Source organism: Paenibacillus sp. GSMTC-2017 (genome assembly GCF_016019935.1).
In the GTDB taxonomy this organism is placed as follows: domain Bacteria; phylum Bacillota; class Bacilli; order Paenibacillales; family Paenibacillaceae; genus Pristimantibacillus.
The window spans coordinates 749,480-807,150 of sequence record NZ_JAECMT010000002.1; the positions used below are offsets into that span (position 1 = coordinate 749,480).

Below are 57,671 nucleotides of genomic sequence, written 5' to 3' on the forward strand. Positions count from 1 at the left end.
CTTTCCTCCTGTGAAGATTATTGATGCTGATTCATTTCCATCTGTCTTATATGAACTTTCAGTTCCATTAACTACCTTTATAATACCTTGATCACTTGTACTAATTTTTACATAGGGGCTTCCTCCATGTCTCCCACCTCCAGGTGATACTTGAACTTGAGTAATATTCCTATCTCCGCCAGTATTATTTATCTTGATAATCATCGCTCCAGACCTTGATTTATCGGAGCTTTGTACAGTAACGTCGTATCCTTCATTTCTTAGCATTTGGGCGATTTCGTCTGCCGATTTGCGATTAAATGCAGTAGGATTTGATTTAATACCATCAACAGTGGCTCTACCATTGTTGAAAACACCATTACCCGTCCCCTTAGCATTATTCTGCTTCACCGCAAGATTTTCTTGGTTCAAAGCCCCACCGTCGTTATGGGCCTTCGCATTGGCTTCTGCTTGTTTCTGAGCTTGGGTTTTTGGTGGTTTCGCTGGTGCCTGAGCTGGTTTCTGTTGGGCTGGTTTACCCGAAATTGTCGGTGGGATACCACCAGGAGGCATAACAGGAGGCATTCCAGGTTGTCCGGGTCCACCTACACCAGGTTTTCCATATGTGTTCCCAGAAGGATCTACATATAGTAACGGATTGTTTGCAACATACGTATATAAGTTTAGTGTAAGTGAATCATTCAACTTACCTCATACGTATCCTCAGTAATAAACCGCCCAATACTTGGATCATAAAGTCAGATTCATCATCATAAATCTCACTAGAGTTCTTGAAAGAATTAGACATCGTTTCTGTTTTGGAAATGAGTTTACTCTAGATATCATAGCCATCGGAGTTTATTTATTGGAATGAGACATGAGAAGTTGTTTTTTTCAATAACTAGATTTCCATAGTTCAGTTTTTAATGGAATCATAAAAAAAGACCTTAATGATATTATTCCATCAAGGTCTTAAAATACTACTCTACTTCTAATAATTCATTTAATTGTCCCTTAATCTCATTTACAAATTCACTTAGAGATTCAGTTCTTATTACAAACCTAAACCCTTTATCATAACCGTAAATCTCGCCATCTGAAATAGCCCCCATATTAATCCATATATCTGTATAAACTTCTTGCTCTTCAAATGTATCATACAGAGAAACTCCAAAGAAACCTTCACAAGAATTAAAATCTACTCTCTCAAATGAAGCGGTCGACGTAGCACCTAATTTCACACTAATTATATTTTCAACTGCTGATATTAATTTGTTTATTTCAAATAAACTAAACGTTGCGCCTCTGGAATTTAAGTACTCATACTTCTCTAATCCGACTTTTAAAACCATTTCAAAAGGTATCCAGTTTTCGAAATCTTCTCTTTCATCAACAATATCTAAAAATTCATTTCTTAAAAGATTAATTTTAAAAGTAATGTTATTTTCCAGATTGACCAGCTGAGCCAATTAATTCACCTCAATCCTGCGGAAGAGAATAATATCCGCCATTATTATTAAGCATTTTTGTTACATCTGACCACGTTTTTAATGATTTTGTATTTCCAGCAATAGTAGTAACAACCTCACCGGTACTATTAGTAATCGCTACATCGTAATAATTGGCATTTTTCTTAGCATACACTGTCCTACCACCAGGTTGATAGACTTTTTGAGAATAGGTATCTTTTAATTGGTTTATTTGCTCGTCACTAAATCCTCTTTGTTGAGCTCGTTGTTCACCATGTAGATTTTTACTATCATTCGCCTTATTTTGCTAGAGGGATACCACCATCAGCCATACCTTTATTTTCTTATTTAAGCTAATGTTAAAAAAGACCTTGATGGATTTATTAACCCTTCAAGGTCCTCAAGCTTACTGAAATGTTATTTGAAACAAAAAAGCTTGTCTATCCTTTGTTGCTGACACAAAGGAATACTTTGTAGTTCTCTCGGAATCCTCCTTTATGTAAAATGTTGAGTCATATTCAATAAATCTTACAAAAGAATAAAAAATATCCTTTACATTTTTCAAACTATACTCTGAAAGCATAATTGAAACAATATAGATTTCCTCGTCCTTGTTAAATTCAAGTGTAAATTCACTAATAATTTCTTGTCTTTGTAAGAAATTATTTGCTTCCGACCAGATACCGACTTCATACTTACAATCAAGCAAGTCAGAGATTTTAAACAACGTTTCTAACTCCAATTTAGCAACCTCCATTACCTTTTTGGTTTTGGTATATAAGTACCGTCAGATTCTGGTGAAAATACTGTAACAATAGTATCACCATTTTCATTAGTTACGACTGCATTTCCTCGAGAGTCAGTATACTCCCACGTCTTTTTACCTTCAGCATCTACCTTTGATACTCTATTTTTTTATTGTTGGCAATAATATTGTCTAGGTTGTCCACCGTAAATCCCCTGTAATTCATCCTCGTACTCCAATATTTTTTGCGACCAAGTTCTTTCATCAAATATATCGTTATGTTATTGTACATTGTTACGATTCATTTTGAAAATACTCAAGACAACGGAGATAACAAAAAACAGGTCAATCATGGCAGCATCTGACCATATCGACCTGTTCAGTGTTATTGGTATAGCGTTATTTAGTAGGAAAATAAGGCCGTTTACTCCTAACATCAAACCACTCTTCAATATGTTTGCACAATAAGGGATTGTCTTCTATAGCTTGTTCACAGACTGTAACGTAACTACACCCCAAAATACTTTCCAAATTATAGCTCATGGAATACTCATCACTTAATTTCGCTTCATAAACTATCATTGGTTCAACTATATAATTTTTATGACGTGTGTTATTACTAGCATTAATACACCACTGAAGTTTGCCGAGAAAAGAATTAATACAAGTCTCTAATTGTGAGTATACTTCGTTCTTATCATGGAATCTAAAATAAAAGCCCGCCGGACGATCATAAATATTATTCGGGTTATACATAGTTGTTCTATTCCATTCAAATGAACCTAATTTTGAAATTGTATATGCCATTAGTTCAGGATTTTCTACCTCTCCATTTTCCATCAAATAAGTACTTTTTATTTTCATTCTACCTCACCTACCTCAAAATTTCTGTACTTACAGACACGTTTCCATCATTCTGCTTATTAATGGTCAACATATACTCAATGACAGGAATTGGTTGGTTGCTAAAACAAGGTCGTAAACATATGTACCATCTGAGTAAACAGTATGGTAGTCAAAAATTTCAGTTTTTCCGTACTCAGTAACTTTTATTGTCCCATACTTTTCAGATGATCTAATTGTAATAATCTTCCCCTTACCCCCTGCCGCTTGTGCTAAATCTTCTGCTATTTCAGAACAATCATAAGCTAAATTTGACTTATATTTATTGGCATTAGATGACATTGTCTCGATAACAGACTTATTGCCAATAACTTCACCCTTCCCTTTAGCATTACTCTGCTTCGCAGCAAGGTTTCTTGGTTTAGAGCCCCACTGTTGTTATGGGCGTTTGCATTGGCTTCTGCTTGTTTCTGGGCTGGGGTTTTTGGTGGTTTCGGTGGTGTTGGAGCTTTCGGTGGTGCCTGAGCTGGTTTACCAGAAATTGCTGGAGGGATACCACCAGCAGGCATAACAGGAGACATTCCAGGTTGTCCAGTTCCACCCACACCAGGTTTCCCATATGTGTTCCCAGAAGGATCTACATATAGTAGCGGATTGTTTGCAACATACGTATATAAGTTTAGCGTAAGTGGATCATTCAACTTACCCTCATACGTATCTTCTGTAATAAACCGCCCGATACTCGGATCATAGAATCTTGCCCTCAAATAAATCAAGTCAGATTCATCATCATAGATTTCACCTGAATATTTGAAAGGATTGGACATCGTTTCTGTTTTGGAAATGACATTACCCCAAATGTCATAATCATAGGAGTTAAGAGTATTGCCAGCGGCGTCGGTTATCTTGATAACATCGCCATGTCCATTATATGAATAATAGCCTCCTTTATTCGTAGCTATATCTTTCCGATACAGCAACTCATTCCCTCTATTTCGAGCTTTTGAGTTTCCATTGGCATCTAGTTCATCGATTACTTGACCATTTACATATACGTATCTAGTTATGTCGTTATTAACTTTTTTCGTTGCTCGTAGACCATCACCATAATACGTATAACTTGCATTTGTCCCCGACTTAGAAAGTGTTTTAAGTTGATTAAATCCATTATAACCATAATTCACATTGCCTGTTGAACTACTTTTCGTCAGGCGATTACCGCGTTTGTCATAGGTGAAGTTAAACGTTCCTGTTGGTAGGACTGCCTGTTGCAAGTGGTTAGTTACATTATAGTGATAGGAATAAGTAGTACCACCTTGTGTAAAAGAGTTAATATTCCCCAAATCATCATAGGTATAACTCTTTGGCGAACTGGTTTGTTTGATCTGTTCAATAGTCGTAAGATTAAAGTATTTACATCCAATTAGAAACATTTGAGACGAAGTTACTTACTAATTATTCAATGTATGATGAGGTTATTTGTTACTTAATAGTGTTATTTGTTACTTAATAGCCGAACTAAAAAGAACCCTAGAGAACGACTCTCTAGGGTAACAATTTATTCTACTTTTAATTTACTGTTCGATGACAGTTCGATAAACTTTTCATACCAATCTAGCCGTTGTACTTTAATCAGTGAGAGTACTTCATTTAAAGTGATACCTTCAAGATATGATAGCTTTTCAAAATTGATTTCCTTTTTTCTTAACCAAATGTGTCCAAGTGATTCTCCACAGCTTGCGGCAATCATATCATTGAACTTCATACTATTTGACAATTCGATTAAAATATCAATTATTTCTTCATCCTCGAAATTGTTTCCTAACGCAATCACAGCATCGTCTTTTTCTGCATCACTTGAAATAGGGTCTAGCAATATTTCGATTAACAAGGTTCTCTTCATAGTTTCACTTCCCTAATGGAATATGAGTACCAACATCACGTCCACCCTTCTGACCAGTAAAGGGGTTTATATATGTTCCTTTATCGTCAATTCTAGCATCAAAACGGGGTTGATTACTTCCTACACCTAATCCATCCCGTGTACTTACCTCCGGCTTTAATTTCAATCTCCAATTAAATGTGCCATCGGCATTTTTTACTCCCCACATTTCAACCCCACCATCAGTATATTTTTGCTCCCAACCATTATTTTTTGCCCATGTCCTTAAGTTACTAGTATTCTCAGCTAAATATCCAGTATCTTTGACTAAAGTATTACTCTTACTTTTAGCATTACTCTGCTTTTGACTCAAATTCTCTTTACTCAATGAATCAGAATTGTTATGAGCGGTTTTATGTGGATCAACTTTCACTTTAACAGGCTTCTTTGCAGGTGAGCCTTCTTTTCGTTTACCAAAAAGAGACCAGCCACTGTTACCACCAGAACTGGAAGAACCTTTTATAATCGATCCTCCACCTGCGGCATCTGAAGAAGGAAGTAAGCCTGGACGTACAGCTCTCTTATGCCCCGTCGGATCTTCATAGCCAAGTGGATTATTTCCTACATACGTATACAAATTCAAACTGAGAGGTTCGTTTAACTCACCCTCATACGTATCCTCCGTAATAAACCGCCCTATACTCGGATCATAATATCTTGCTCTCAAATATATCAAGTCAGATTCATCATCATAAATCTCACCAGAGTACTTGAAAGGATTGGACATCGTTTCTGTTTTGGCAATTACGTTACCCCAGATGTCATAGTCATAGCTATTTAGTGTATCTCCATAAACGTCTGTTATCTTTATGACATCGCCATGTCCATTATATGAATAATATCCTCTATCATAATTAGTCATATCTTGGCGAAATAATAACTCGTTTCCTATAATATTTCGAGCTTTTAGATTAAAGCCTTCATCAAATTCATCGATTACTCGACCATTAAAGTATACATATCTAGTGAAATCAGTATTAACTTTCTTCGTTGCTCGTAGACCATCACCATAATACGTATAACTTGCATTTGTCCCCGACTTAGAAAGTGTTTTAAGTTGATTAAATCCATTATAACCATAATTCACATTGCCTGTTGAACTACTTTTCGTCAGGCGATTACCGCGTTTATCATAGGTGAAGTTAAACGTTCCTGTTGGTAGAATTGCCTGTTGCAAGTGGTTGGTTACATTATAATGATAGGAATAAGTAGTACCACCTTGTGTAAAAGAGTTAATATTCCCCAAATCATCATAAGTGTAACTCTTTGGCGAATTGGTTTGTCTATCGTCTTGAATACGGTTTAGTTTATCGTACGTAAAGGTTTGCTGAGTGCCGTTGGTATGGGTAACACTATTCAGTTCATAGAACGCGTCCGTAATCTACTCTTGCTTTTCCCCTTTCGGGTGAGTAATCGTATACTTGTTCTGATTGGCTCCGACCATATAGGAATAGTTAACTGTTCCCATGTAAATCTTTGACTCTATTTATTTTCTCCAAAAGAAACCTTGAAAAGAAAATAGAGCTGTTGACAAATGGTGGAGAGATAAATTAATCCCCTATCCAATTTATCAAAAGCCCCATAGTTCCAATCAAAGTTAAATGTGCTTATTCTTCACATACTTGAATAATATCTTTAGGTACTGATTCAAATATTAATACTTCTGGCTTTTGGTATGGTTTTGTTAAGAGATATGCCTCTAAAGTTGTCATACTTCTCCAATAATGCAAAATCCAATGTTCAATGCTTTGTCCAGTATCAAAATCTAATGCTTCCTCAAATGTATATTTATTGTCCTCATAAAAAACTTGATCAAATATTTGTTCAGAATACTCTTTATTAAAGATAAGTATTTTATCAGTAAATAACGGAAATTTAAAATAACTTGAATCTTGCTGGACCAATTCAACCCCAATTGCTTTTTTGAAATCCAACCAACTAGGTGTATTGCTTGGTTTCAATTTCTCCGTAATCTTTGGCTTAAGTTTTCCTCCCTTTCCATACCAATAATTAGATTCCGTAGAGTAACTAATACCTTCATTAAGAATTTTTTCAATAGATACGTAATGCTTATGATTACTCGGTAATATCACATGATATAGGTATTGCAATTTCTCACCGACTTTCTTTTTATTATCTTGGAACGTACGGGAAATGAGAACTACTCTCTGCGTTATCTAAGTTTTCAAAAACTCTATGTTTTCCTGTTGGTGTAGCAGGAGTACTTATATTCCCACCATACTCCTTCTCATACTTAGATATTCTTGAAGGATTAGGGTTATTAGGATTAGGGAAATTGGAATACGCATTATCAGGATTATTCATAGTATCACGCCTTAGACTACCTACATCAACATTTTCCCCATACTGCGATTTATGCTTGGTAGATGGTTTATTAGGGTCGTACATATGTTTTTTAGCATGGTCATTTACGAAGTCCTTAGAATTACTACCGCCACCTGGTTTAGTTGGTACAGGTGTACCCTTAGCATTACTCTGCTTTTGACCCAAATTTTCTTTACTTAATGATTCAGCATTATTGTGAGCATTTTTTTGTGATTCAACTTTTACTTTCACAGGCGCTTTTGAAGGTGAGCCTTCTTTTCTCTTACTAAATAGAGACCATCCAGTACTACCTCCAGAACTGGAATTACCTTTTATAATCGATCCTCCACCTGCAGCGTCTGAAGAAGGAAGTAAGCCTGGACGTACAGCTCTCTTATGCCCCGTCGGATCTTCATAGCCAAGTGGGTTATTTCCTACATACGTATACAAATTCAAACTGAGTGGATCATTCAACTTACCTTCATACGTATCCTCCGTAATAAACCGTCCTATACTCGGATCATAATACCTTGCCCTCAAATAAATCAAGTCAGATTCATCTTCATAGATTTCAATGGTTTCAGATTTGAAAATCACACTGCCCTAAATGTCATAGACATAGATATTTAACGTTTTACAAAACATGCCATTAGAGACATTGTCTATTTACTTTATTGTGATTGTATCAATGAAACACAACAAAGTAAGATTACAAAAAACAGATTAATCATGGTAACATCTGACCACGATCAACCTGTTCAAAGTAACGACAAGGAGTCATTTAGGTAATAGTTCGTACAAATAAAATCAAGAAATTATTACAACTAAATTACATAAGCTTAGCATGTTAATGAATTTATACTAATTACAACCGGTATTAGGTAGCCCACAAAAAATACATCTTTAATAATACAAAACTACGTAGCATTTATTAAAATTATTATTCCTCCAAAGTTACTTCACAACACACAACCGATAGCCATGGATTTAGATAGTCAGTAGTAAAGATCTCTAAGTACTTTTTTTTGTCAAAGTTATACTGGTACTCTGTGTTCTCTTTGAACAAGATAATCGTAAAAAGACTCTCCTTATTTGTCTCGTCAATAGCTATTGGGAGTTCTTTGCTAATTTGAAAATCAACTTTCATACAATTTTTGAATACAAGTTTCAATAATCTTGTATCCTCTCTACCATCTTGAATATCCCAATAATAATCGACAATCACAACTAAGTCTAAGAGATTTTCTGCCCATTTGACTTCTGTGACAATACTATCTGTAAAATCAAATTTCTCAAGAATCTCTATTAAATTATTAGCCAACATCATTAATCACCTACTATTCAAAATAGAAATGAGTCGTGTCTCTTAATTCTTGTTTCGAAGCATTACTAGGGAATACACCTTCATCATTGAGGTAACCCCCACCTTTATTTTGAACCCTGAAATATGGAGTCCCTGCGCCTGGCTCTGCATGTATCCTCACTTTAGTCCCAGTTTTTGGATCAGTCATGATTGTAGCAGGCCCACTTATTTTCCCTCCTTGCTCAACAGTTTTTGTCCATCCAGAATTTTCGAGATTTTTCACAAATTCATTAGCAGTCGTACTTCTCCCTGTCTGAATTACATTCTTACCTATCAATTGTAAAGAATTATCCTTGCCTTTAGCATTACTCTGCTTCGCAGCAAGGTTCTCCTGATTCAAAGCCCCACTATTGTTATGGGCGTTTGCATTGGCTTCTGCTTGTTTCTGGGCTGGGGTTTTTGGTGGTTTCGCTGGTTTTGCTGGTGCCTGAGCTGGTTTCTGAGGGGCTGGTTTACCAGAAATTGCTGGAGGGATACCACCAGCAGGCATAACAGGAGACATTCCAGGTTGTCCGGTTCCACCCACACCAGGTTTCCCATATGTGTTCCCAGAAGGATCTATATAGAGTAATGGATTATTGGCAACATACGAATACAAGTTTAGCGTTAGTGGTTCAGCTAGATTACCCTCATACGTATCCTCTGTAATAAACCGTCCTATACTTGGATCATAATGCCTTGCTCTCAAATATATCAAGTCAGATTCATCATCATAGATTTCACCTGAATATTTGAAAGGATTGGACATCGTTTCTGTTTTGGAAATAACATTACCCCAAATGTCATAGTCATAGGTATTTAGTGTATTCCCAGCGGCATCGGTTATCTTTATGACATCGCCATGTCCATTGTAAGAATAATAACCTCCTTTATTCGTAGCTACATCTTTGCGATACAGCAACTCATTGCCTCTAATATTTCGAGCTTTTGAGTTTCCGTTGGCATCTAATTCATCAATTACTTGACCGTTCACATATACGTATCTGGTTACGTCGTTATTAACTTTCTTCGTCGCACGAAGACCATCCCCATAGTAGGTATAGCTAGCATTTGTCCCCGGCTTAGAAAATGTTTTCAGTTGATTAAATCCATTATAACCATAATTCACAGCACCTGCTGTACTACTTTTCGTCAGTCGATTACCACGTTTATCATAGGTGAAATTAAACGTTCCTGTCGGCAGGATTGCCTGTTGCAAGTGATTGGTTACATTGTATTGATAGGAATACGTACTGCCACCTTGTGTAAAAGAGTTGATGTTCCCCAAATCATCATAGGTGTAACTCTTTGGAGAACTTGTTTGTCTATCATCTTGTATACGGTTTAGCTTATCGTACGTAAAGGTTTGCTGACTGCCATTCCGATTGATGGCTGTAATATTACCAAACCCATCATACCCAAATTGTTCTGACCAAATAGTTTGATTACTACCGTTGGTATGGATAACGCTATTCAGCTCATTGAATGCGTCGGTAATCTGCTCTTGCTTTACCCCATTGGGGTGAGTAATCGTATACTTGTTCTGATTTGAACCTACCAAATAGGAATAGTTGACTGTACCCATATCTGGGTAACTTACAGATGAGATACGACTGAGTTGATCATAACCATACGTAACTGATTTGTTATCGGTTGGATAGGTTATTTTACTTAGTCGGTTAAATACATCATAGCCAAATGTATACGTCTTACCCTCAATAGTCTGTTGATTCAGCCTATTCCACATATCATAGTTGTAGGTTATTGTTTCAGTTACTTGACCCAGTGAATTAGATATATTTAAATTGCTTGCGATTTTTGGTGTTGGTTTTATTGGTCCTGGATAACCAGGAAACGGAAGTCCAGGTCCAGGATAACCTGGGAAACTAGGTAATGGCAAGTTAGGGCAATTACCCAATCTAATTGAGCAACTTGGTGCTGGTGTCGGTGTTGGCGTTGCTGTCACTGTTGACGTCGGTGTTGGCGCTGGCGTCGGTATTGGTGTTGCTGTCACCGTGGGTGTCGGTGTAGATAGTATTGGCTCACTCAAAGAAACACTACTAAGCAACCGTGTATTTGGTTCATAGTTGAATTGCTTCAAATACAGAAATCCCTGTAACGAATCAACTGCTCGTATTTCCTCTTGTTCGTAGTACGGCGTATACTCATACATGTAATATTGTCCTTCTTCATCCGTATACTTTTCTACCAATCCGTTTTTATTGTATTGAAATTTCTCCTGATTACCAGCAGCGTTCGTTTTCAGTAGCGGCCAACCTATTTCATTATAGGTATGTGATTTTTGTAGTTTCCCATTAATGTACAGAGCAACTATTAAGCCAAGACGATTATAAACATACTCATACTCTTGACCTTTATCGTCCTTTACATAGATTAAATTCCCTGTTGAGTCATACCTGAAATTAGTTGTTTGAATATTGCCATTCGCTATAACCTTTTGCTCTGAAATTTGACCAAATGGTGTGTACAAATAAGCTGTCGTACGAGTTTTTGTTGGACTGCTCTCTACAACTTTCGTAACTTGTCCTAGCTTGTCCTTGTACGTCCATATCTCTTTTGAATCTGGTTCTACCACTCGAACCACATCTTGAAGATTGGAGGTTGATCCATCTACACGATAAGCAGCGTTTGAGTAGTATGCGTTAGTTACTTGACCAATTGGATCAGTGCTCGATAGTAAATCACCATTTGCTCCATACACATACGATGTTTTAAAGTCCGGGTTGTTGTAGGGTATCGACGTTTTGAGCAAGGCTCCACTGTTATCTGTTTCATTTTTTTGTAGAACTTGCACCGTTGATCCAACTTGTCGTTTTTCTAATTCAACATCCCCGTATGGTGTGTACTGTGTAATAGCACTCGAACCATCTGGTGAGGTTGTTGTCACCGTTCGGTTAGCATCGTTATAGGCATAACTAATTGTTCGGGATGCGGCTGTCGTTAAAGCCGGATAAAAAGTTTCAGCTATTAGCCTATCTTTGAAATCATACGTATACTGTACTCTACTTCCATCCGTATACGTTTGCCCTGTTAATCGATCTACATTATCGTATTGATATAACGTAACAAGCGGAGTTGGGCTCTGCCCATTTCCAAGCACTACATACGTCGTCTCTTTGGTCACATTAAACAAAGAAGCATCGTACTCGTAATCCGTTTCTGTCACTGTATTTGTAGTAAAACCTGATCCAGATGTACGAATCTTAGTAGGTTGAAATGCGGCGTTATAGGCTAAATATTCGGTCGTGTTCTTTTGACTACGCACGTCTGCATTATTTTTCGGATTTCTGTACGTATCTTTGACTTCTGACTTAGCTAATGTTCCGTTAGCATTGTATGTGAATATTTCTTCAATGAAGGATGATCCATCTTTCGATGACGTTTTTCTATAACTAATGTTACCAAATACACCGTTATAAGCAGACTCCACCTTATTTCCCGAAGCATCTTCTTGGTAGATTACGTTGCTAAACTGATCATACTCCGTTTTTGTTATGATCGCGTGGTTGGCTAAATCGGCTGGAAGATTTCTGTTGTCTCCATACATTAAGAAGTCTTTGATGAACTGTGTCTTGTTATCATCGGTAGAACCGATATCAAACGTTTTGGTTAGATAGGGTTGCTTCCTCTTGTCATCATATTGATACGTGGTCATCTTTCCAGGTGCATAACTATATTTTGTAATGCCATCAGAGACGTTAATGCTATTAGCAATCGTTCCTGATTCTGTTTTCATAGATTTTAAGGCAAAATTTTTGGCAGTCGTATACGCATGTTCATAACTAACCTTTTGAGAATAATCGTCATAATAATAGATGAATTGAGAGTCTACGACGTCACCTGAACGATAAACTCCAGTATGTTTAAGTCGGTGTTCTGGCAAATGACTATTTTGACTACTGCTTTGTTTCGGCCTTAGCCACACTTCATTAGCTTGTGTAGCATTATTGGTTACTCCAACACGCATTGTTTTCTTGATTCCATCCGAATTTTGATAGGAGTAAAATACATTCATTACAGGAAGGTAACCTGCATATTTGTATAATGTCGTATCAGTATATAGGCGCGTGGTCCCTCTAATTCTATCTTGGGTCTTATAGTCATTATAAGTTGGCCACGTTGGGTCGTACGTTTTATACTGTACCGTTGTTGTAAACCCTGTATCGTCCACTACATCTTTTAGTAACATGGAGATAGCTTCGAGGTATATATTCTTGTCTCTATGGTTTACTAAAAGAGATTCAATACCAGTACCATCACTATCCGTTGCATCTAATAGTGGATTCAGGTTCCCATCTACATAATAGCGCCAATCATCTTCAAAATTAAAATCGACCACGGATTGACTTGAATCGTAGTAAGAATAAGTCTTCAGTGTTTTATTTTGTGACACGTCTACAACACTGTCTAATCTCCTATAAGTTACCTCATGATCGACTTTATTGTATCTATTTGGTGTGAATTTATTGATAAAAACGGACGTTTTATATCTTATACTTTTAATGAGCTGATTAGTTTTATTATAGACATCAAATCCAGTGTCATTAATTCTATTCAAAACGATTTTTCTTCCAATGGAATCAATGATCGTAATTGTGTAGTCCTCAATTGTGTATCTAACTTCTTGGCCGAACTCATTTGACTTACTAATTAATCGATAATCATCTTTTTTGTCATAATAATTGATCGGACTTAATGCTCTAAAAATATACTTCATTTTGTTATCCACGGTTAAATCATAATAGGTAGCACCGTTTTCACTACGATATACAACCTTCAAATTTTTATATGGATGACTAATTGGAGTATATGGGTAACCTTTGAGAAAGATATACGTGCTTCCATCTTCCAACGTGAATTGAACAGTATCCTGTCCACCATCTTTTATTCCTGTTTGCATGGTAAACGGGTTGGTGAAATGCCAGAATTTTGGATTTGGATTAGCTACGTGATACGTATTTTGATCAACTAATTGGCTAAATGATAACGTAGGAATATTCCAATTCCAACCTGCTGCAATATGATTGAAGTTGTATCGTGAATTTTCACCCACTACTCGGTTAGCCAACATATCATCTTCTGGCTTACTTCCATTAAACTCTTGACGGTTAATCTCCACACAACCATTCACACCACAACTCAAAGATGGCGCTGCAATGTATGCGGAAGCAGAATTGTAACTTCTAGTAAGAGATATATCCAAACCTTTCCTACCTGCTAAAAATAAATCTTCATCTACTTCTGAGAATGACCGTAAAGTCGGATCAACGTCAGTTCCGATATCCCGTTTGAAATTGTAATCTATGTTTTCTTTGCTATATAGATAAGAAGGAGATTCACTCTGTGCGCTCATCATGTTTTTATTTATTGTGTTTAGCAGCAGACTACTACTAACCTCTTGACTGACACCATTGTTCAATCGTCTTTCATATGTATCTAATACCAAAGGTGTCGTTTCTTTCAGTAACTGCAACTGCCTCTCATCAAACCGTGCAATCAATGCATCAATTTTAGAGATTTCAAGTTGTAGCATCTTCTCTATTTGAGCTTGATTCAATAAATCTACCAATTCCGGGTAGTAGTAAGCAGTTAATACTAACATGTCTTCGGAGTAATTGATTTGTATCTTATTGATTTGCCCTTGTGTGAAAATGCCCAATACATAAGTGCTCTCCGTTACTGAAACTTTATCCTGACCATAAGTACTTTCTGTTACTGTAGTCGTATCTGTGTCATTATTCACTGGGATATTGCTAACTGGGCTGTTTGCGAATAAATACGTGCTATTACTCGTGCCGATAAGACAAATAATAAGTAAAAGGATAATAATCTTCTTCAACTTTTCTCCTCCTAGAGTAAATTACTTACTAACTATCACTCCATGCCAAAACTTATCTTCTCACTCAAATACCCATCCTTTCTATTAATTACCTTTATTAACTCTTTCTGTTTGATTTTAATGCAAAGACACTATTTTTGTCTACAAAATAGTTGCTATAGTCACTATAACGCTATCATCTATAGCCCTTCCGTCTACAATTTAACGATTGGATTGCAGTATTTTCGCATTCAAGCAAAACTAAAAAACCAGCCGCCGATTAATTTTCGACGACTGGTTTTTTAATTTTACAAGGTAACTACCTATTTGCCCTTCACAACAATCGTTTTTTCTACTTGATTCCAAACTGCTTTTGAACCGCTTACTTCTTCAACAAAGGATAGTGGAACAAAGGTCGTTCCGCCTTTTTTAACTGGAGATAGGGCAAGTAATTTCTTCACTCCATTAATAGCAACTTCCTTGCTTCCAATTTGTAACGTTATGGAAGAGCCCTCTTTAGATGCTGTAACCGTACTTGTAGCGTTATTCCACTTAATTTCAAAACCTAATTTTTCAAAGATTGCACGGAATGGTACATGCGTTACGCCCTCTTTGAAGAAAGGTTGAGCATTCGCAGGAAGTTCTTTTTTAGCATCGTTAAGTTCAAGACTTGCGTTCGGCAACGTTCTAATAGGCTCCCCTAATAGTGGAGTCGAAAGTGCGTACATACCGTGACCTGAGAATACCCAGATCAAGTTACGATCCCACTCTACAAATGTGCCATGTACAGGATCGGATTGATCGGACATATACGTTTTGCCATCATCTCCAGTCAATTCACCAGACATTTTCGGAACGAAGTAAGCAGCAATTGTTGGGTTCATTGGATCTTTAAGATCAAACATTTGTACGCCTGCATTGTAGAACGCGTAAGGCATATATTGCTGGCTTGGCTCGCCAGGTTGTACTTCAGCGTACCCTGTACGTTTCGGTCCGAAGCTACCGCGACGTTGACAGAAGTCCGTAAATGGTGCATCTTTAGGTGCTTCTGGACGTGGCATTACCGTTGCCATCTTCGGCTTAAGAGGGTCTCTTACATCGATTGCATAAATTTCTTTGTATGGCTCATGGCAATCTTCACTTAATGGATAACCGCTGTAATAAACCATACCAGTCGTTTCTACTTTACTTACATCGATGTTATCTCCTTCTGTACCAGCAAAGCTCATAGGCATTTCTAAATGTGATACTGTCTTCATATTAGCCGGATCTGTAATATCAACGATGTAGAAGCCTAAGCCACCCATTGCTGCATATCCATATTTCCCGCCTTCTTCAACTGGTTTAGGAATAAACAGCGGCATTCTGGAACCCATCCAACTTGTTTTGTTACCTGCACGTGGATTTTTGTTATACTCAGCTTCTTCGCCAACTTTTTGACCTGGAGCCGACCAAACAGATAGTTTTTTAGGTTTAGTTGGGTCAGACAGATCGTAAGCGATATGTGCGCCTGAATATAGGTATGTTTTGTATTCTGTGTTTGCATAGCTGTCATCTGGTGCACCAGCTACGAATAAGTATTTACCGCCATCGTATACAGGGATGTCTTGGCAGCCTGAACCTTGTTGCTTCTTATCTTTTGAATAAGTGCTGGAGTCTAGAGGTGTTTCAGAAAGCACTTTCCAATCTGTCCAGTTAGGACCGTTTACTTCGTAGACGCGGAAACCGCGCAACATTTGGAAATCACGGATTGCTGTAACTTCATCTGGATTTGTATATTTGTTCGTAATTTTACCGTAGCGCGGAACTTCGTAACATTGAACGGCAATATTTTTGTCTAGCTCAGCGTTGTACTTCACGTTAAATGGACCAAATTGATGTTCGCCAGCTTTTTTGTCGATCCATTTTGTAGAAATATGCTTAACTGCTTTAACATCAGTAATGTCAAACAAGTTGTATTGGTTCGTTTCATAATCGTACAAGTAACGACGGCCATCCAGGTCAAACGACGTTTGCCAGCTATGTCCGTAACCAGCTACGAATGGTAGAAACGCTTCAACTTTCATGTTTTTGCTATACTCATTCAAATCAAGATAAGGCAAGCTTCCATCGAATGGCTGTGGGCCTTCATTTTCTGGCATATAGGCTGGGTGTGTAAAAACGCCAGTTTCCTTATTGTAACCCCAGCTAGATGGATCGGGTTCTGAAGGCTCGCCTGGCAGCCTTTTGTGATCTTCATCAACAGGATAAGGTTCACCAGCAGCAGGAGCGTTAACGTTCAATCCCGTTCGTGGTGCTTCAAAGGCTCCGTTATTCGTTTTGTCTGCGGCAGTAACAGGTAAAACGGGTGTAATGAATGCACCTAATACGACAGCAAAGGCGAGAACACCAGAAACAATGCGTTGTCTAACTGTTTTTTCCATCGATTCATAACCTCCAAGTAGTAAGTATTAAATCAATCTGCAAACGTTTACAAATATCGATTGCCCCGGCATCCTCCTTTGTAGAAAAGGTAATAATCCAGAATCAACCTAACAATATAATTATTATGACATCATGTCAATATATTATTTTTTGTGTAACAATTCCTTCTCTATCCCTTTTATTAGCACTTGAGTGTATAAATCCAACTTCACGGATAGAGATTTATCTCCTTAGTGAGAAGTGCTTTTTCGTTTGGGACTTTGGAGCTTTGTTGGATTTGTTGGATTTGTTGGATTTGTTGGATTTGTGGGCTTTGTGGGCTTTGTGACACGATGTCGAGCGTTACTGCCACATGGCTAACGAATCCAGCATCTCTTATTTGATCAAAAATCGCTAGTTTTATTTTTTAACGAACCTCAGAAACGTTATTTCGCGAAAAAACGGTTGATATCTGTACAAAATGGAGATTTAACGTTGCTGAGGTTCGTTAGCGCACAAAACAAGCAAATTTCGGCACCATAACGGTTTTACAGTTCGTTAGAATAATTTCCATGTCGCCACAGGAACGATTAATGGTGGTGGTAGTACTAGCATTGGTGCTCGTATTGGAACTTACATCGGTACAGCAAAATCCAACAAAATAAACTCTTCCCCCACAGCAAAAAAGACTGCCACTTCATTCTAATGGCAGCCTATCCATACAAAACAGATAACTCAAGAAACTAAACAGCCAAACGTCTTTCCAATCTGCGTGCAAACAACGATAGTGTAAAGTTAACGATAAAATAAAGGAAGGTGACTAGCAATAACATTGGAACGACAAACTTAACATCGTTATTATAAATAACTTGGGCAGCACGCATCATCTCTGGAAGCATAATAACGATTGCTAGTGAGGAACCTTTCATGATGGAAGTAAATTCACTCATAATTGCCGGAATCATACGTTTTAATCCCTGTGGAAGTACGATATGCCACAATGTTTGAACATAGTTTAACCCCGATGCTCTTGCTGCTTCGATCTGCCCTTTATTGATTGAAATGAGTCCACTTCGTACGATTTCACATAACATCGCTGATGCATAAATCGTTAGTCCAGCAACGGAAGAGGCAAATATACTTAACTTAATACCAACTTCTGGTAGGGCAAAGAAAATGAAGAAAAATACGAGTAATAGCGGAATGTTACGAATTAATCCAACGTAAAGGGCAAATATTTTATCGAGCACAGGTACCTTTGCATATCTGGTTACTCCCATAACCGTACCAATTAGGAAAGCAAATAGGATAGAGAGCGCAGATACTTCAATAGTGACAAGAAATCCTTTTAGCAGATAAAGCAGATTATTACTGGAATAAGCACCTATGAAATCCATGACAACTCTCCCTTCTAATTGCTTGCTGAAAATTTGCGCTCTAGATAGCTAATGAAGAAACTGAGTGGTAGCGTAAGAATGAGATAGAACAGAGCTACGAAGATGTAAACATCAAATACAACAGCCGTTTTGGATGAAATAATATCAGCATAATACATTAAATCTTTGCCCGATATTGATCCAAGAATGGCAGAACCCATCACCAGGTTCAAAAACTGACTGCCCAAAGGCGGAATGACCACTTTAATCGCTTGCGGCAAAATGATATACCGCATCGTTTGTATGTACGTTAGACCTGATGCACGTCCTGCTTCTAATTGCCCATGATTAACAGACTGAATACCTGCACGAATCGCCTCTGCAATATACGCACCTGAATAAACTGCTAAACCAAAAACACCGCTAACGAACGCATCTAACTGAATGCCTATCGCACCTAAGCCAAAATAGAAGAAGAAAATTTGAATAATTAATGGTGTGTTTTGAATGATCTCTGTATAGACTGTTGCAATACCTTTAATGATTTTAATTGGAGATATCTTCATTACAGCAACAATAATACCAATGATTATGCTAAGGAGCAGCGCAAGTAGACTGACTTGAACTGTTGTCGTAAGTCCTGCAAAAAATTGTTCTTTATGTTCTATTAATATAGAAAAATCCAACATCAATCTCAGCCCTCTCCACTTCTAGATGCTTAAGGAGAAAGAGGGATGAATGAACGCATTCATCCCTCTACATTCATCATTCAGGTTTTTGCTTCAACCATTTTTCGTAAATCGTTGCATATTCGCCGCTATCTTTAAGTTTCTTAAGTGCAGCGTTTACTGCTTCAAGCATTTCCTTGTCACCTTTTCTTACAGCAATACCCCAAGGCTGATCTTCAATAACGCCACCTACAAGTTTGTAACCAGGGTTCTCAAGTGAAAGCCCCATAAGAATGGCATTATCAGTTGTCAAAACATCGCCTTTGCCCGTGCTAAGCGCAGTGAATGCTTCGCCAAGGTTTTCGTATTCAGAAACTTCTGCTTCAGGAGCTTTTTGTTTAATAATTTCTCCATCTCTAGTTCCTTTAACGGCAATTACCTTTTTACCTTTAAGGTCTGCAATGCCAGTAATGCTAGAGTTTTCTGGTACAAGAAGGGATTGACCAGCACTGAAGTATGGATCTGAGAAATCAACTTCAAGTTTTCTTTCTTCTGTAATCGTCATCGTTCTAACGATAATGTCAATTTCACCGTTTTGCAGCATCGGAATTCTTGTTTTCCCATTTACTTCTTTGTATTCAATTTTGTCGTCAGCACCAGTTATGTCTTTAACGATTGCTGCTGCGATATCTAAGTCAAATCCTTTTGTTTTGCTGTCCGCTGTGTCGACATAACCGAATGGGAATGCATCGGCGCCTACACCTACCACAATTTTTTTCATGTCTTTTGGAGCTGTTACCGAGCCAGATGCAGGTGCGTTGTCCTTACCACAACCAGTTACGCTTAGAGCTAACATTGCTGTAATTACAGTGAATCCCAACTTTTTGTGCCAATTCTTCATACGTAAATCCCCCTTATTAGCATCTATTAATGAACCAGAATTCGACTAAGGAATAGTCTTGCCCTGTCTTCACTCGGATTTGAAAAGAATTGCTCTGGTGTTCCTTCTTCGACGATTTGACCTTGGTCCATAAATATAACGCGATCAGCTACTTCGCGAGCGAATCCCATCTCATGAGTGACGACAACCATAGTCATCCCTTCTTTTGTCAGCGCTTTCATAACGTCCAAAACTTCTCCAACCACTTCGGGGTCTAAAGCAGACGTCGGCTCATCGAACAGCATAACTTTAGGTTTCATCGCAAGTCCGCGTGCAATAGCAACGCGTTGCTGCTGCCCACCAGACAAGTTAGACGGATAAGCATTAGCTTTTTCTGGAATGCCAACTTTTTCAAGATAATAGTTTGCTAGTTTCTCAGCTTCAACTTTCGGCACCTTTCTTACTTTTATCGGTGCAAGCGTAATATTTTCCATAACTGATTTGTGAGGATATAGATTGAAGTGTTGAAATACCATCCCTATCTCTTGGCGCATCCTATTAATATCCGTATTTTTATCCGTCACAGTATGTCCATTAACAATGAGCTCGCCAGAAGTTACATGTTCAAGTTTGTTAATGCAACGCAATAGCGTACTTTTACCAGAACCGGATGGTCCGATAATAACGACAACTTCTCCTGCTTTGATCGTCAGGTCAATATCTTTTAGAACATGATTCGAACCATAATGTTTATTTATTTTTTTGAATTGAATCACGTTTCGTTCCCCCAATACGGAAAAATTTCGCTGCATTCCCGCCAAACAAAGCGGCCTTCTGTTCATTCGTTAAATTGAGCGTCTGATCAATGACATTGCCCGGTGGAACTTCTCTTAGTAGGAAAGGATAATCAGAGCCCATCATAATTTGCTCGTGCCCGAATCGGTCGATCATAAATTGTAAATTAAGTGGATCAAATACTAGGGAGTCGTAATACATTTTTTTGGCGTAGTAGCTCGGTGGATGTGTGGTTAGTCTAAGATGTGGCCAAACTTCCCAACCTTTATCGAGTCTTGGGAGTATGTATGGGAAGGAACCTCCTCCATGTGCGAAACAAACTTTTAAGTTCGGAAATCTTTCCATAAGTCCGCTCCATGCAAAAGTTGCTGCAGCAAGCGCTGTTTCACTCGGCATGCCGACGGTATACATAAAGTTGTGACGAGGTGTTCGGTCTTTCCCGAGCGTCTCCCACGGATGAATGAAAATCGGAACGTTCCACTCTTCTGCCATTTTGAAAAAAGGGATAAAAAAAGGGTCGTCTAAGTTTTTACCATTTATGTTGGAACCGATTTCAATTCCATTTAAACCTAATTCATGCATACAACGATCCATTTCGCGTATAGCTGTTTCACTATCCTGCATCGGAACCGTTCCAATTCCGGTAAACCGCGTAGGATTAGCTGCAACTGTTGCAGCAATAAAATCATTTTGTACATAAGCCATCTCTAACGCTTCTTCTTTAGTAGCCCAATAGGAGAACGTTACTGGAATTGGCGAAAGCACCTGCATATCAACGCCTTCTCGATCCATATCCTCTATTCTTTTCTCTGGACTCCAAACCTGATCAGTAACATCACGGAAAGACTTGCCAGCAACCATAATTGTAGCGCCACATGTACACGTTCTATTAAGTGTCGGCCAACGTTCCCCTCCATATTTTGCAGAGAAATCAGGAAGACCTTCGGGAATAATATGTGTATGTGTATCGATTCTCACAAGATGAACCTCCTTATTAAAGGGATGACTTTCATTATGATAGTGTTGTATTCCGATCCGAAAGGTGACATATTGTCAGATTTCTATAAAAAAAAATTACTGTAAAACTAAAAATAAGGTATAATGACAAATGAATCTGTCGAAATGGTTCGTCATAATTAACTTTATCCTGTATAACTATCATATTATGATGATTGTGACACCATGTCAATAAGAATTGTTTAATAGTGGTGTTGGGAAGGTTGATGTGTAATGGAAACGGAAATTAAGGATATTGATGGTCGACATCTTAGATCGAAACTCACTAGACAAAAACTGCTTAAAGCAGCTAGAACCGTTTTTCTAACTGATGGATTTCAGAATAGTACAATTAGTCAAGTTATCAAATTAGCAAAAACAGGTTATGGGACTGCCTATACCCACTTCACTGGCAAAGATGATCTTCTTATCGTACTGATGGAAGATGTTATGCAGCAGTTTTTCGAAATTGCTAATTACTCCTTCCACCCTACTTCTAAAGAAGAGGCGCGTACTGTAATCAAAAGCCAAGTATTAACCTTCTTCCAGATTGCTGAGTCTGAACGAGATATGATGAAAGTATTTGCTGAAGCAATGGGACTGTCTCAAGCTATTAATTTAAAATGGGAAGAGATACGTCACAAACAAATTCAGAGTATTACAAATGACATCACTTATTCTCAAACAAATGGTTTAGCACGCAAAGATTTGAAGGCTGAGCTTGTTGCATGCCAATGGTTCTACTCTAATGAGATGTTCCAATGGGACATTGTACACAATCGTCATACAAGCTCTCTAGAAGAAATAGCAGAATCTATGACCACGATGTACACAGATGCCTTATATTTATAGGTGCTCCGGGGTTACCCCCGGCTTTCTTTTTGGAATAATATTGACACCTTGTCATATTTATTTTATATTGATGCTGAGTCATTACTATTTAATTTAAATGTCTAAGGGGATGAACTAGCAGATGATTATCGGAGTACCCAAAGAAATTAAAAATAATGAAAATCGGGTTGGAATTGCACCCGCTGGAGTAACAGCTTTTTTGAACAATGGTCATGAGGTTTGGATTGAAGGTAATGCTGGAGCTGGAAGCGGCTTCACAGATTCTGACTACGTAGCTGCTGGAGCTAAGATCGTGTCATCTGCTAGAGAAGCTTGGTCTGCCGATATGGTTATAAAAGTAAAGGAGCCACTTGCTGAAGAGTACGCTTTCTTCCGAGAAGGTTTAATATTGTACACGTATCTTCATCTGGCACCAGAAGCTGCCTTAACTAAAGCATTGGTTGATCACAAAGTCATTGCTATCGCTTACGAGACGATTCAATCAGATAACGGCGCGCTCCCACTCCTTATGCCAATGAGTGAAGTTGCAGGTCGTATGTCCATTCAAATCGGCGCACAATTTCTAGAGAAACCGCATGGCGGCAAAGGTGTTCTACTTGGCGGTGTACCAGGTGTAGCACCAGGTGAAGTTGTCATTATTGGCGGCGGTATCGTAGGTACTAATGCAATCAAGATGGCAGTTGGTCTAGGAGCATCTGTAACTGTTCTTGATGTAAGTCCTGATCGCCTTCGTCAACTCGATGATATGTTCGGTGGACGTATCAAAACGTTAATATCAAATAGCTACAATATCGCGGACGCAGTTAAAAAGGCAGATTTACTCATTGGTGCCGTTCTTATTCCTGGCGCTCGCGCTCCTCGTTTAGTTACAGAAGAAATGGTAAAAACGATGCAGCCTGGATCCGTTATCGTTGACGTTGCTATTGACCAAGGTGGTTCTATTGAAACGGTTGACCGCATTACAACTCACAGTAACCCTACTTATGAGAAACATGGCGTCATTCATTATTCCGTTGCTAATATGCCTGGTGCTGTTGCTCGTACTTCCACTATTGCACTAACAAATGTTACGATTCCTTATGGCATTCACATTGCTAATAAAGGGTTTAAGCAAGCAGCAATAGAAAGCAAAGCAATTGCAAAAGGAATTAATGTGATCGAAGGCGAGGTTACTTACAAAGCAGTTGCTGATGCTCATGGCTATAACTATGTGAACATTAACGATTATTTGTCCTCCTCTGCTCACGTGAACGTTTGAGAAAGGAGCTTATTCCCTTATGCCAATTGTAACGATTCAAATGATGGAAGGCAGAACGCCAGAGCAAGTCAAATCATTAATTGCGCGTGTAACGGATACGATAGCAGAAGAATTAAACGCACCGAAAGATCGTATTCGAGTACTCGTTACTGAAATCCCGACTACCCATTGGGGCATAGCTGGTGTTCCCGCTTCTGAGGTTATTGCAAATCGAACAAATAATTAATGTACGAATTTTCTTATATACTGAGCCACTTTCATTATCGGCGTTTCTATTTCTGCCAATGAAGGTGGTTTTTTTGTACATATAAGATTCACATCTGGTTCTACTCTCAAAAAAAGGAATTTGGCAGATGTTGTCGAATTGTGTAGAGGGAAATGCGTGTCATATTTATTCCAACCTAGAAAGGGGCTCAATTATGAAGGAACAACCTTTTAAAAACACTATTCCTAAACGTTTTAGGCTTTCATTTTTTGGGAAAAACTTGTTTTTATCGACGCTGAACATCGTTTTAATCGCATTAATTCTCATTACGGCAAGCTACTTCATTCAAGAACGGGTTTTAGTCAAGACGCTGAACCAGCAAGCTATCGGATATGCTGCCCTAGCAACAAGTCAGCTGGAATTAGCTGATGTAAAAGAATCATTTAGTAATCATGATGTGAACAGTCCGCTACAACAGAAAATGATTGCACAAATCGCCCACTTCAAAGAGAAAAATGAAAGTGTATCTCAATCCTACTTATATTCTACTGACATCTCCGATGGTAAAAACCCTATTCTTCTTGCCGTTCCCCAAGATTATATTGACGCAGGTTATGGCCCTGGTTCAGAATACGAACAATCTCCCGTTATGATGAATGTTTTAAAAGATATACTTGTTTCAAAAAAAGCCGAAACGACAGGCATTTATAGCAACAGCCATGGCGAATGGCTAACCGTTGTTCATCCCGTTTTAGACGATAAAGGTGAAGTCATCGCAGCATTTGCGCTAGATTTGAATGCAGATATCGTTTCCGATGGAAAAAATGAATTATTACTAATGACTCTATCTGTTTTAGGAATAGCGTTGGTCATCATTTTATTAATCCAATTCGTACTGCTTCGCAAATTGCTTACTCCGATCAAACAATTATCGGCAGCGTTTAACCAAGTAAGCGAAGGACAACTTAATGTACATCTTTCTACTAAAAGTTCAGATGAATTAGGTCAATTAAGCCATCAATTTAATAAAATGACCGCTGGCCTCCGAGAAATGATCAGTGGAGTTCAGCAAAATGCGATTCAGACGAATGTTCATGCTAATGAACTAGCAACGAGCGCTGAAAATAATTCAAAATCACTAGGCGAAGTTTCTGTACGCATCCATGATGTAGCCTCAGGAGCTAAGACACAAGAACAGGTTGCCCTTGAAAGTTCACGATCAATGGAGGAAATGGCTGACGGTATCCAACGAGTAGCAGAATCCGCATCAAGTATGGCAAATGCTTCAGAAGATATGTCGAATGAAGCCGCACAAGGAAATCTTTTTATTAAGCAGGTAATTGCTCAAATGAACGGTATCAATGAATCTGCAAAACAAACCGCCCATTATATAACTTCATTAAATAAACGTTCCGAAGAAATTGTAACGATCGTAGAAGCTATCTCAGGCATTGCATCTCAAACGAATTTGCTCGCTCTAAATGCTGCTATTGAAGCAGCTAGAGCTGGTGAGCAAGGAAAAGGATTTGCCGTTGTTGCTAACGAAGTAAGAAAACTAGCTGATCAATCTCATCAAGCAGCAAGTCAAATTGGAAACGTAATACAAGAGATTCAGAAGGAAGTTACACTTGCCGTTAAATCGATGGATGATGGTAGCATCGAAGTTGAACGTGGTGTGATTCTAGTAGAAGAAACTGGTGAAAAGTTCCAAGGCATATATGCTTCCACGCAGCATGTCACTCAATTGATTCAAGAAGTATCTGCTATTGCAGAGCAAATGTCAGCAGGTTCAGAAGAAGTAGCCTCTTCCGTTCTGGAGCTGTCAACGATTGCAGCCAGCTCATCAAAAGCTGCAACGGACGTCGCTTCTGCAGCGGAAGTACAACTAGTAACAACACAAGAAGTTGGTGCTTCAGCCATTACGCTCAATCATATGGCAAAGCAACTTCAAGAATTAATCGGGAAGTTTAAACTTTAAGTTTGAAAAGTTAAAAAGAAGCAACGGACCCCATTGGTCTTATTGCTTCTTTTTCGTTAATTACATCTATTCAAAACCCTAATTAGACAGCTCCATCCACTCATTCAGAAGCTCTTCTAGTTTTAACTTCCTCTCTTCTTGTTCACGCCACAACATTTCCAGCTGTGCTCCGTCTTTCAAACTATCTACTTGTTGCATTTCAACTTGATATCGTTCGATGTCACTCTCTAAACTAGCTATCTGTGATTCTAATTGATCACTATTTCTCTTAAGCTTATCCTTACTTTCACTCGTGACCGTTTTAACAGAAGTATCCTTCTGATTTGAATCCCTCTTCTTCGCCCCACTACTTTTGTTCTGAGAAACATCCATTTTACTAATCCGCTCAGCACGCTTTTCCTTAAAGTAGTCAAAGTTTCCAAGATAGGAAGTAACTTTGCCATCTTCCATCTCCCAAACCCGCTCAGCCAATTTATTAATAAAATAACGGTCATGTGATATGACTAATATCGTCCCAGGATATTGGCTAAGCGATTCCTCTAATGCTTCCCGTGATGCAATATCCAAATGATTTGTTGGCTCATCTAAAAGTAGTACGTTGGGCTTCTGCCTAACAAGAAGTGCAAGACGTAACCTTGTCCATTCTCCCCCAGAGAGCATGGAAAGGGGTTTAAATACGTCCGCTCCATAAAATAAATAGCTAGCCAGCACATTCCGTGCTTCGCCTTCTTCTAATTCACATTCCAATTGGAAATATTTAAGCAACGTTCCCTTGTTACTTTTCATAGGTTCCTGTTGCGCCAAATAACCAATATCAACACGTGCTCCTAGCTCTACTTTTCCCGAGTCGGCTGCTATCTCACCTAACAGAATTTTAAATAACGTCGACTTACCTGATCCATTATTTCCGATCAAGACGACCTTTTCACCATAGAGGAGATTTGCTGTTGATCCTTTTAATATGTGACGATCTCCGAACTGTTTCGTAACCACCTCAAATGACAACACTCTTTGACCTGAACGATCTAGTGGCGTTAACTCAAATTGGGCGGACTTCCGCTCCAAAACCGGACGTTTCGTAAGCTCCATTCTTTCTAGTGCTTTCCGAATAGATGCAGCGCGCTTGAAAAATTTCTCATTCCCAGAAATTCTTCCCCACTCCTCGTATTGCCGGATCGCATCCTTCATCTTTTTCACTTGCTTCTGCTCCTCTTTGTACTGGGCAAATTGTTGCAGAAGACGCAATTCTTTTTCCATTACATAACCACTATAGTTGGTGTAGTAAACATGAGCTTCCCCATCTTCCATCTCAATCATTGTTGTTCCAACTGCATCTAAGAAATAACGATCATGAGATACGATCATTACAGCACCTTCATATCGAATAAGAAACTGTTCGAGCCATTCAATTCCTTCCATATCCAAATGATTGGTTGGTTCATCAAGCAATAACAATTCTGGGCTGAGTACAAGCTGAGAAGCAAGTGCAACCTTCGTTTTCTCACCACCGGATAATGTACGGAATAACGTGCCATGATAGTTCCCGTCAATTTGCAATCCACTTGCCACCTGTTCAATCATCGTATCGACATCGTAGCCACCGCCCAGCTCAAAACGTTGTTGCAGTGTGGAGTACGACTTAAGGAGACGTTCCATCAGATCTGGATTACGTATTGCTTCCGAACTTGCCATTTGTAATTCGATATCTTCCAATGCCTTCTTGCAGCCCATCAAATCTTTGAAGCCAGAAGCTAATACTTCATAAACCGTCATCGTATCGAACTCATCTGGTATTTGCGGTAAGTAGCCAATCTTCAGTTCTTTCTTTACTGTAAGCATCCCTTCATCTACACGTTCATACCCTGATATTAACTTGAGTAATGTAGATTTCCCGCTCCCATTACAGCCAATTAAACCGATCCGATTCTTTTCTTGAATTTGCAGTGTAACTCCGTTTAGAACTAGACTTGCACCATAATATTTTTTGATCTCCTGAGCGTTAACAATAATCATATAAAGAGCCTCCTATGTGATGAAGACCCTAACTTACATGCACAAAAAAAGAGCCGCAGCAACAAGCCCTGCGACCCTCAAGGATAAAAAATCCGTTGTGGTTAAAGTAGGCGTCTTCTCGCGAATGGTTGGAACGTATAGGTATTAGTAGACAGACTTATCCCGTTCGCTAAAAACGTATGAACGATGCCAGCCATCGCCATTGGAAGCTGACTAATACGGTTGTTGACCATTTCGTGATTCACCTACCTCACCCCCCTCTTTTCAATTTTTATACTATACCACAGAAAGGAAGACTCTTGCAATACTTGGAAACGTTAATCCGCTGAAGCCACTGCTTTATTGTTTCTTTTCACTATTAAGAAAAAGCGACGTGAAGCATGAAAGTGCCTCCGAATTTCTAATTGTTTACACAATTGATGATACAAAATATACTTACAAAATATAAGTGCGCACTTTTTCGTTCAATACTTACCAGAAGGGAAGTGTCATCATGATCGACACTAAAGCTAGGTATGAGCTAAATGGAAAAAGTTTTAACTGTCCAATTGAATTGTCTGTTTCCATTATTGCTGGCAGATGGAAATCATCAATCGTGTTCAAGCTACTGGGGTGAACGCTTCGAAGTTTCTAACTAAATACACTTATAGCGTCTTTAAGCGGCAGTTCAAGGCATGATTATCATGCTTTGAACTGCCGCTACTTTTATTTCAACTCATTTATAGGAATAATACTTACCAAACAGTAAGTATTAACCGAAAAAGTGCGAACTTACTTTTGTTAAGTTAATTTATTATGATTAGTTTGTAGTCAAAAAATGATCAGGAGTGATTAATCATGAAAACATTAGTAATCGTTGCCCACCCTAACCTATCCGAATCATCTCGTTAAACAAACCGCACATTGGTTAACTCTTATCGTTAAGAGTTAACTAATGTGCGGTTTTTTTGACCAACATCTGGTACTATTGAATAATATTAACTACGATCTCCTAGATTGATATAATTAAAATGATGGGTGGATAGACATGGCTTATAAAATAATGGTTGCGGATGATGATCCGGAAATACGTGATGTCATCCGTATTTATTTGCAGAATGAGGGCTACCAAACGGTAGAAGCAGAAGACGGGAAGCAGGTGTTACACCTACTTGACAACCATAAAGTCGACCTCATTATATTGGATGTGATGATGCCTGTATTGGATGGCATTAACGCTTGTTTTAAAATTAGAGAACGAACAAATATCCCTATTATTATGCTCTCTGCAAAAAGTGAAGATATTGATAAAATTACAGGACTGACGAGCGGTGCTGATGACTATTTGTCAAAACCGTTTAACCCACTTGAACTAATTGCGAGAGTAAAAGCTCAGCTTAGAAGACAATCTTTGGCAAGCTCTGCTAGCAACTTGAGTATGGACAACACAGTTATTGAAATTGACGATTTAAAGATAGACCGCAATAGACATCTTGTTTCTGTTCGAGGTAAAGAAATATCGCTTACCCCTATTGAGTTTTCAATTTTGGAGCTTATGGCTAGCCACCGGGGTTTTGTTTTTAATATAGAAAAATTATATCAAAGTGTCTGGAAAGAAGATAAGTTTCTATCTGATAATACCGTTATGGTTCATATTCGAAATATTCGAGAGAAAATCGAAGACAATGCAAGGTCACCACGCTATATTAAAACCGTTTGGGGAGTGGGGTATAAAGTTGACTAAACATATCCTCGATCATTTGAATTGGAGGAAAAGTATCCGAGTACGCTTGTTCGGATCAATCATTATCAGTTTCATCTTAACATTATTAGTGTCATTTACTTGGGACAGCTCATTGTATAAGATTCCATTTATTGGACCTGTACTATCATTAATCCTATGTATAGTCGTGTTTTTTTTCTTCCTATTTCTATTGCTCCTTCCCGTTCTCAATCACCTTCGTGCAATTAGCGACGGTCTCATGATTATTGCAAAAGGTAATCTTGATTATAGAGTAGATATTCCAAGCTTTGATGAACTAGGTATCATCTCACAAAATGTTAATTATATGGCTGATCAATTACAAAACATGATTCAGAAGGAACGACTACTCGAAACATCAAAGATGGAACTTATTACTCACGTTTCGCATGATTTACGTACACCTCTTACTAGCCTCATTGGTTATTTAAACTTGTTAAAAAGTGACGATTATTCTGATTTGACAGAGCACAAACGTTATATTAACAATGCTTACAACAAAACGGAGCAACTGAAAAAACTTATCGATGATTTATTTGAATATACACGGTTAACAAGCGGATCTGCTCAACTTACTTTCGAGCCTATTGATATGAATAGCCTCTTAGATCAAATTATTAATGAGTTTGAACCTATCGCAAATGAAAATACACTGACAGTCATAACAACCTATGAGCGGCGACCTTTGCTTGGCATGATTGATATCGAAATGTTCGTTAGAGCTATCGATAATTTATTAATGAACGCACTTAAATTTTCTTTTAAAAATAGTACGATCACCATTCACCTCGCTGTACATAGACATCAACTCGTAATTTCTATAGAAAATTTCGGAAACCCTATAACAAAACAACAAGAATTAAGACTTTTCGAACGTTTCTACAAAGGTGACACCTCTCGCAGCGATAAAAACTTGCCTCAAGGTTCTGGACTTGGATTATCTATTGCCAAAAATATCGTTAAACTGCATGGAGGAAAAATTAATTTGCTTCATAGCAACGGACAATTCACTTTCACTATTCTGTTGCCTAACCATATACCTTCTGAATAGAATTGATAATTTTTTTTATTAATTAAATTGTGAATATTGGTATTTTTATCATTCCAAATCTAGTACTATAGTAATAGATTTTGATTTATATTACTTGGAGGCGGAGTTTAATCTATGCTAAAAGTCACACGAAAATCGTTTCATTTAACAATTCGCAAAAAGTTGCTTATTATGTCATTGACACTGCTAACTCTTCCTATTCTTGTATTAGGTGCAGTTGCTTATCAAATTTCTATTAAAGAAACTGATGCATTAATTGAAAGTAAATTAAGCTCCAGTGTTAATCTGGCAATTGAATTAATTGAAAATATGGAATCATCCGTTAAATCAGGTCTGCTTTCTGAAGAAGAAGCACAAGAACAAGTTAGAACATTATTATTAGGAGCTAAAAATACGGACGGAACAAGACCGATAAATAAAGCAATCGATTTGGGGCCAAATGGCTACTTCTTTATTATAGATAAACAAGGAAAACTTCTTGCTCATCCGGTGTTAGAAGGCGAGAACATATGGGACAAACAAACGTCAGACGGTACTTATTACATCCAAAACTTGATTGCTGAAGGTTTAGATGGTGGAGGTGCTACATACTATAATTGGCCTTTGCCAAAAACAGATGGCATGGTCAGTAATGGCGGAGCTGAAGCACTTAAAATATCTTATGCTAAACAAGCTAATTCCTGGGGCTGGATCATAGCAGCGGGCTCCTATATGAAAGATTATAATGCTGGTCAGAAAAATATAATGGAAGGCATTGTTACAACCCTTATTCTATGTCTTGTTGTTGGCATTGCAGTACTGCTCCTATTTTCCCATCACATTTCCAAACCAATCGTTCGTATCGCTCGTGAGGCAGAAAAAATGGCAAACGGTGATCTAAGCGGCGATGAACTAATCATAAGAAACCATGATGAAATCGGGCAATTAGGACGATCCTTTAATCTATTAGCAGCTAACATTCGGCAACTTGTAGGAAATCTTACGTTAAGTTCTAATATCCTTGCGTCTTCATCGAAACAATTATCTTTAACGTTAGGTGAAACAAATGATGCACTCCATCAGACTTCCTCTTCTATAGCTGATGTAGCTAACAATAATGAGATTCAAGCTAATTCAGCACAAGAAACTTCCCGTTCGATTGAAGAGATGGTAATTGGCATTCAAAAGGTTGCAGAAGCTTCTTCTCATGCTTACCAAGTATCCTTGCAAACGCTTCAAGAAGCCGATCATGGAAATAGTCTCATTAATCATTCTTCCGAGCAGATGAATGCAGTAAGTGATACAGTTAATGAAATAAGCGGATCTATAACACGTCTAAATGACCATTCAGATCAGATTGGAACAATTGTTGAGACTATAAAGGGCATTTCTGATCAAACGAACCTACTTGCACTTAACGCTGCAATTGAAGCTGCTCGTTCCGGGGAACATGGTAGAGGTTTCGCTGTCGTTGCGAATGAAGTACGTAAGTTAGCAGGTTTAACTAGTCAAGCTGCGGAACAGGTTTCTGAAATGATAGAAGAAATTCGAAGCAACATTAGCAATGCTCACCATTCAATGAACAAAGGACAAGAAGAGGTTGCGGCTGGCGTCCAATCGATCGAACAAACAGGAATAGCATTTGAGAAGATTTTGGAATCTACTCGAACAATTGTAAATCAAGTTCAAGAATCATCATCTGCAGCACATCAGATGTCAGCGAGTACTGAGCAAATGTCAGCTTCCGTTATTGAGGTTGAACAATTATCACTCCGCTCTGCTGCTTCGGCGCAGACTGTGTCTGCTTCCGTTGAGGAGCAACTGGCTTCTGTAGAGGAAATAGCTGCTTCTGCTCGTAAACTACGTGATATGTCTGATGAAATGCGTTTAATTGTAAGCCGATTTAACCTATAAGCAATTAATCTTGGTTACTTAACCGTTTAACTTCTTCAATTATTGTCTTTATGCCAAGCTCAATCTGCTCTGGTTGCGCTTGCGAGATGCTAACTCGGACAAACTTTTGACGTTCCAAATATTCGGTTAAATAAAAATCTTTACCGGTTCTTACCGTTATATTTTTTTCCTTAAGCCTCTTCATCAATCGTTCCAAATTCACTTTTATCGGAAGCTTAAACTGCACATATATACCTGATTTTATTTGCGAAATTTCAATTACGCCTTCTTTATTGTATCGGTTAACAGCATCATTTAAGATGCTAATTCTCGATTCATATTGAAGGCCTATTTTGCGTTTGTGACGCTCATACATGCCATTGTTTATATATACTTCGAGCGCTGCTTGTGACAATAACGAAGTGTCCGGATATGATCTAGCTGTCTGAAACTTCTCCAATAGTCCATCAGGTATAACCGTTGCTCCAAGCCTTAGCCCCGGAAATACAATTTTGGAGAAGCTTTTTAAATAAATGATATGACTGGTGCTATTGTATGCATAAATGGGTTCGAACCCCCGCTCTTCACCCAAGTCTGCCATATAGTCATCTTCAACAACATATACATCATATTTACTCGCAAGTCGTGCAATTGTTTTTCTATCCTCTTTACTGTAGGAGGTGCCTAGCGGGTTATGATATCTTGACATCGTATAAAAAAATTTGATGTCGTCATTTTTAAACCGACGCTCCAGTTCCTTCAAGTTGATTCCATTAGCTGTACGCTCAATTCCACTTACATTTAGCCCTTCCATTTCAAGGAATCGCAAATAAATATCGTAGCTAGGCTGCTCTACTAATATGACTGATTTCCCGTTTGGAAATGGCATTTTGGCTAACAATTCAAGCACCGGCTGTATTCCAGACGTTACAAAAATATTTGTTTTATTCGCAAACACTTGATCATTAGCTAAATGAGAAACTAACGTATGACGCAGCTTATCTAACCCTTTCGAATCACCATACGTAAACAGTTGGTGTCTATATACATCGATTGCTTTGTTCAAGCAATGTTGAAAATCCAAATAAGGGAATACGTTAATATCAGGTAACGCCGAAGAAAGATTGATTACAGATACTTCCTTATCGTCACAACGCGCCTCTCCTCTTTCGACTACATAATAACCGCTCTGGGCAATGGAATAGATCGCATGTTCTTTCTCAAGCTCTGCATATACTCTCACAATCGTACTGGTGCTGCATTGATAATGCTCTGAGGCTAAACGAACCGAAGGCAGCTTTTGGCCTGGCTTGTACGTTCCATCATTTATTTTTTGATTTATGTCTGCAAGTATGAGCACATATCTTTTCATTCCGCCGCCTCACTTCCTACCTTTCATTATAGAGGAAGATTTCAACTGTATCGATACAGTTTAATATTTTTCCCATTGTTTGGTTTATTTATTGGTCGTATCATTTAAGTATCGGAAGACGATAAAAAACATTTCCTACTATTCATAAGAAAGGTGGACTCCATGAATGATCAGAACAAACCTAAACTTGCCTATATAGCTGTCGTACTAAATGCGGTCATCATCGGTTTTTCATTTCTTTTTACAAAGATTGCATTAGAGCATGCTAACCCAATGGACACATTAACTTATCGATTTATACTATCGTTTGGCATCATGTCGATTCCAGTTGTTCTCGGTAAATTGAAGCTAAATTACCGTGGCAAATCATTTTACAAAATAGTGTTGCTTGCGACTATGTATCCGTTAGCATTTTTTACTTTTCAGTCGTTTGGCCTGCTTCATGCTACTTCCTCAGAAGGCGGTATATTGTATGCCGTTATTCCTGTCCTTACGTTGATGCTAGCTTCTATTTTTTTAAAGGAAACGACTACTATTTTGCAAAAGATTTCGATATTCACTTCTGTATTTGGTGTATTGTTCATCTTTATTATGAAGGGCAGCAACTTCGATTTGTCTAATATAGTAGGCATCGCACTATTGTTCATGTCGTGTTTAGTATTTGCAGCCTATAGTGTTTTGGCAAAGTCGCTCTTAAAAACGTATCGACCAGCAGAAATCACCTATTTAATGCTGGGAATCGGCTTTATCACTTTTCTAATCATCTCGTTAAGCAGTCATACAACTGCGGGAACACTTCATCAATTTATAGCACCACTTACGAATACCACATTCATCTTATCGATTCTCTATCTTGGCGTTTTGTCATCACTTCTAACCGCACTCATGACGAACTATGCCTTATCCAAAATAGATGCTTCCAACGTTAGTGTATTTTCGAATTTGTCGACTATCGTTGCAATGATCGCAGGAGCAATCTTCCTAAATGAAACCATTACACTCTATTCCATAATAGGATCGCTACTTATTATTGCAGGGGTGTTAGGAACAAATATGTTAGGTAAAATCAACACGAACAAAAAGATAGCAAAAGGCGAACACCTTGGAGCTTAATCAACTAATTATTAGAAAACGGGAGCTGTTGACATGACAACTAAAAACCAAATCGATTTTGAAGCAATTATTCGGGAGCGCCATTCGGTCAAACATTTCGATCCAACCTTCCAGTTACAAAAAGAAGAAATCATCGAGCTGCTAGACCTTGCCAATCAAGCGCCTTCCTCTTGGAATTTACAACATTGGGCTTTCCTCACTATTCACGATCAAGCAGCCAAAGAAAAGTTATTGCCTATCGCTTATGGTCAGAAGCAAGTAGTTGAAGCGTCTGTAGTCATCGCTATATTAGGAAATCTGAAAGCTAATGAAAATGGAGAAGCAGCTTTAGGACCAGCAGTAACAGCTGGATTTATGCCACAGAAAGTGAAAGATACCTATATTGAGCAAATAGAACACGCTTATGCAAATTACTCAGGTCTCCCACGCGAAGCAGCTGTGCTTAATTCGTCACTTGCTGCCATGCAGCTTATGCTTGCAGCAAAGGGTAGAGGGCTCGATTCCTGTCCAATTGGCGGCTTCAATTATGGTGAATTAGTTAATGTGTTCAATGTCCCTGATCACTTAATACCTATTATGCTCATTCCAATAGGCAAAGCTGCGATTCCTGCTTATGCTTCAACTCGTATACCTGTTGAGCAATCAATTACTTGGAACGGATTCGAATAATAGATATTTACCTAACAACGGGGGTACTTCTAATGAATGAACTAAATAACCTTTTTCGACAAAGAATCGGCTTTCCTGAACATATAACGATTACATTTGATCAATTAACTAAAGTACTTGAACGAACAGCGTTATCTCTACCTTTTGAGAATTTGCGCGTTATCGCTGGCGAACGAGAAAATGTGACTCGCGATTACTTATTAAATAAAATAGTGGTCAATAAAGAAGGCGGACTGTGCTACGAATTAAATGCGATTCTGTATTTATTTCTTCTTGAAAATGGATTTGATGTTCGCTTAACAAGAGGAATTGTATTTAATCACGGAGCTGGCACATACTTTACATTGGGGAAAACACATGTCGTCATTTTGCTTAATCATGAAGGAATTACGTATCTTGTAGATACAGGATTTGGAGGAAACCTTGCACTAAGCCCCCTTCCTCTAACCGGTGAAATCATTATTTCTTCCAATGGAGGGTTTAGTGTAAAACCAGCGTCAGACGGGCCAGGGGATTATACGTTCGAGCTTAAATTACACCATAAAGATACAGAGTGGAGAATCGGATATACCTTCGATTCCAAGGCAACATTCACAGATTTAGACGAATGTAATGACGCCCAATCCATCGTTATTGAACATCCTGAGTCTACATTTAATAAACATCCTTTGGTTACGAAGCTCACTGAACGTGGAAATGTTACGTTGACTGATCGAACTTTTACACAATGGGTGGAAGGTAAGGTTACAAAAGAGGAAATCGATGCTGTTCGATTTAAAGAGTTGTTGAGGCTACATTTCGGGATGTAGAGTAAAGACGAACAATGAAATGGCTAACCAACAAACTGTATTTAATGCTGTTATATGAAAAGAGCTATCTCATCTATAGATTGTTCTACAGATAAGATAGCTTTTTTACATCTCCAAGTTTCACACTCACATTTAAGCGCATAAATCCTTTTAATTTCAATCATCAATTGATATTTTACGATTTTAAATGCATTTATACACTTATTATCTAGGTTAATCTCACTTCTATCGGAATTTAAGTGTAAAAATACACCTATTCATTCGCGGACGATACTCGCATGAATTCAAATTTCGAAGCACTGATTGCTCATACTTAAAAAGTACTAATCCACGGGTTCACTTTCCCGATATCCCAATGAAACGCTGACCTTCTACCTATGAGCCCCCCAGGCCTCCTTTATCTAACTTCCCACAACGTTGGAATTGACTCTTGTGCTCCCAAACGAGTTACCGCAATTGAAGAAGCATGTTGTGCTGTGTCTACGGCTGCATCCATACTATTGCCTAACGTAATCATTGCCGCAAGCGTGCCAGAGAATGTATCCCCTGCTGCAGTTGTGTCAACAGCTTCAACCTTCCTTGCTTCCTTATACACATTTTTAGTTCCGTTGTAGTAGACAAGCCCCTTCTCACCAAGTGTAATAATCGGATAATGAATACCTTTATCACGCAGCCTGCTCAAAGCCATAAATGCATCATCGATGCTATCAATAACGATGTCTGTGTAAGTAACACTTTCAATTTCATTCGGAATAAAATAATCTATTCCATTCAAAATCTCATCCGCAATTGGAGCTGCGGGGGCCGGGTTTAAAAATATCGGCACCTTTCCTTTCACCATCCGAACGGCTTCGTATACAGTCTCCATAGGAATTTCAAGTTGCAGCATGACAGCTGAGGCAGACAACAACTCATGCTCAAAATTGCGAATATAAGCGGGAGTAACTTGACCGTTTGCACCTTCATTTAAGATGATATTATTATTTCCGTTACAAACGGTAATAGCGGCCACGCCAGTAGATAGTTGCGATTCACGTATGACATAATCAGTATGGACGCCATAACCTTCCATTCCATCAAGTAAAGATTGACCAAAAATATCTTCGCCAACTTTGCCCACAAACCATGTATCGACGCCCATTTTGGCACAAGCGACCGCTTGGTTAGCTCCTTTGCCACCGGGAGAAAGGAAAAAACCTTCTCCCCTCATTGTCTCCCCGATATCTGGAATCCGACTTGTACGCATGACCATATCCATATTTGCACTACCAAGAACAATTATTTTCATAACACGCTTCTACCCCACTTTGTTCCTATATCTCTATTACTTTAATATCGCTATAATAAGTTCTCGCTGCACCAATTGTGCTCATCCCGTACATCCCGTAACCCCATGTATTGTCCGAATGCTGCAACAGTTGCTCCCCGTTAATGTTTAGTGTAATGACATTACCGTGTACGGACGCTGTCATTTCATACTCTTCATTAAGGTTCCATAGAAAGCTACCCGAAGCTATCTTCGTATAACCGAAGTTATTCACATATAAGGCAACTTGATCCTTTCCAGCCAATCCAATATGATAACCCCTCATGGCCCCTTGTGCTCGGAGAGCTACTAGATGTGAATCACCACTCTGCGGGTTCATCTTAACCGTCACCGCATAATCTTTGGAGAAATAATTTCCCGTGTACGCTTCACTAGGCTCAGCAGTCATCAGATACATTGCTCCATCTATAAGACTCCAAGCCCCATGATTATGTGCAAATGGCGTTACACAACCAAAGTCCACAGATTGTTTATTGAAATCAATTGTATAAGCTGATTTGCCAAAGATGCGGAATTCATCAATGAAGATGCGACCAAGACTTTTAGGTTTAAACTTCGTATATGATTCTAGCACAATACCAACTTCATCAATGAGTTCGCCTTCGGAATCTGGAATCTCAAACTCTATCTTTATCCATTGTTGATCTACAAGTTTGATATAACCTTGTACTAATTCCTTCTTGCTATTCGCGAGTCGAATGTATGGGGCAATCCCCATCGTTTCATTACCGCTCCACTGATCTAAATAAATACTCATAGATACTGTCTGACCTGAATAGGCTCTTGGGGCAAACGTAGGCGAATACCGTTCATCGCTAAAATCATTTCGTGTATAAAAAGGTTTGTAAAAAACTTTACAGTTGTCTCCACGGACCATACGATCAAATACGACTTCAAGAGACCCCGTTCCTTTAAACGCTTGTTCAGTGGAATGTTTCACTTGGCAAAAGAAAGGATCAGATACACGAATGTTGTGAGTTGAGCCAGGCAAGTCGAAGTCAAAATAAACTTCAGCTTCCTTAAAGCTATCCACAATCTCTTGCGGGCATTCCTCCTTTGCAAGTCTATAACCAAGGATGGTCAATTCCTTCGCATACGTAGGGATATCCAAAATATTAAGATAACCCGATATGCCCGACATGACGATGGAGTCATTAATCGGTTTGCGATATTTAGCTGCAATACCTTCTACGCCACAAGCTACTCCTAGCACAGTACCTACGTTGCCTGCGTTGCAGTCTGTATCCCAACCGCACATCGTTGCAATCTCAACCGTTTTATTGAAATCGCCTTGTCCATAAATCATCGCTAACACACATACGCCTGCATTAGGAATGATATGACAAATCCCTTTATACTTATCATAACCCCAATCACTCTCAAGCATCTCTCGGCAAGCTCTAAAGTCATTTGGATGTTCGGCATGGAATGCCAGCACCGCTCTTGCCACATGTGCATAAGTCGAGCTTGCTGGAATTTGCGCTAAACCAGCTTCGATAATGTCATTAATATTTGATGTTTCAAATGCTTTGGATATTGCCGCACAGAAAAATCTAGCACCTAACACTCCTTCTCCGTCATGAGACACCCGTGCAGCAGCTTCGCCAAAATCAGCCGCTTTTGTAGGATTACAAGGATTAATTAATCCCCAAGTATCAATAAAGATTTGACCACCAATCTGTTCAGCGATAATGATGCCATTTTGTTCAATCGAACCAGACTGCGGTGCTTCAATCCCTTTTTTCAAATTAACAAATGCCGTATGTTCTGTACTTGTGCCATAACCGCCCCACCAAAACATGCCGACACCTTCACGAGTATAGTTCAGCCATGCCCGTGCAACATCGTTTGGTGTAATATCGCGGTCTTCCGCATCGTCATAAAGCGCTCGCAAGAAGTAATACGGGCCGTTGGCATCATCATCGGCTGCGAAGTTTTTGAACTCTTTTACATAATCCGTAATTTCACCATACGTACTTTTTATTCTTTCGTACGTCCATATCGTTGGCTCAACTGGTGCGCCTAATCGAATGCCAATATTCATACCCAAGTAACCGGAATACACTTTTTCTAAATAGTTGGAAGGGATCATGGTCATACACCGCCTCTATTGTAGTTGTAACATCTGCTCTTGTCTGCGTATATGGAAAGCCATATCTTCCTTAATAATGGCTTCAGCCGCTTCAATAAATCGATCGCATTCTGCACCGAAATTTTGTTTGTTTGCTTGTTCCAAAACAGCGATTTCTTCAGCAGGTATAACGCTCACTCCTTGCATCGCTCCCAAAATAGCACCAATCATGACGCCAATTGAATCCGTGTCACGTCCCGAGCTAACGCCATCTTTAATCGCTTCCAGCATATCTCCGTCATGCAACACAATGTACGCAAGCGCAAGTGGCAATTCCTCGATGGAGAGCAATCTGCTAGGCGTATAGTGGTTGGAAGGAACACCTAATTTATCTATGCTTCGGTTCACATCGTCACTCATTGGTGAATAACGAGCGATCACTTCGTGGAAAGTTCGAACGACAAGATCCCGATCCTTACGTTTATCCCTTAGCTCCACTGCTTTCTCACAACAATCTTGAATTGCTCTTTTGGTTCCATCCTTCGCATAAAGCAATGCCGTGTTCACAATATCTTGAACCGTTACCCCTGGTTCAAACGCCTTAGCCACTGCACAAGCGAGTACTCCAGCCGCTTCCAGTCCATAGCTGAGCTGATGGCCCGAAGCGAACAATATCGCTTCATCGTAAGCCGCCTTCGGATTACATGCATTGACGATTCCAATAGGAGCAATGTACATTGCCGCACCACAGTTAACCATGTTGCCGTAGCCGCCTTCACGAGGTTCGCAATTAGCTAATGCATGCCGGTTAAAGATATGTTTCTCCGGGTAAAACAATCGATCCAATATGAGCGCTTCTCTGCCGAACTCAGGAATGTATCGTGGGCGGAAAGCAATTTCCTTCACAAATTCATTCGCCATATCATAAGCATCCAAATGGCGACGCTCCGTACAATAAACATTCATTAGAGCCAATGTCATAAGTGTATCGTCAGTTACAATACCCTGACCTCTTATCCTTCCGATCCTTGCCGTTTCTGGCCAATCCGCTTTCCACCATTTTGTTTTTGTTGTTTCAATCCGATCATATTGCTCCTTAATTTGGTCATAGGTCATCTTCTCTACTACTGCACCCATCGCATCTCCAAATGCAGTGCCGAACAGTACCCCTCTAACTCGATCTGCAAATACTATCATGACTGTTCTCTCCCTTTTATACCCGGAGTATGAAGCTGTTGCTCCACACTCCGTACTGTCTATTTATTTGATCGTTTGATTAGCGTACTCCGTCAGTTCCTTGCCGCCATTTTCGTTCCAATCCTGCACGAATTTATCGAAATCAGCGATTGTTCTTTTTCCAGTTACGACGTTTGCCGCAAACTCTTTATAATAAGCATCAAGCGCATCCCACTTCGTTGAAAGCTCCGCTGGAATAATAAAGCTATTATCTTTCGTAGACATCGAAGCCATCATTTCCAGCGCTTTAACCGCTGGTTCAGATAGGTACGGGGTTGCTGGATCAAATTCTTGATCGGATTTAAAATTTACAGTCGACTCTACAAAACGCGGGAACCACTCAGCAAATTTTTCTGTCAATTTAATTTTGTTATCTACCCGTTCATAATGCTGACCTTCTACGCCAACCTTATCTAACATTTGTCCTTTTGGACTTGCAAGGAACTCAAGCACAGCGAATGCCATTTCTTTGTTCTTCGACGTCTTGCCAATAGCAAATCCACGGCTTTCCTTGCTAACATCAACTGGCGAGTAAGCATGAGCTATTCCTTTTGCAGGCGGAAGCGGCATTATTTTTGCATCTGCACCGTTTTGCGAAATCATTTTTGTATTGTAAATATCGATGTTTTTACCTTGTCTGCCTGTAATAATGGCAGCTTGCTTATCGTAAAATGCTTTCTCCTTCGTATCCCACTTCTTAACAAGGAATTCTGGATCAATTAAACCTTCATGATACAGCTTTGCATAAAACGCCAACTTTTCTTTTTCAAACGATGTCGTTTTACCAAATGTATACTTGCCGTCTGTACCTTTCATCCACGTAGATGTTAAGCCGAACGCTTGACCAAAAATCGCATCAAGCTCATCTAATGAACCTGCTGACGTAAAGGTGAAGCTAGCGCCATTTTTTTCTTTCAACTCTTTAAAAAACGTATAGTAATTATCGACTGTTGGATCCTCAAGCAACGTTTTCCCTGACGTTGTTTGGTTAAACCAGTCCTCGCGTACTACCGGTATCCAATTGCTTGTAGGTGCCAGCCATACGAGGTACGGATAGTTTTTTGTTCTTTCTTGGTTGAATGGACTCATAGCTGCTTTGACATTAACCGATTTCTCGATATAAGGTGTCAAATCTTCGAGAATGCCTTGTGTAACAGCAAATTGATAGTCTCCGCCTTGGAAATAGATCAAGTCAGGAATATTTCCGCTTTGCAACAGCAATCCTAATTTTTCTGAATACGTACCGCTTTGTACAGGAACAAGTTCGATCTTCACATTTTTCCCTTCAGCCTTCATACCTTCTTCAACGCCTTTAACCCAACCATCTTCGGTATTCAAATCTTTATCTACAATCGTAATCGTAACCGGCTGGTCAGTTGGATTCGCTGAGCTGGCTGCCGTCTCTGTCGGAGTTGCATTACCGCCACCATTGCTACAAGCAGTCGTTACTACCAACATACATGCTGCCAAAATAGTAAGTAGTTTTTTCATTTCTGTTTCCCCCTCAGTATGATTTCACCTATTCTTTAACGCCGCCGTCCATAACTCCTTTGGTGTAATACTTTAGGATGATCGGATACAGCAACAGAATTGGAACGATGGCAACAACAATTGTAGCCGCTTTCAAAGAAGAGAAATCAAGCTGAGCAATGTTGTTGTTTTTTAACAGATCAGTGACGCCGATTAGTGCGGTTGAATCTTGTTCCACTACGAATTGCCGTAAAAGCACCTGCAACACTGTGTTATTGGGACTAGACAAGAAAATACTAGATTTAAAAAACTCATTCCACTTCGCGACCGCATAGAACATTCCAATCGTAAGAAGAGGAACGCGAGCAAGCGGCAACACTATTTTCATAAATAAGGTCATATGCCCGGCCCCATCTATTTTGGCTGCTTCTATTAACGGTTCGGGAATCTCCTCTAAAAAACGCATCATGATGATCAAATAATAAACGTTAATCATCCGATACATGACCATCACCCACAAGCTGTCGAGCAAATGCATGTCCTTAACGACCATATACTCTTGAACAATGCCAGGCTCAAAGATCATGATGATAATGAGAAAAATCATAAGCGGTGTCTTACCAACCAAATTTTTTCTAGTTAATACGTATGCTGCAATCGTTGTAAAGAAGATGCTCAGTAGCGTACCTAATACCGTAATAAATATCGAATTGAGCAATGCTCTGCCGACAATCGGGTTGCTAAGCACAACTTCAAAGTTAATAAGCGAGAAACCGCTTGGCCATATATCATAACCGTTCAGCAAATGGACTTTATCGGGATGAGATAAAGCTCTAGCAAACAAGTTGACGATTGGTACAAACATGACAAGCGACGTCATCGTCAAAATAAGCGCGATAATGATTTTGGAAACAGATATTTTTCGAAATTTCATTTAACTGCCCCCTTACCAAGCGCCTTTAGAAGTTAGTTTTTTCGATATAAAATGAGTAGACAAAATAAGTACAACACCAATTAAACTTTTAAATAAATTAGCCGCTGTCGCAAATGAATATTGCCCATTCACTAACCCCACTCGATAAACGTACGTATCGATAATATCGATATGGCTGTTAATCGAAGCATTTGTGAAGTTGAGTACCTGATCGAGTCCTGCGTTCATAATAAAACCGACGTTTAGAATAAAAATGGTTACCATCGGAATGTACAGATGTGGCAGTACGATACGAGTAACGATTTGCCATCTGTTAGCACCGTCTAGATAGGCTGCTTCATACAAACTAGGACTAATGCCCATAATCGCTGCAAGGAAAATGATAGAATCCCAGCCGATACTCCGCCATGCCTCGCTTGCTAGAAGCACCCAGCGAATGCTGTTTTTGTCAGTTAGAAAATCTTTGGCCGGAAAACCAAGCCATTGAAGAAATTCATTGATTGCTCCCGTGGAAGGGGACATAAATTCAAACCATATGCCTGCAATAACAACCCACGACAGAAAATGCGGCAAATACGAGATAACCTGTACAGCTTTGCGGAATTTTCCGTTTCTAAACTCATTAAGCAAAAGGGCAAACACAATCGGAATAGGGAAAATAAGAAACAATTTCATCGCACTAATGATTAACGTATTTTGCAAAACAGTAGTAAATAAAGGGGTACTGAACAGCTCCTTAAAATACTTAAAACCAACAAATTCATTGTCTCCAATAATGCGATAATCGTAAAAAGCAAGCTTCATGCCTAAGATCGGCCAAACATGGAATAGGACAAAAAAGGCGATGCACGGCAAAAGCATGAAATAAAGAACTTTGCTTGACCATATTCTCTTTAGAATGGTGTCTGAATTCATCGATACCTCCCCCTCTCTGACTGACGATTGATGATCGCCTTTTTTGTAAGCGTTTACGTTATAAAGTAATTTTAATAGCTTTGAGACGTTATATCTTCTCAAATTCGCTTCTATTATGGTCCAAAACAGCTAACGGCTACTAAGTGATAATATATCTTCTGTATTCTTTAGGAGTAACTCCCACAATTTTCTTAAACGATCTATAAAAAGCAGCATGTCCTTGGAAGCCGCATGACAAATAAATTTCAGTAATCGATACATTAGGATCACTTAATCTTTTTTTTGATTCATGGATACGAATTTTCGTTAAATATTCTTTAAAACCTTCCCCCATCGTTTCCTTAAACAAATGGTACGTTCTAGAAGTGCTTAAAGATAAACATTCAGCAATATCCTTTAATTGAATATTTTCGTGAAAAAGCTCATGTATACGATCAAGTGCTGGACTTAGCTTTTTGTAAGCTTGAATTGAACGGTTCCATTCATCCATCGTTTGTTCCTTCACATAATGGCGCAACAAAAGAGTGCATACTTGAATAAGCAGCCCTTTCACCATGCTTTTATATGCTTTGTCCTCCTGCTCTATCTCCTCCCATATATGTTGCATTAAGCCGCCAATTTGAGATGCTGCCTGTAATTGTCCGTCTATCTTATTAATAAAAAGATCCGACTTTACGATGAATGGAGCTAATAACTCATTTCCAGCCCCACCTATTAAAGAAGCATCAAATTTCACAAAATAAAATGTACTGGGATCAATCGGATTTGATTGTGCACGATGTTTTTCCATATTGCTAACAACAAAAACGTCACCCGGATTAACTTCGTATTTTTTCCCGCCTAAATAAAAAAATCCGCTGCCGCTTATACAATATCCAATTTCAAAAGCATTATGCCAATGGAATGGTTCCAATATCGTATTAGGAACCCAACGTGTTATATGAAAAGGAAAATCTTTGTTTAAATGATAATCACGCTTCATGAAATAAACACCATCCTTTTATGACTGTATCCATCGAAGTAGATAACTTATTAAATCCTTTTATTATACATCACGTATTGAAGGTTGTCCCCTATCGGTCAATGTACAGGGCAAACAAATAAGACTGTATGCTGATAGCTTTAAGCTACTAGCATACAGCCTTATGTTAAACAAAATAAGAAACTTTTGCTGTTGGAAAATGATCTGAAATGAGTTGGCGAAGCAACTGTTCCATCGTCACAGCTTGTTCTTTTTTGTACACATATTTATAGCGACCGTATCTACCCCATTTCAGCTGCCGATTTTCTTCATCCATATCCAGCTTTGATTTTGGGTATCTTTTTAAAATAGTGTTTTTGGCTACTTTAGTAAAGCGATGCTGGATCAACTCAAATTCCAAATCATTAACTTCTGCGGCCCCGATTCGTTCATGCAGCTTCTCGATTAATTCCAAATAGTCTTGTTTCCAACCGTCGTAAATCATAATAGGCGCTATAATGAATCCGAGCGGATAACCTGCTTCAGCTATTTTCCCAGCCGCTTCAATGCGCTCTTCAAACCCAGATGTAGCTGGCTCGAAGTTGCGAATGACATAACTTGTATTAATCGAAAACCGAATTCTCGTATGACCTCGATGGTCTGCATCTAATAAGGAATCGATGTTGGCAAATTTCGTTACAAAACGAAGCCGCCCGTTCGGCTGCCTCCCCATAAATTCAATATAATATCGGAGCGCACCAGTAAGATGCTCAAATGAAACGGGATCACCTGTACATGCCGCTTCAAAACGGGTAACTTCCGGTTCATGTTCCTTAATATACTCCTGCGCTTTGTCCAAAATTTCATCTAGGTTCACATATACCCTTATATACGGTTTAGCACTTAAGGTTGTTTGCAAATAACAATAATGACAATGTCCCGCACAGCCTGTAGCCAAAGGGATAGCGTATTCGGCAGAAGGTTTGGATGGATCAAATTTCAACGTTTTTCTTACCCCTACAACTAATGTCCTTTTGGCATTTCGATATTGCTTGGTCTCTGTATCCCCTGGAATACCCATTACTCGGTTATGTGATGTCGTCATTTTGATAGGAACGTTTGATCCTTCAAAATGTTCATACAACTGCGCACCTAAAGGATAATTCAACGCTTGTGGTTCGAAAAATACGAGATCAGGGTCAAATCGTTTCAATCCAATATACCCTCCTCTTTAAGACGCATTACTACAATAATAGTGCGTTTAGTTTTGCAACAAAGTGAGGGATCTATTCAGATTTATAATACTGTAAGAATTTCCGGGCCATTATCTGTTATAGCTACCGTATGCTCGTATTGCACACAGATCGATTGATCCTTCGTTCTTGCTGTCCAGCCATCACTTTCAACATAGGAGCGCCAATCGCCAAGTGTAAACATTGGCTCGATTGCAAGCACTAATCCACTTTTTAGTTGCGGGCCAGTCCCTTCCTTTCCATAATGAGGAACAGCTGGCTCTTCCCATAGATCCTTACCAATCGCATGTCCAGTAAATTCTCTTACATTACCGTATCCATGACGCTGAGCATGCAAATCGATAACATGACCAATATCTCCGATTCGATTGCCAACGACCGCTCGTTCAATTCCTAGATATAAACCCTCCTTACAGGCATCCATCAGCGCTTTGATATCGCTAGAAACATCACCAATCGCATAAGTCCAACCTGAGTCACCATGGAAACCTTTATAGTACGCGCCAACATCAAGGGTTACTACCTCACCATCAAGAAGTGGCACGTTGTCAGGAAATCCGTGACAAATGACATCGTTTCTCGCTACACAAATAGATGCTGTAAAGCCGTGATGACCTTTGAAGCTAGGAGTTGCTCCTTTAGAACGTATATACTCTTCGATCATACGATCAATCTCAAGTGTTGTAATGCCAGGTTTGATCTGCTCAGCTATTAAAGCGTGGCATTCCGCAACGATACGACCAGCCTCTCGCATGATGGCAATTTCTTCAACAGATTTCAATATCATGTTGTCACTCCCTCCTCTTCTAAAACTTTATTTTCCCTTACTATATAATGATGGTTTTGAATGCATCGTGAATTGAAAAACTTTATATGTTTAGCTCGTTTAAAAGGAAAAAGCTACAGTATCACCATATCATAAAATAATCCTCATTTAGTAATTATCTGGTACAATATATTTTTTTCGAGTATAGTGTTATAGAGCAATACTACCCTTATCCAGATGGAGGAAAACAAATGAACAACAGTATTATTCGTTATTTGAAAGGCAGTTTTGTACTTTTTTTTGCTATCTATGTTTCCCTTGTTGTACTTGGAAATGTAACCGATTACAACACCAATTTTTTATTTGTACAACATGTATTAAGCATGGACACTACTTTTGAAGGAAATACACTCATGTACAGAGCGATCACAAGTCCATTTGCCCATCATTTTGCTTATATTTTGATTATCATCGTTGAATTTGCAGTGGCATTAACAGCATGGATTGGCGGCATTCAATTAATTAAACATGCGAAAGCTGGCGCTGCTAACTATCAAAAATCTAAAAATATTGTTTACATTTCACTCGGCTTAGCTATAGCCATCTGGTTTTTCGGATTTATGGCAATAGGCGGCGAATGGTTTGCAATGTGGATGTCGTCAGATTGGAATGGACTCGCATCTGCTAATCGGATTGTTACTTATGTCTTAGGCATACTTATCTTCTTGTCTCTTAAAAATGATGAATAGTCACTCGGAAGGATAAATGAGGTCCATTATGCAAATACTACCACCTACATAATATGAGGAGGTATAACGCTAATGGGCAACAAAAAACATGATGGAATCGAACAACCATCTTCTAATGCCAAACAAGAACAACTGAACACATTTCGTGTCCAAAATGACGGCAAGCCACTTACGACTAATCAAGGTTTGCGCGTAGACGATGACGAACATTCCTTAAAAGCGGGTACACGCGGCCCAACAATTATGGAAGACTTTCATTTCCGGGAAAAAATGACTCATTTCGACCATGAGCGTATTCCAGAACGTGTCGTGCATGCGAGAGGCTTTGGTGCTCATGGTGTATTTGAGCTTTATGAATCGCTGTCAGAATTTACGAAAGCGAAGTTTCTGACAGACACATCTAAGCAAACCCCGATCTTTATTCGCTTCTCTACGGTGGCAGGTTCTCGTGGCTCTAGTGATACTGTACGGGATGTGCGCGGCTTTGCAGTAAAGTTCTATACAGAGGAAGGGAATTACGATCTAGTCGGCAACAACATGCCTGTATTTTTTATTCAAGATGCCATCAAGTTTCCTGACTTTGTACATGCAGTGAAACCAGAGCCGCCTAACGAAATTCCGCAAGCATCTTCAGCACATGATACGTTCTGGGATTTCGTTGGTACTAATACCGAAAGTGCCCATATGATTATGTGGGTTATGTCTGGACGAGCGTTGCCACGCTCATTTAGGATGATGGAAGGTTTTGGTGTACATACGTTTAGATTTATAAATGAAGAAGGAAAATCCCATTTCGTGAAGTTTCATTGGAAACCAAAATTAGGGATTCACTCCCTTGTCTGGGATGAAACACAGAAGGTAGCAGGCAAAGACCCCGACTTCAATCGACGTGATTTATGGGATGCAATCAATGAAGGGAATTTCCCGGAATTTGAGCTTGGTGTACAGATTTTGAAAGAAGAAGATGAATTTAGCTTCAGCTTTGACATTCTTGATTCTACAAAGTTATGGCCAGAAGAAGTAGTACCTGTTCGGATCATTGGCAAGATGACGTTGAATAGAAATACAGACAACTTCTTCGCTGAAACCGAGCAAGTGGCTTTTCATTCTGGGCATGTTGTCCCTGGTATTGATTTTACGAACGACCCCTTATTACAAGGAAGGTTATTTTCGTATACGGATACACAACTACTGCGACTAGGCGGACCAAACTTTGCGGAAATACCTATTAATCGCCCCATCACTCCTGTCCATAATAATCAACGAGATGGCATGCACCGAATGACGATTAATCCGGGTCAAGTTAGCTACCACAATAATGGGCTTGCTAATAATACTCCTTCTACACCGCCACAATCAGACGGTGAATACCGCCATCACGAGGAGAAGATTGAAGGACGGAAGATTAAAGCGAGAAGCCATAGCTTCGACGATCACTTTAGCCAAGCTGCAATGTTCTGGCATAGCATGTCAACTATAGAAAAAGGTCAAATCGTAGATGCTTTCCGGTTTGAGCTTGGCAAAGTACTCTCGAAAGAGGTTCGTCAACGTGTTGTGGACGTATTCAGTCAAGTTGCGGAAGAGTTAGCGGAGCAAGTTGCAGTAGAAATCGGTGCAACTGCGACCAAAGGTGTTGCTGTGGAGCCTACTTTTATCTCACCTGCACTCAGTATGATGAATACTGTTAAATCGGCCGCGACCCGAAAAGTTGCTGTTCTTGTCAGCAATGGATTTTCGGCCACAGAGATCAATGGACTGCTTCAAGCATTAACACAAGCGAAAGTGAAAGCTGAGATCGTTAGTAAAACACAAGCTCCTATTGCGGGGGACGATGGTACTATGCTTGAGCCTAAACAATCCCTGCTGACAGCAGCTTCCGTACTTTACGATGCCGTATATATTGCCGGGGGACAACAAAGTGTGACCGAGCTGCTAAGTGATGTAAAGTCATCGGAATTTGTAAGAGAAGCCTTTTTACATTACAAAACGATTGCCGCGGTAGGTGAAGGCAAAGAGTTGTTAACAGCTGCAAAAGTAGCGCTAGACAACAGCGCAAACAATAATGGAGCTTTGTCAGGCATTTTGTTAAGGACAGAGTCGCAATCTGATGACACTTTCGCAAATTCTTTTATCGAATCGATTGCCCAGCATCGTCATTGGGACAGAACGTTTCACCCCTAGTTGCTACCCTTATTTCAATGTGATAGCAAGAAAGGAGCCTTCAGGATAAAAATATCCTAATGGCTCCTTTCTACTTATAACCACTGACATCCAATATTGATCTGGGAACTACTTCTCGTAATTTTTATTTGCTTTAGGATATTTTCCATAATCCCATACTTTATCGCCCTTCGTAACGTCATCTGATTTAAGGAAGTGTTGCTTTCTGTTGTTACCTGCATCCCACGTTGAATCTACGTGATAATAGTTGCCATTGATTTTGACCAGATTCCATGCATGTCCTACTCCGCTATTAATGTCATCCCCAACAACAATTAAATTTTCGACGTTTACCATATTCAGCATTAGGGCTAGCAATTCGGCATAACCTTCACATTAAATTGGTAAACAGCTTTTTTATGAACAAGAATCGGTTTGACTACGATCACAAAGCTTCAACTAAATCTAGTACATCTAAGCATAACCTATTATCCCAACTTTAAATGCCGAAGCTTATCGGGATTCCACATAATATATATGTTTTCAATGCGGTCATCTTTGAACTGAAAGCTCATAACCGAAGCAAATGGTTCACTAGGACTACTTAAAATTACACCTATAGCCCCATTAATTCGAACCAGAATAATCTTGGTTTGTTCATCCATTTTCGAAGCGAGACCTAAAATAAATGCTGCAACACGTGATGGTGTTTGGATAGGACGAATAGCTGCACTTACTTTACCTCCTCCATCGGTGTACGCCGTAATATCATCAGTCAAGGTCGAAAGGAGCATTTCCATATTTCCTGTTGAAGCGGCTTGGAGAAATTGATAAACAAGCTCTCTGGTCTGGTCTTCAGTAATAATCGGATCTGTTGGTTCAACTTGAATCTTACGCTTCAAACGACTGTATATTTGCCGACAGCCGAGTTCCGTCTTACTAATCGTATCTGCAATGTCACGATAGTCGTAATCGAAGGCTTCTCGGAGAATAAAAACCGCTCGCTCCACTGGTGTGAGTCGATCAAGCATAATAAGAAAGGCATACGAAATGGTATCCTCAAACATAATTGTCTGGAGTGGATCTTGATCAGAATTGCTAAAATCATGCTGCACGATTGGTTCCGGCAACCAAGGACCTACGTATACTTCTCTTTTCCGTCTAGCGGATTTCAGAAGGTCCAAGCAGCGGTTAGTAACCATTTTGCATAAATAAGATTTCAGATTAAGGACATGACTCGATTCCTTATCCATCTCCCACTTATACGCATGTACAAATACATCCTGTACCAAATCCTCTGCATCTGTTACCGATCCTAACATCCGATATGCAATAGTCATTAGTAACGGACGATAACTTACGTAAGCAGCTGCCATTTCCAATTGCATTCGCCCCCCTTCTCATCACACTAATCCATTTCCTTCATTATACTTAGTGCGGCGCTTTTGGCACTAGCTAATGATGCGTTAAGCAGCATTCCCTCTGCACCTACCCAATCTCCCGCGATGAAAAGTCCTGGTCTTCCCTTCACAACAGGCTTAGGTCTAGCAGCATATCCACCCCGTTCCGCAGCAACGATATTATGAGTAACTAACATCTGTGGCAAGTAACGTCGCTTGATAACTCGCTCTCTCCAGCCCGGTTGAATATGGTCAAGAAACCGTTCCAACTCGCGCTCGTCTTGTTTGGCATCTGACTCTTTACCCGGGCGCAAATATTTCATAACATGAATGACGGAATGTTTAGCATTAGGTGAAAACTGAGCAGTAGCTGAATGGTTTGAGAAGTACAGCGGATAATCAGCGCCCATAACGAATGTTGTTTTTGGATTCGGCATATCTGTCGTAACCAAATCTAAACATGCCGCTCGGACAGGAACAGTCTGCTCGAATATTGCAGCATCTGCATGTTGTAATGCTGGTATCAGCAACGATAAAGTTTCCTTAGGTCCAACTGTAGATAAGACACGGTATGCATTTATTATGATGTCATCTTTAAGGATGACGCTCATTTTTGGAAATTGTCCTACAATAGACTGTACAGCAGAACCACAACGGATCGTTACGCCTTGGGCTATAGCTTGCTCTTGTAATTGTTGAACGAGTGTTCGCCAACCGCCATCAACATAAAACACTTGTCCGTGTTGTAGCTGTCCGATTGCTGCGCCTGCACTGAGCAAGTCAGGAGCATCACAATAGGTAGCAACTCTTACTAGTGCTAATATTGCATTGCGAACACGTTCACTTGGGAGTCGTGTTGCTAAATATTGTTCCAAGCTGCTATTTTGAATCGTGTAAGGATCTGTTTTTCGCAATCCTGCATAAAATCGAATCAACTGCGTTTTTTCTGACCATTTGAGGAACGAGCCAAGTAGCAGTTTTATGAAGGGAAGAACAATATCCCCACCTTTACGTTGTTTATAGAGAAGTAAACCATTCAGTTTCGGTGCAGCCCCCTTTGGTGTAACGCCAACCTCCTGCAAAATATTAAACGCGCTCTTAAAAAGTGCATGCGGTCCAAGATTTACCCACGTACCGTCCATATCTGTAGTTGAAGCTCTTCCGCCCAGTTCATTAGCCCTCTCTAACAGCAACACTTTTTTCCCTGTCTTCGCCAAAAATATAGAAGCTGTTAGTCCCGCTACGCCTGCCCCAACAATAACGATATCCCATTTCATTTTGCTCATGCTCATCATCTTGCACCATCCTTTCATTTATCGATGCTAACAAGACGATTAAGGGATCGGAAACGTGACAAGGACGATCACAAAATGAACGAAAAAATGATCGAGTAGTATATTTCCTTCTCGACCACATTATTTTGTAAATGTTCAAAAAAATGCACCTTACGTCTATGCTCATTACTTAGAATAGTCATCTAATCAATCGTAAGAACGATTTTCCCTCTACCATGGCGTGTTTCAATCAATTGATGTGCGAGCTGAACTTGACTAAGTGGAAATGACTTTTTAATTACAATACGAAGTTTTCCTTTTGTATGAAGTTCAGTTAATTCTGCAAGTCTAGCAGCAGTACGTTCCCCACGCACAACACAAAGACCTAACTCATCAATTAATTCATGAGCGGCAAATGTACAAATTCGCTTTCGATCAGCTACTAATTCGATAGATGCTCGAACAGCTTCAGCACCAGCTGTGTCGAATGCGGCATCGATTCCTTCCGGCGCAATCGCACGCACACGTTCAACTAACCCTTCTCCATAAGTGACTGGTATCGCGCCAAGAGAGCGAAGATAATCATGATTGCTTTCGCTTGCTGTCCCTATAATTTTTTTGGCTCCCCATTGCTTCGCAAGTTGGACTGCGAATGCTCCCAGTGAACCAGCTGCACCATGGATAAGAATCGTTTCGCCTTCTTTTACCCCTAATGCTTTCATCGCGATGTATGCACCCTGACCATTGCCCGTTAATCCTCCTGCTTCTTCCCATGTCATCGTTTCAGGTTTGATCACGATTTGATTTTCGCTAACGACCACATACTCTGCGTAACAGCTAACAACAGAGAATCCTAAAACTTCATCCCCTATTACAAATCCAGTTACGCCTTCTCCTATTTGATCTATGACACCAGCAAATTCATTGCCTAGTATTTGCGGTAAACTTATTGTTACACCAAACGGTGACCATCCTTCACGAACACCCGTATCATAATGTTGAACACCAGCCGTCTTCACCTTAACTCTAACTTGACCTGGACCCGCTTGTGGATCTGGAAATTCCATTACTTTCATAACCTCAGGACCACCTATAGATGCAAATGCAGCAGCTTTCATTGCTCATCACTCTTTCTTTTACTATTTGATGGTAATTATAAGATTGATTTCAGATAATGAAAAATATATATTGAGTTATATCGATCATATACTGGAGTATATGGGTAGGGGGAAAATCATGGAACTGCTACAACTACGATATTTCCAAAAGGTTGCTAAGCTCGAGCATATGACAAGGGCCGCAGAGGAACTCCGAGTCGCACAACCTGCACTTAGTAAAACAATTTCAAGGCTAGAGGAACATGTTGGCGTTCCGCTGTTTGACAGGCTTGGCGGTCGAATTCGATTAAATTCATTCGGGAAAGTCTATCTACAAAAAGTGAACACAGTATTATCATTACTTGAAGAGGCGCAGAAAGAAGTTACAGAACTTGCTGGCATGGAACATGGAAGCATTCATTTGGCTACTTTGACATTAACTCGATTGTCTGAGCCACTGGGGAAGTTTTTATCGCTTAATCCAGACGTAAATATGCAAATTACTCAGGCTTCGACAGGCGAAATTACACGTTTAATTGAAAACGGTGAGGTTGATATTGGCTTTACAGCTATGCCAATCGATCTGCCCGGGATTGCACAAGCGACTGTACTTAAAGAAGATCTATATTTGGCAGTTCCCCAAGGTCATCGACTAGCTAACCGTCAATCCATTCGTCTAATCGATGCTGCTGAAGAACCTTTTATCGGCTATAAGGAAAAGTTTGTTTTTCAAAAAATGAACGATCTTTTGTTCCAAGAGGCTGGAATGTCACCTCGATTCGTTTGCCGAGTAGATGATCCTGCCACTATCGTAAGTTTAGTTCGCTCCGGACTAGGTGTTGCACTGTTTGGTTGCAAGAGCGGCGAAAACTCTGAACTTACTCTTCTTCCTATAGAACATCCGATTTGTCAAAGAGACTATCAATTTATTTGGTCAGAAAAGAGATACCTTTCCTTGGCTGCACGCAAGTTCCGTGACTTTATTATTCAATACTACTCTGACTGACATATACACTCACCTACTTACTATTACTATCTCTCCTGTCATCATTCCATTTCAAACAACAGCAATCCATAAGAAATGATAACTTACATTATCTGCTACATTTAAAATGCTTGGTTATACAAAATTGAAATGCTAAGGAGAATGAATGATGGCGAAAGTAATAGTAGATATAACAATGTCTTTAGATGGATTTATTGCAGCACCAAACGGTGACCCCGCGCCACAGCTTCATCAATGGTTTTTTGCACCGTCGGATAGTAGTATTCAGGTTATTCAAGAACAATTAGACACCACAGGTGCAATTATTATGGGAAGACGAACTTATGACGCTGGAGATAAAGCAGATGGTTTTATTGACAACCCCTTTGATGTGCCACACTTTGTTCTTACTCATACTACTCCAGAAAAGGCAGCAAAAGGCGCATCCTCGTTTACATTTGTAACAGACGGTATTCAAAGCGCACTTAAGCAAGCTTTAGATGCCGCGCACGACAAAGATGTCTGTATAATGGGTGGAGCTACTATCATTCAGCAATATATCAAAGCTGGTCTCATAGATGAAATACAAGTACAAATCGTGCCTATATTACTTGGTGAAGGTACTCGATTATTTGATCAAATAGGCAATAAAAGTATCGAGTTAGAAAGTACACGAGTTATAGAGTCTTCTAATGTCACTCATCTTCGATTTAACGTCATAAATAAATGATCATCACTATTGTTTAAAATGAACAAAAATCCAAAGCTACCTTCAAAGGTTGCTTTGGATTTTTTAACATATTTCTCAACTCGAATATTTGGTTTGTTATTTCTTGAGAAATGTAGTAATTGCACCCGCAAGTTCAGATGCCGCCATTATGACAGCTGAGTGATCTTGACCGCTTAACGTTTGATAGTCGCCATGTGGTAGAAGTTCCTTTAAAGCTTGCGCTGCATCATGGAAAAACGGCCCGCTATTTTCACCGACCATAACGATTGTCGGTATGTTTATTGTCCAGCGGTCTGTAGGTAATGGCTTGCCTTGTTGCGTAGTACCCATAACTTGCCCATCATATGCAAGTGTGTGAGCTATCGCCTCCATTTTCGCCCAAGAAGGATCTGCCTTCATGTAACCAATAAACTCATCAGGTACCCCAACCGCTACGGTCATAAAGTATTCACCAGCTTCACTTCGTTGTCCCGCTCCTACTAATTCATTCAAGCGCTGAACGTAATCGTTCGGTACGGGTGGACGACTATCATTAATGATAAATGGCGGTTCATATATGAAAAGTTTAGTAACTTTATTGCCCAATTTACTTGCTGCATCAAGTGCCAACACTGCTCCTGATGAGCTGCCGAACAAGTTCGCATTGCCGCCAGCTTCCCCAATCAATGCTTCAATATCTTCAATCTCGCGATCAACCGAATAAGGTAATGTATCAGAACTATTACCACGTCCGCGACGATCATAATTGTATACGGTGAACTCTTTAGCAAGATATTCTGCTAACTGGGCTCCGTCACTGTGATCAGCAGCTGCTGAGGCGATTAAAATGACTGCTGGGCCATTACCTTGTTTCGTATAAGCAATTTTTGTTCCATCAGTTGAGATTATTGTATTCATAGAACCTCCTATTATCGTTTTGGAATAGTGTTCAAATCGTTCTAATGCGTCAGAATAACCTTCGATCATCCCCATTGCTTCTGATTGCTCAAGTTTCTGGGCAGATGCAAATTTAGTATTAATGATTAGTTTAGTTCCTTCGCTCACTTCTTCAAAAGTAACGGTTGTCAGCATGTCACTTCCATCAATGACGTTCCATTTCTCATCTGTAAATGTATCTACATAAACAAGTTTTGACGGTTCGATTACTTCTTGATAGGTAGCCTTGCAGAATTAAAAATCTTCTTTTGCTAATGGATAGGGAGAACAAAGAGACAATCCCCAAGCCATCTTCATAGCTTCGGAGACAGTCTCCTGGTTGATAAACAATTTATCAGATTCCGTAGATCAGCCACTTTTTTTGAAGCTGCGTACTGGATGAATTGTTCAGTTTGTAACGATCAATTCCGGCTTGTTTAATGTGTTTTCGCTTGTATTAAATGTTGTGTATTTACCTGCGGATTCACTTAATATAAACGATGCCGAATCGTCACCAGCCGCCTCAGCGAGCACATACGCTGTTACATCAATCTCGTAATATGCAAGAGTTGTATTCATAGCAACTGAACCTACCGAATTGCCTGTTGCAGGCTTGTTATTCCAAGTCAAAGTTGCTTCCGTCCAAGAGTCTGCTATTTCTGAAGCGGTTAATGTTGTCGTAAACGAGGAACTGCCGTATATACGCAGCTTAGCACTCGTTATCGATCCCGTAATGCTGCTTACATTAAATTTAAGAAGGGAGTAACGATTTTGTGAGGTGTCTGTTTTAACAGCCATCGTTGCTAAGTTTCCATAGTTATTGGTTTGCTTATTTTCTTGTACGTAGGAGTCATCTGTCGGATTTAATGTTACAACGGTACCACTACCTCCAC

General features: G+C 39.4%; 49 protein-coding genes and 3 pseudogenes (2 of these 52 running past the window's edge). 15 read left to right on the forward strand and 37 right to left on the reverse strand.

Going from position 1 to position 57,671, the window contains the following annotated elements; all coding sequences use genetic code 11:
- The 18 genes and pseudogenes from I6N90_RS10930 to I6N90_RS11020 all read right to left on the reverse strand — a co-directional run.
- Positions 1–684, reverse strand: the 5' portion of a protein-coding gene (locus tag I6N90_RS10930) for a hypothetical protein (protein ID WP_197935535.1). Its footprint begins 3 nt before the window's first position; only the first 684 of its 687 coding nucleotides appear in the window; its start codon is at positions 682–684; its stop codon lies off the left edge, out of view.
- Positions 685–959: 275 nt separating this feature from the next.
- A complete protein-coding gene (locus I6N90_RS10935) occupies positions 960–1,448 on the reverse strand; it encodes a WapI family immunity protein (protein WP_197935536.1) in 489 nt (162 codons plus the stop codon).
- A gap of 10 nt (positions 1,449–1,458) precedes the next feature.
- Entirely contained in the window at positions 1,459–1,623 is a 165-nt protein-coding gene (locus I6N90_RS10940) for a hypothetical protein (RefSeq protein WP_197935537.1), read from the reverse strand.
- A 231-nt stretch (positions 1,624–1,854) separates the two neighbouring features.
- Positions 1,855–2,190, reverse strand: a complete 336-nt coding sequence (locus tag I6N90_RS10945; RefSeq protein ID WP_197935538.1) for a hypothetical protein — start codon at positions 2,188–2,190, stop codon at positions 1,855–1,857.
- Positions 2,191–2,592: 402 nt separating this feature from the next.
- Positions 2,593–3,057 carry a hypothetical protein gene (locus I6N90_RS10950; RefSeq protein WP_197935539.1) on the reverse strand — a complete coding sequence of 155 codons (465 nt, stop codon included), beginning with the start codon at positions 3,055–3,057 and terminating at the stop codon, positions 2,593–2,595.
- Between the two features lie 284 nt (positions 3,058–3,341).
- Positions 3,342–4,379: an RHS repeat-associated core domain-containing protein gene (locus tag I6N90_RS10960; protein ID WP_232242855.1), complete on the reverse strand. Its 1,038-nt coding sequence runs from the start codon at positions 4,377–4,379 to the stop codon at positions 3,342–3,344.
- Between the two features lie 215 nt (positions 4,380–4,594).
- Positions 4,595–4,939, reverse strand: a complete 345-nt coding sequence (locus tag I6N90_RS10965) for a hypothetical protein (protein WP_197935542.1) — start codon at positions 4,937–4,939, stop codon at positions 4,595–4,597.
- Positions 4,940–4,943: 4 nt separating this feature from the next.
- A complete protein-coding gene (locus tag I6N90_RS10970; RefSeq protein WP_197935543.1) occupies positions 4,944–6,224 on the reverse strand; it encodes an RHS repeat-associated core domain-containing protein in 1,281 nt (426 codons plus the stop codon).
- A 361-nt stretch (positions 6,225–6,585) separates the two neighbouring features.
- Positions 6,586–7,071: a DNA polymerase III gene (locus I6N90_RS10975; RefSeq protein ID WP_332262436.1), complete on the reverse strand. Its 486-nt coding sequence runs from the start codon at positions 7,069–7,071 to the stop codon at positions 6,586–6,588.
- Positions 7,072–7,699: 628 nt separating this feature from the next.
- A pseudogene (locus tag I6N90_RS25450) lies at positions 7,700–7,876 on the reverse strand (RHS repeat-associated core domain-containing protein); the annotation flags it as partial.
- 367 nt (positions 7,877–8,243) lie between these two features.
- Positions 8,244–8,630 carry a hypothetical protein gene (locus I6N90_RS10985; protein ID WP_232242857.1) on the reverse strand — a complete coding sequence of 129 codons (387 nt, stop codon included), beginning with the start codon at positions 8,628–8,630 and terminating at the stop codon, positions 8,244–8,246.
- Positions 8,631–8,640: 10 nt separating this feature from the next.
- A complete protein-coding gene (locus tag I6N90_RS10990; RefSeq protein WP_197935546.1) occupies positions 8,641–14,505 on the reverse strand; it encodes an RHS repeat domain-containing protein in 5,865 nt (1,954 codons plus the stop codon).
- Between the two features lie 302 nt (positions 14,506–14,807).
- Positions 14,808–16,907 carry a copper amine oxidase N-terminal domain-containing protein gene (locus I6N90_RS10995; RefSeq protein WP_197935547.1) on the reverse strand — a complete coding sequence of 700 codons (2,100 nt, stop codon included), beginning with the start codon at positions 16,905–16,907 and terminating at the stop codon, positions 14,808–14,810.
- Between the two features lie 723 nt (positions 16,908–17,630).
- Complete coding sequence (locus tag I6N90_RS11000; protein ID WP_197935548.1) at positions 17,631–18,284, reverse strand: amino acid ABC transporter permease; 654 nt, start codon at positions 18,282–18,284, stop codon at positions 17,631–17,633.
- A gap of 14 nt (positions 18,285–18,298) precedes the next feature.
- Complete coding sequence (locus I6N90_RS11005) at positions 18,299–18,952, reverse strand: amino acid ABC transporter permease (protein WP_197935870.1); 654 nt, start codon at positions 18,950–18,952, stop codon at positions 18,299–18,301.
- A 76-nt stretch (positions 18,953–19,028) separates the two neighbouring features.
- On the reverse strand, positions 19,029–19,832 hold the full coding sequence (locus tag I6N90_RS11010) for a transporter substrate-binding domain-containing protein (protein WP_197935549.1): 804 nt from the start codon (positions 19,830–19,832) through the stop codon (positions 19,029–19,031).
- Between the two features lie 26 nt (positions 19,833–19,858).
- Positions 19,859–20,587 (reverse strand): amino acid ABC transporter ATP-binding protein, encoded by a 729-nt coding sequence (locus I6N90_RS11015; protein ID WP_197935550.1) that lies wholly within the window; start codon positions 20,585–20,587, stop codon positions 19,859–19,861.
- Complete coding sequence (locus I6N90_RS11020) at positions 20,562–21,584, reverse strand: amidohydrolase family protein (protein WP_197935551.1); 1,023 nt, start codon at positions 21,582–21,584, stop codon at positions 20,562–20,564. The genes I6N90_RS11015 and I6N90_RS11020 overlap by 26 nt, the downstream gene beginning before the upstream one ends.
- Positions 21,585–21,836: 252 nt before the next feature.
- Between I6N90_RS11020 and I6N90_RS11025 the strand changes: the two genes are divergently transcribed.
- The 4 genes from I6N90_RS11025 to I6N90_RS11040 all read left to right on the forward strand — a co-directional run bounded on the left by I6N90_RS11025 (position 21,837) and on the right by I6N90_RS11040 (position 25,895).
- Positions 21,837–22,454 carry a TetR/AcrR family transcriptional regulator gene (locus I6N90_RS11025; protein WP_197935552.1) on the forward strand — a complete coding sequence of 206 codons (618 nt, stop codon included), beginning with the start codon at positions 21,837–21,839 and terminating at the stop codon, positions 22,452–22,454.
- 121 nt (positions 22,455–22,575) lie between these two features.
- On the forward strand, positions 22,576–23,712 hold the full coding sequence (gene ald, locus I6N90_RS11030; RefSeq protein ID WP_197935553.1) for an alanine dehydrogenase: 1,137 nt from the start codon (positions 22,576–22,578) through the stop codon (positions 23,710–23,712).
- 19 nt (positions 23,713–23,731) lie between these two features.
- Complete coding sequence (locus I6N90_RS11035) at positions 23,732–23,938, forward strand: 4-oxalocrotonate tautomerase (protein ID WP_197935554.1); 207 nt, start codon at positions 23,732–23,734, stop codon at positions 23,936–23,938.
- A 193-nt stretch (positions 23,939–24,131) separates the two neighbouring features.
- Complete coding sequence (locus I6N90_RS11040) at positions 24,132–25,895, forward strand: methyl-accepting chemotaxis protein (RefSeq protein ID WP_197935555.1); 1,764 nt, start codon at positions 24,132–24,134, stop codon at positions 25,893–25,895.
- A gap of 78 nt (positions 25,896–25,973) precedes the next feature.
- On the opposite strand, the gene abc-f is transcribed toward I6N90_RS11040, so the two are convergent.
- Complete coding sequence (abc-f, locus tag I6N90_RS11045; RefSeq protein ID WP_197935556.1) at positions 25,974–27,908, reverse strand: ribosomal protection-like ABC-F family protein; 1,935 nt, start codon at positions 27,906–27,908, stop codon at positions 25,974–25,976.
- Positions 27,909–28,009: 101 nt separating this feature from the next.
- Positions 28,010–28,153: a hypothetical protein gene (locus tag I6N90_RS11050; protein WP_197935557.1), complete on the reverse strand. Its 144-nt coding sequence runs from the start codon at positions 28,151–28,153 to the stop codon at positions 28,010–28,012.
- 248 nt (positions 28,154–28,401) lie between these two features.
- On the opposite strand from I6N90_RS11050, the gene I6N90_RS25070 reads away from it, so the two are divergent.
- The 4 genes from I6N90_RS25070 to I6N90_RS11065 all read left to right on the forward strand — a co-directional run bounded on the left by I6N90_RS25070 (position 28,402) and on the right by I6N90_RS11065 (position 32,593).
- Positions 28,402–28,524, forward strand: a complete 123-nt coding sequence (locus I6N90_RS25070; RefSeq protein ID WP_269669489.1) for a hypothetical protein — start codon at positions 28,402–28,404, stop codon at positions 28,522–28,524.
- Between the two features lie 411 nt (positions 28,525–28,935).
- Positions 28,936–29,631 carry a response regulator transcription factor gene (locus I6N90_RS11055; protein WP_197935558.1) on the forward strand — a complete coding sequence of 232 codons (696 nt, stop codon included), beginning with the start codon at positions 28,936–28,938 and terminating at the stop codon, positions 29,629–29,631.
- A complete protein-coding gene (locus tag I6N90_RS11060; protein ID WP_197935559.1) occupies positions 29,624–30,700 on the forward strand; it encodes a HAMP domain-containing sensor histidine kinase in 1,077 nt (358 codons plus the stop codon). Before I6N90_RS11055 ends, I6N90_RS11060 begins: the two co-directional genes overlap by 8 nt.
- Before the next feature lie 114 nt (positions 30,701–30,814).
- A complete protein-coding gene (locus tag I6N90_RS11065) occupies positions 30,815–32,593 on the forward strand; it encodes a methyl-accepting chemotaxis protein (protein ID WP_197935560.1) in 1,779 nt (592 codons plus the stop codon).
- A 4-nt stretch (positions 32,594–32,597) separates the two neighbouring features.
- Here the strand turns inward: I6N90_RS11065 and I6N90_RS11070 are convergent, their stop codons facing one another.
- Positions 32,598–33,944 carry an aminotransferase-like domain-containing protein gene (locus I6N90_RS11070; protein ID WP_197935561.1) on the reverse strand — a complete coding sequence of 449 codons (1,347 nt, stop codon included), beginning with the start codon at positions 33,942–33,944 and terminating at the stop codon, positions 32,598–32,600.
- A gap of 162 nt (positions 33,945–34,106) precedes the next feature.
- On the opposite strand from I6N90_RS11070, the gene I6N90_RS11075 reads away from it, so the two are divergent.
- The 3 genes from I6N90_RS11075 to I6N90_RS11085 are packed head-to-tail and all read left to right on the forward strand — an operon-like array spanning position 34,107 to position 36,535.
- On the forward strand, positions 34,107–35,057 hold the full coding sequence (locus I6N90_RS11075; protein WP_197935562.1) for a DMT family transporter: 951 nt from the start codon (positions 34,107–34,109) through the stop codon (positions 35,055–35,057).
- A gap of 33 nt (positions 35,058–35,090) precedes the next feature.
- Positions 35,091–35,726, forward strand: a complete 636-nt coding sequence (locus I6N90_RS11080) for a nitroreductase family protein (RefSeq protein WP_197935563.1) — start codon at positions 35,091–35,093, stop codon at positions 35,724–35,726.
- 32 nt (positions 35,727–35,758) lie between these two features.
- Complete coding sequence (locus tag I6N90_RS11085) at positions 35,759–36,535, forward strand: arylamine N-acetyltransferase family protein (protein WP_197935564.1); 777 nt, start codon at positions 35,759–35,761, stop codon at positions 36,533–36,535.
- Positions 36,536–36,932: 397 nt separating this feature from the next.
- On the opposite strand, the gene rbsK is transcribed toward I6N90_RS11085, so the two are convergent.
- The 9 genes from rbsK to map all read right to left on the reverse strand — a co-directional run bounded on the left by rbsK (position 36,933) and on the right by map (position 47,489).
- Positions 36,933–37,823, reverse strand: coding sequence for a ribokinase (rbsK, locus tag I6N90_RS11090; protein ID WP_197935565.1), 891 nt, complete (start codon positions 37,821–37,823; stop codon positions 36,933–36,935).
- A gap of 25 nt (positions 37,824–37,848) precedes the next feature.
- Positions 37,849–39,954, reverse strand: coding sequence for an ADP-ribosylglycohydrolase family protein (locus I6N90_RS11095; protein WP_197935871.1), 2,106 nt, complete (start codon positions 39,952–39,954; stop codon positions 37,849–37,851).
- A gap of 15 nt (positions 39,955–39,969) precedes the next feature.
- Positions 39,970–41,130 carry an ADP-ribosylglycohydrolase family protein gene (locus I6N90_RS11100; protein ID WP_197935566.1) on the reverse strand — a complete coding sequence of 387 codons (1,161 nt, stop codon included), beginning with the start codon at positions 41,128–41,130 and terminating at the stop codon, positions 39,970–39,972.
- Positions 41,131–41,193: 63 nt separating this feature from the next.
- Positions 41,194–42,660, reverse strand: coding sequence for an extracellular solute-binding protein (locus I6N90_RS11105; RefSeq protein ID WP_197935567.1), 1,467 nt, complete (start codon positions 42,658–42,660; stop codon positions 41,194–41,196).
- A 28-nt stretch (positions 42,661–42,688) separates the two neighbouring features.
- Entirely contained in the window at positions 42,689–43,573 is an 885-nt protein-coding gene (locus I6N90_RS11110; RefSeq protein WP_197935568.1) for a carbohydrate ABC transporter permease, read from the reverse strand.
- A 12-nt stretch (positions 43,574–43,585) separates the two neighbouring features.
- Complete coding sequence (locus I6N90_RS11115) at positions 43,586–44,488, reverse strand: ABC transporter permease (RefSeq protein ID WP_197935569.1); 903 nt, start codon at positions 44,486–44,488, stop codon at positions 43,586–43,588.
- A gap of 139 nt (positions 44,489–44,627) precedes the next feature.
- Positions 44,628–45,470, reverse strand: coding sequence for an AraC family transcriptional regulator (locus I6N90_RS11120; RefSeq protein WP_197935570.1), 843 nt, complete (start codon positions 45,468–45,470; stop codon positions 44,628–44,630).
- A 166-nt stretch (positions 45,471–45,636) separates the two neighbouring features.
- Positions 45,637–46,662 (reverse strand): spore photoproduct lyase, encoded by a 1,026-nt coding sequence (gene splB, locus I6N90_RS11125; protein ID WP_197935571.1) that lies wholly within the window; start codon positions 46,660–46,662, stop codon positions 45,637–45,639.
- Between the two features lie 83 nt (positions 46,663–46,745).
- Positions 46,746–47,489 (reverse strand): type I methionyl aminopeptidase, encoded by a 744-nt coding sequence (gene map / locus I6N90_RS11130; RefSeq protein ID WP_197935572.1) that lies wholly within the window; start codon positions 47,487–47,489, stop codon positions 46,746–46,748.
- A 230-nt stretch (positions 47,490–47,719) separates the two neighbouring features.
- Here map and I6N90_RS11135 point away from each other — a divergent pair, with 230 nt between their 5' ends.
- A complete protein-coding gene (locus I6N90_RS11135; RefSeq protein ID WP_197935573.1) occupies positions 47,720–48,217 on the forward strand; it encodes a DUF2165 family protein in 498 nt (165 codons plus the stop codon).
- 72 nt (positions 48,218–48,289) lie between these two features.
- Positions 48,290–50,398 (forward strand): catalase, encoded by a 2,109-nt coding sequence (locus I6N90_RS11140; protein WP_197935574.1) that lies wholly within the window; start codon positions 48,290–48,292, stop codon positions 50,396–50,398.
- Positions 50,399–50,506: 108 nt separating this feature from the next.
- On the opposite strand, the pseudogene I6N90_RS11145 reads toward I6N90_RS11140, so the two are convergent.
- The 4 genes and pseudogenes from I6N90_RS11145 to I6N90_RS11160 all read right to left on the reverse strand — a co-directional run.
- A pseudogene (locus I6N90_RS11145) lies at positions 50,507–50,761 on the reverse strand (transglutaminase domain-containing protein); the annotation flags it as partial.
- A gap of 104 nt (positions 50,762–50,865) precedes the next feature.
- Complete coding sequence (locus I6N90_RS11150) at positions 50,866–51,765, reverse strand: RNA polymerase sigma-70 factor (RefSeq protein WP_197935576.1); 900 nt, start codon at positions 51,763–51,765, stop codon at positions 50,866–50,868.
- 20 nt (positions 51,766–51,785) lie between these two features.
- Complete coding sequence (locus tag I6N90_RS11155; RefSeq protein ID WP_232242859.1) at positions 51,786–53,072, reverse strand: phytoene desaturase family protein; 1,287 nt, start codon at positions 53,070–53,072, stop codon at positions 51,786–51,788.
- 182 nt (positions 53,073–53,254) lie between these two features.
- The gene (locus I6N90_RS11160) at positions 53,255–54,169 is read right to left on the reverse strand and encodes an NADP-dependent oxidoreductase (protein WP_197935578.1); all 915 of its coding nucleotides are present in this window, start codon (positions 54,167–54,169) and stop codon (positions 53,255–53,257) included.
- Between the two features lie 118 nt (positions 54,170–54,287).
- On the opposite strand from I6N90_RS11160, the gene I6N90_RS11165 reads away from it, so the two are divergent.
- Together I6N90_RS11165 and I6N90_RS11170 are read left to right on the forward strand one after the other, a co-directional pair.
- The gene (locus I6N90_RS11165) at positions 54,288–55,154 is read left to right on the forward strand and encodes a LysR family transcriptional regulator (protein ID WP_197935579.1); all 867 of its coding nucleotides are present in this window, start codon (positions 54,288–54,290) and stop codon (positions 55,152–55,154) included.
- 145 nt (positions 55,155–55,299) lie between these two features.
- Positions 55,300–55,863, forward strand: a complete 564-nt coding sequence (locus I6N90_RS11170) for a dihydrofolate reductase family protein (RefSeq protein WP_232242861.1) — start codon at positions 55,300–55,302, stop codon at positions 55,861–55,863.
- Between the two features lie 96 nt (positions 55,864–55,959).
- Here the strand turns inward: I6N90_RS11170 and I6N90_RS11175 are convergent, their stop codons facing one another.
- The 3 genes and pseudogenes from I6N90_RS11175 to I6N90_RS11185 form a co-directional block, all read right to left on the reverse strand.
- Positions 55,960–56,760, reverse strand: a complete 801-nt coding sequence (locus tag I6N90_RS11175) for an alpha/beta fold hydrolase (protein ID WP_197935872.1) — start codon at positions 56,758–56,760, stop codon at positions 55,960–55,962.
- 36 nt (positions 56,761–56,796) lie between these two features.
- Positions 56,797–57,012: pseudogene (locus tag I6N90_RS25250) on the reverse strand (SRPBCC family protein); the annotation flags it as partial.
- 174 nt (positions 57,013–57,186) lie between these two features.
- Positions 57,187–57,671 carry the final stretch of a CBM96 family carbohydrate-binding protein gene (locus tag I6N90_RS11185; RefSeq protein ID WP_197935581.1) on the reverse strand. It continues 2,116 nt past the right edge of the window, so the window shows 485 of its 2,601 coding nt (coding positions 2,117–2,601); its start codon lies off the right edge, out of view; its stop codon occupies positions 57,187–57,189.

What these genes read in the sequence shown, in the direction of transcription:
- I6N90_RS10950 (WP_197935539.1), bottom strand. Translation starts at nt 3,057, where the DNA reads ATGAAAATAAAAAGTACTTATTTGATGGAAAATGGAGAGGTAGAAAAT.
- I6N90_RS10965 (WP_197935542.1), bottom strand. Translation starts at nt 4,939, where the DNA reads ATGAAGAGAACCTTGTTAATCGAAATATTGCTAGACCCTATTTCAAGT.
- I6N90_RS10985 (WP_232242857.1), bottom strand. Translation starts at nt 8,630, where the DNA reads ATGATGTTGGCTAATAATTTAATAGAGATTCTTGAGAAATTTGATTTT.
- I6N90_RS10995 (WP_197935547.1), bottom strand. Translation starts at nt 16,907, where the DNA reads ATGGAAAAAACAGTTAGACAACGCATTGTTTCTGGTGTTCTCGCCTTT.
- I6N90_RS11000 (WP_197935548.1), bottom strand. Translation starts at nt 18,284, where the DNA reads ATGGATTTCATAGGTGCTTATTCCAGTAATAATCTGCTTTATCTGCTA.
- I6N90_RS11005 (WP_197935870.1), bottom strand. Translation starts at nt 18,952, where the DNA reads ATGTTGGATTTTTCTATATTAATAGAACATAAAGAACAATTTTTTGCA.
- I6N90_RS11010 (WP_197935549.1), bottom strand. Translation starts at nt 19,832, where the DNA reads ATGAAGAATTGGCACAAAAAGTTGGGATTCACTGTAATTACAGCAATG.
- I6N90_RS11025 (WP_197935552.1), top strand. Translation starts at nt 21,837, where the DNA reads ATGGAAACGGAAATTAAGGATATTGATGGTCGACATCTTAGATCGAAA.
- ald (WP_197935553.1), top strand. Translation starts at nt 22,576, where the DNA reads ATGATTATCGGAGTACCCAAAGAAATTAAAAATAATGAAAATCGGGTT.
- I6N90_RS11035 (WP_197935554.1), top strand. Translation starts at nt 23,732, where the DNA reads ATGCCAATTGTAACGATTCAAATGATGGAAGGCAGAACGCCAGAGCAA.
- I6N90_RS11040 (WP_197935555.1), top strand. Translation starts at nt 24,132, where the DNA reads ATGAAGGAACAACCTTTTAAAAACACTATTCCTAAACGTTTTAGGCTT.
- abc-f (WP_197935556.1), bottom strand. Translation starts at nt 27,908, where the DNA reads ATGATTATTGTTAACGCTCAGGAGATCAAAAAATATTATGGTGCAAGT.
- I6N90_RS25070 (WP_269669489.1), top strand. Translation starts at nt 28,402, where the DNA reads ATGATCGACACTAAAGCTAGGTATGAGCTAAATGGAAAAAGTTTTAAC.
- I6N90_RS11055 (WP_197935558.1), top strand. Translation starts at nt 28,936, where the DNA reads ATGGCTTATAAAATAATGGTTGCGGATGATGATCCGGAAATACGTGAT.
- I6N90_RS11065 (WP_197935560.1), top strand. Translation starts at nt 30,815, where the DNA reads ATGCTAAAAGTCACACGAAAATCGTTTCATTTAACAATTCGCAAAAAG.
- I6N90_RS11070 (WP_197935561.1), bottom strand. Translation starts at nt 33,944, where the DNA reads ATGAAAAGATATGTGCTCATACTTGCAGACATAAATCAAAAAATAAAT.
- I6N90_RS11075 (WP_197935562.1), top strand. Translation starts at nt 34,107, where the DNA reads ATGAATGATCAGAACAAACCTAAACTTGCCTATATAGCTGTCGTACTA.
- I6N90_RS11080 (WP_197935563.1), top strand. Translation starts at nt 35,091, where the DNA reads ATGACAACTAAAAACCAAATCGATTTTGAAGCAATTATTCGGGAGCGC.
- I6N90_RS11085 (WP_197935564.1), top strand. Translation starts at nt 35,759, where the DNA reads ATGAATGAACTAAATAACCTTTTTCGACAAAGAATCGGCTTTCCTGAA.
- rbsK (WP_197935565.1), bottom strand. Translation starts at nt 37,823, where the DNA reads ATGAAAATAATTGTTCTTGGTAGTGCAAATATGGATATGGTCATGCGT.
- I6N90_RS11095 (WP_197935871.1), bottom strand. Translation starts at nt 39,954, where the DNA reads ATGATCCCTTCCAACTATTTAGAAAAAGTGTATTCCGGTTACTTGGGT.
- I6N90_RS11100 (WP_197935566.1), bottom strand. Translation starts at nt 41,130, where the DNA reads ATGATAGTATTTGCAGATCGAGTTAGAGGGGTACTGTTCGGCACTGCA.
- I6N90_RS11105 (WP_197935567.1), bottom strand. Translation starts at nt 42,660, where the DNA reads ATGAAAAAACTACTTACTATTTTGGCAGCATGTATGTTGGTAGTAACG.
- I6N90_RS11110 (WP_197935568.1), bottom strand. Translation starts at nt 43,573, where the DNA reads ATGAAATTTCGAAAAATATCTGTTTCCAAAATCATTATCGCGCTTATT.
- I6N90_RS11115 (WP_197935569.1), bottom strand. Translation starts at nt 44,488, where the DNA reads ATGAATTCAGACACCATTCTAAAGAGAATATGGTCAAGCAAAGTTCTT.
- I6N90_RS11120 (WP_197935570.1), bottom strand. Translation starts at nt 45,470, where the DNA reads ATGAAGCGTGATTATCATTTAAACAAAGATTTTCCTTTTCATATAACA.
- map (WP_197935572.1), bottom strand. Translation starts at nt 47,489, where the DNA reads ATGATATTGAAATCTGTTGAAGAAATTGCCATCATGCGAGAGGCTGGT.
- I6N90_RS11135 (WP_197935573.1), top strand. Translation starts at nt 47,720, where the DNA reads ATGAACAACAGTATTATTCGTTATTTGAAAGGCAGTTTTGTACTTTTT.
- I6N90_RS11140 (WP_197935574.1), top strand. Translation starts at nt 48,290, where the DNA reads ATGGGCAACAAAAAACATGATGGAATCGAACAACCATCTTCTAATGCC.
- I6N90_RS11150 (WP_197935576.1), bottom strand. Translation starts at nt 51,765, where the DNA reads ATGCAATTGGAAATGGCAGCTGCTTACGTAAGTTATCGTCCGTTACTA.
- I6N90_RS11155 (WP_232242859.1), bottom strand. Translation starts at nt 53,072, where the DNA reads ATGATGAGCATGAGCAAAATGAAATGGGATATCGTTATTGTTGGGGCA.
- I6N90_RS11160 (WP_197935578.1), bottom strand. Translation starts at nt 54,169, where the DNA reads ATGAAAGCTGCTGCATTTGCATCTATAGGTGGTCCTGAGGTTATGAAA.
- I6N90_RS11165 (WP_197935579.1), top strand. Translation starts at nt 54,288, where the DNA reads ATGGAACTGCTACAACTACGATATTTCCAAAAGGTTGCTAAGCTCGAG.
- I6N90_RS11170 (WP_232242861.1), top strand. Translation starts at nt 55,300, where the DNA reads ATGATGGCGAAAGTAATAGTAGATATAACAATGTCTTTAGATGGATTT.
- I6N90_RS11175 (WP_197935872.1), bottom strand. Translation starts at nt 56,760, where the DNA reads ATGAATACAATAATCTCAACTGATGGAACAAAAATTGCTTATACGAAA.